At 67.9% G+C, this 57,479-nt stretch carries 50 protein-coding genes, 1 tRNA gene and 1 other RNA gene (1 of these 52 running past the window's edge); 10 read left to right on the top strand and 42 right to left on the bottom strand.

Translation table 11 applies throughout. The annotated features are described in order from the left end of the window. The 9 genes from CTB96_RS09210 to CTB96_RS09250 form a co-directional block, all read right to left on the bottom strand. A partial coding sequence (locus CTB96_RS09210; RefSeq protein WP_427846479.1) for a DNA polymerase III subunit gamma and tau occupies positions 1-1,245 on the bottom strand: 1,245 nt, incomplete at its 3' end. A gap of 250 nt (positions 1,246-1,495) precedes the next feature. Beyond that, positions 1,496-1,690 (bottom strand): helix-turn-helix transcriptional regulator, encoded by a 195-nt coding sequence (locus CTB96_RS09215; RefSeq protein WP_110126647.1) that lies wholly within the window; start codon positions 1,688-1,690, stop codon positions 1,496-1,498. After that, positions 1,687-2,115 (bottom strand): hypothetical protein, encoded by a 429-nt coding sequence (locus CTB96_RS09220; RefSeq protein WP_110126648.1) that lies wholly within the window; start codon positions 2,113-2,115, stop codon positions 1,687-1,689. Before CTB96_RS09220 ends, CTB96_RS09215 begins: the two co-directional genes overlap by 4 nt. 147 nt (positions 2,116-2,262) lie before the next feature. Beyond that, positions 2,263-4,071 carry a glycoside hydrolase family 35 protein gene (locus tag CTB96_RS09225; protein ID WP_110126649.1) on the bottom strand — a complete coding sequence of 603 codons (1,809 nt, stop codon included), beginning with the start codon at positions 4,069-4,071 and terminating at the stop codon, positions 2,263-2,265. 1 nt (position 4,072) lies between these two features. Continuing rightward, a complete protein-coding gene (locus tag CTB96_RS09230; RefSeq protein ID WP_110126650.1) occupies positions 4,073-6,208 on the bottom strand; it encodes a beta-galactosidase in 2,136 nt (711 codons plus the stop codon). After that, positions 6,205-7,743 carry an arabinosylfuranosidase ArfA gene (arfA, locus tag CTB96_RS09235; protein ID WP_219993241.1) on the bottom strand — a complete coding sequence of 513 codons (1,539 nt, stop codon included), beginning with the start codon at positions 7,741-7,743 and terminating at the stop codon, positions 6,205-6,207. Before arfA ends, CTB96_RS09230 begins: the two co-directional genes overlap by 4 nt. Before the next feature lie 95 nt (positions 7,744-7,838). After that, entirely contained in the window at positions 7,839-9,188 is a 1,350-nt protein-coding gene (locus tag CTB96_RS09240; RefSeq protein WP_110126651.1) for an ABC transporter substrate-binding protein, read from the bottom strand. 114 nt (positions 9,189-9,302) lie between these two features. Beyond that, positions 9,303-10,250, bottom strand: a complete 948-nt coding sequence (locus tag CTB96_RS09245) for a carbohydrate ABC transporter permease (protein ID WP_110126652.1) — start codon at positions 10,248-10,250, stop codon at positions 9,303-9,305. Position 10,251: 1 nt separating this feature from the next. Continuing rightward, positions 10,252-11,181 carry a carbohydrate ABC transporter permease gene (locus CTB96_RS09250; RefSeq protein ID WP_110126653.1) on the bottom strand — a complete coding sequence of 310 codons (930 nt, stop codon included), beginning with the start codon at positions 11,179-11,181 and terminating at the stop codon, positions 10,252-10,254. Positions 11,182-11,401: 220 nt separating this feature from the next. On the opposite strand from CTB96_RS09250, the gene CTB96_RS09255 reads away from it, so the two are divergent. Then, complete coding sequence (locus tag CTB96_RS09255) at positions 11,402-12,403, top strand: LacI family DNA-binding transcriptional regulator (RefSeq protein ID WP_110126654.1); 1,002 nt, start codon at positions 11,402-11,404, stop codon at positions 12,401-12,403. Between the two features lie 182 nt (positions 12,404-12,585). Here CTB96_RS09255 and CTB96_RS20495 read toward each other — a convergent pair whose 3' ends face one another. The 4 genes from CTB96_RS20495 to CTB96_RS09280 all read right to left on the bottom strand — a co-directional run bounded on the left by CTB96_RS20495 (position 12,586) and on the right by CTB96_RS09280 (position 15,217). After that, a complete protein-coding gene (locus CTB96_RS20495) occupies positions 12,586-13,305 on the bottom strand; it encodes a hypothetical protein (RefSeq protein WP_181397213.1) in 720 nt (239 codons plus the stop codon). 121 nt (positions 13,306-13,426) lie between these two features. Continuing rightward, the gene (locus CTB96_RS09270) at positions 13,427-13,981 is read right to left on the bottom strand and encodes a CinA family protein (RefSeq protein ID WP_219993242.1); all 555 of its coding nucleotides are present in this window, start codon (positions 13,979-13,981) and stop codon (positions 13,427-13,429) included. Between the two features lie 128 nt (positions 13,982-14,109). Next, the gene (locus CTB96_RS09275) at positions 14,110-14,517 is read right to left on the bottom strand and encodes a YccF domain-containing protein (RefSeq protein WP_110126658.1); all 408 of its coding nucleotides are present in this window, start codon (positions 14,515-14,517) and stop codon (positions 14,110-14,112) included. Positions 14,518-14,599: 82 nt separating this feature from the next. Then, positions 14,600-15,217, bottom strand: a complete 618-nt coding sequence (locus CTB96_RS09280; RefSeq protein ID WP_248283305.1) for a DMT family transporter — start codon at positions 15,215-15,217, stop codon at positions 14,600-14,602. Between CTB96_RS09280 and CTB96_RS20500 the strand changes: the two genes are divergently transcribed. Next, positions 15,186-15,383 carry a hypothetical protein gene (locus CTB96_RS20500; RefSeq protein ID WP_181397221.1) on the top strand — a complete coding sequence of 66 codons (198 nt, stop codon included), beginning with the start codon at positions 15,186-15,188 and terminating at the stop codon, positions 15,381-15,383. The genes CTB96_RS09280 and CTB96_RS20500 overlap by 32 nt on opposite strands. A gap of 160 nt (positions 15,384-15,543) precedes the next feature. Here the strand turns inward: CTB96_RS20500 and CTB96_RS09285 are convergent, their stop codons facing one another. The 4 genes from CTB96_RS09285 to ffs form a co-directional block, all read right to left on the bottom strand. Next, positions 15,544-16,737 (bottom strand): acetate/propionate family kinase, encoded by a 1,194-nt coding sequence (locus CTB96_RS09285; protein ID WP_110126660.1) that lies wholly within the window; start codon positions 16,735-16,737, stop codon positions 15,544-15,546. After that, positions 16,734-18,947, bottom strand: a complete 2,214-nt coding sequence (pta, locus tag CTB96_RS09290; RefSeq protein WP_110126661.1) for a phosphate acetyltransferase — start codon at positions 18,945-18,947, stop codon at positions 16,734-16,736. Before pta ends, CTB96_RS09285 begins: the two co-directional genes overlap by 4 nt. 2 nt (positions 18,948-18,949) lie before the next feature. Next, a complete protein-coding gene (locus CTB96_RS09295) occupies positions 18,950-21,421 on the bottom strand; it encodes a phosphoketolase family protein (RefSeq protein WP_110126662.1) in 2,472 nt (823 codons plus the stop codon). A gap of 242 nt (positions 21,422-21,663) precedes the next feature. Further along, an RNA gene (gene ffs, locus CTB96_RS09300) (signal recognition particle sRNA small type) lies at positions 21,664-21,760 on the bottom strand. Positions 21,761-21,880: 120 nt separating this feature from the next. On the opposite strand from ffs, the gene CTB96_RS09305 reads away from it, so the two are divergent. Next, positions 21,881-21,968: transfer RNA gene (locus CTB96_RS09305), tRNA-Ser, on the top strand. A gap of 60 nt (positions 21,969-22,028) precedes the next feature. Here CTB96_RS09305 and CTB96_RS09310 read toward each other — a convergent pair. Continuing rightward, positions 22,029-23,063 (bottom strand): hypothetical protein, encoded by a 1,035-nt coding sequence (locus CTB96_RS09310; protein WP_110126663.1) that lies wholly within the window; start codon positions 23,061-23,063, stop codon positions 22,029-22,031. Positions 23,064-23,200: 137 nt separating this feature from the next. Here CTB96_RS09310 and CTB96_RS09315 point away from each other — a divergent pair, with 137 nt between their 5' ends. The 3 genes from CTB96_RS09315 to CTB96_RS09325 all read left to right on the top strand — a co-directional run bounded on the left by CTB96_RS09315 (position 23,201) and on the right by CTB96_RS09325 (position 26,468). Continuing rightward, positions 23,201-24,628: an MFS transporter gene (locus tag CTB96_RS09315; RefSeq protein WP_248283306.1), complete on the top strand. Its 1,428-nt coding sequence runs from the start codon at positions 23,201-23,203 to the stop codon at positions 24,626-24,628. Positions 24,629-24,819: 191 nt separating this feature from the next. Next, positions 24,820-25,200, top strand: a complete 381-nt coding sequence (locus CTB96_RS09320; protein WP_110126664.1) for a YciI family protein — start codon at positions 24,820-24,822, stop codon at positions 25,198-25,200. Then, positions 25,179-26,468 carry an RNA polymerase sigma factor gene (locus CTB96_RS09325; protein WP_110126665.1) on the top strand — a complete coding sequence of 430 codons (1,290 nt, stop codon included), beginning with the start codon at positions 25,179-25,181 and terminating at the stop codon, positions 26,466-26,468. The genes CTB96_RS09320 and CTB96_RS09325 overlap by 22 nt, the downstream gene beginning before the upstream one ends. Before the next feature lie 17 nt (positions 26,469-26,485). On the opposite strand, the gene CTB96_RS09330 is transcribed toward CTB96_RS09325, so the two are convergent. After that, the gene (locus CTB96_RS09330; RefSeq protein WP_110126666.1) at positions 26,486-26,734 is read right to left on the bottom strand and encodes a putative acetyltransferase; all 249 of its coding nucleotides are present in this window, start codon (positions 26,732-26,734) and stop codon (positions 26,486-26,488) included. Between the two features lie 229 nt (positions 26,735-26,963). On the opposite strand from CTB96_RS09330, the gene CTB96_RS09335 reads away from it, so the two are divergent. After that, complete coding sequence (locus tag CTB96_RS09335) at positions 26,964-27,506, top strand: hypothetical protein (protein ID WP_110126667.1); 543 nt, start codon at positions 26,964-26,966, stop codon at positions 27,504-27,506. A gap of 26 nt (positions 27,507-27,532) precedes the next feature. Here CTB96_RS09335 and CTB96_RS09340 read toward each other — a convergent pair whose 3' ends face one another. From CTB96_RS09340 to CTB96_RS09380, 10 genes are all read right to left on the bottom strand, one after another. Beyond that, on the bottom strand, positions 27,533-28,906 hold the full coding sequence (locus tag CTB96_RS09340) for an NAD(P)/FAD-dependent oxidoreductase (protein ID WP_110126668.1): 1,374 nt from the start codon (positions 28,904-28,906) through the stop codon (positions 27,533-27,535). A 43-nt stretch (positions 28,907-28,949) separates the two neighbouring features. Continuing rightward, entirely contained in the window at positions 28,950-29,090 is a 141-nt protein-coding gene (locus CTB96_RS20505; RefSeq protein WP_181397214.1) for a hypothetical protein, read from the bottom strand. Positions 29,091-29,139: 49 nt separating this feature from the next. Then, positions 29,140-29,583 (bottom strand): DUF805 domain-containing protein, encoded by a 444-nt coding sequence (locus CTB96_RS09345; RefSeq protein WP_110126669.1) that lies wholly within the window; start codon positions 29,581-29,583, stop codon positions 29,140-29,142. 121 nt (positions 29,584-29,704) lie between these two features. Beyond that, on the bottom strand, positions 29,705-30,982 hold the full coding sequence (locus CTB96_RS09350) for a saccharopine dehydrogenase family protein (protein ID WP_110126670.1): 1,278 nt from the start codon (positions 30,980-30,982) through the stop codon (positions 29,705-29,707). 73 nt (positions 30,983-31,055) lie between these two features. Beyond that, on the bottom strand, positions 31,056-32,216 hold the full coding sequence (locus CTB96_RS09355; protein ID WP_110126671.1) for a hypothetical protein: 1,161 nt from the start codon (positions 32,214-32,216) through the stop codon (positions 31,056-31,058). Next, positions 32,213-32,962, bottom strand: a complete 750-nt coding sequence (locus CTB96_RS09360; protein ID WP_110126672.1) for a phosphatase PAP2 family protein — start codon at positions 32,960-32,962, stop codon at positions 32,213-32,215. Before CTB96_RS09360 ends, CTB96_RS09355 begins: the two co-directional genes overlap by 4 nt. Before the next feature lie 93 nt (positions 32,963-33,055). Next, positions 33,056-34,456, bottom strand: coding sequence for a sensor domain-containing protein (locus CTB96_RS09365; protein ID WP_110126673.1), 1,401 nt, complete (start codon positions 34,454-34,456; stop codon positions 33,056-33,058). After that, positions 34,453-35,292 carry an alpha/beta fold hydrolase gene (locus CTB96_RS09370; RefSeq protein ID WP_248283307.1) on the bottom strand — a complete coding sequence of 280 codons (840 nt, stop codon included), beginning with the start codon at positions 35,290-35,292 and terminating at the stop codon, positions 34,453-34,455. The genes CTB96_RS09365 and CTB96_RS09370 overlap by 4 nt, the downstream gene beginning before the upstream one ends. Before the next feature lie 74 nt (positions 35,293-35,366). Next, positions 35,367-36,644, bottom strand: coding sequence for a multidrug effflux MFS transporter (locus CTB96_RS09375; RefSeq protein WP_248283308.1), 1,278 nt, complete (start codon positions 36,642-36,644; stop codon positions 35,367-35,369). Between the two features lie 167 nt (positions 36,645-36,811). Next, positions 36,812-37,318: a GNAT family N-acetyltransferase gene (locus tag CTB96_RS09380; RefSeq protein ID WP_181397215.1), complete on the bottom strand. Its 507-nt coding sequence runs from the start codon at positions 37,316-37,318 to the stop codon at positions 36,812-36,814. 102 nt (positions 37,319-37,420) lie between these two features. On the opposite strand from CTB96_RS09380, the gene CTB96_RS09385 reads away from it, so the two are divergent. Beyond that, entirely contained in the window at positions 37,421-38,332 is a 912-nt protein-coding gene (locus tag CTB96_RS09385) for a LysR substrate-binding domain-containing protein (protein ID WP_110126674.1), read from the top strand. Positions 38,333-38,362: 30 nt separating this feature from the next. On the opposite strand, the gene CTB96_RS09390 is transcribed toward CTB96_RS09385, so the two are convergent. Beyond that, complete coding sequence (locus tag CTB96_RS09390) at positions 38,363-39,550, bottom strand: ROK family transcriptional regulator (protein ID WP_248283309.1); 1,188 nt, start codon at positions 39,548-39,550, stop codon at positions 38,363-38,365. A 192-nt stretch (positions 39,551-39,742) separates the two neighbouring features. On the opposite strand from CTB96_RS09390, the gene CTB96_RS09395 reads away from it, so the two are divergent. Next, the gene (locus CTB96_RS09395) at positions 39,743-40,588 is read left to right on the top strand and encodes an NAD-dependent epimerase/dehydratase family protein (protein ID WP_110126734.1); all 846 of its coding nucleotides are present in this window, start codon (positions 39,743-39,745) and stop codon (positions 40,586-40,588) included. 76 nt (positions 40,589-40,664) lie between these two features. On the opposite strand, the gene CTB96_RS09400 is transcribed toward CTB96_RS09395, so the two are convergent. From CTB96_RS09400 to chvE, 10 genes are all read right to left on the bottom strand, one after another. Beyond that, positions 40,665-42,116, bottom strand: a complete 1,452-nt coding sequence (locus CTB96_RS09400; protein ID WP_110126676.1) for a GH1 family beta-glucosidase — start codon at positions 42,114-42,116, stop codon at positions 40,665-40,667. After that, positions 42,113-44,461: an alpha-xylosidase gene (gene yicI, locus CTB96_RS09405; protein WP_110126677.1), complete on the bottom strand. Its 2,349-nt coding sequence runs from the start codon at positions 44,459-44,461 to the stop codon at positions 42,113-42,115. The genes CTB96_RS09400 and yicI overlap by 4 nt, the downstream gene beginning before the upstream one ends. Before the next feature lie 2 nt (positions 44,462-44,463). Then, positions 44,464-45,387, bottom strand: coding sequence for a carbohydrate ABC transporter permease (locus CTB96_RS09410; protein ID WP_219993243.1), 924 nt, complete (start codon positions 45,385-45,387; stop codon positions 44,464-44,466). Continuing rightward, complete coding sequence (locus tag CTB96_RS09415) at positions 45,387-46,364, bottom strand: carbohydrate ABC transporter permease (RefSeq protein ID WP_110126678.1); 978 nt, start codon at positions 46,362-46,364, stop codon at positions 45,387-45,389. The genes CTB96_RS09410 and CTB96_RS09415 overlap by 1 nt, the downstream gene beginning before the upstream one ends. A gap of 86 nt (positions 46,365-46,450) precedes the next feature. After that, entirely contained in the window at positions 46,451-47,749 is a 1,299-nt protein-coding gene (locus CTB96_RS09420) for an ABC transporter substrate-binding protein (protein WP_110126679.1), read from the bottom strand. Positions 47,750-47,877: 128 nt separating this feature from the next. Then, positions 47,878-48,894, bottom strand: a complete 1,017-nt coding sequence (locus CTB96_RS09425; RefSeq protein WP_110126680.1) for a LacI family DNA-binding transcriptional regulator — start codon at positions 48,892-48,894, stop codon at positions 47,878-47,880. Positions 48,895-49,232: 338 nt separating this feature from the next. Continuing rightward, entirely contained in the window at positions 49,233-50,450 is a 1,218-nt protein-coding gene (locus tag CTB96_RS09430; RefSeq protein ID WP_248283310.1) for an ROK family protein, read from the bottom strand. A 59-nt stretch (positions 50,451-50,509) separates the two neighbouring features. After that, positions 50,510-51,727 (bottom strand): multiple monosaccharide ABC transporter permease, encoded by a 1,218-nt coding sequence (gene mmsB, locus CTB96_RS09435; RefSeq protein ID WP_110126682.1) that lies wholly within the window; start codon positions 51,725-51,727, stop codon positions 50,510-50,512. Positions 51,728-51,732: 5 nt separating this feature from the next. Beyond that, on the bottom strand, positions 51,733-53,241 hold the full coding sequence (gene mmsA / locus CTB96_RS09440; protein WP_110126736.1) for a multiple monosaccharide ABC transporter ATP-binding protein: 1,509 nt from the start codon (positions 53,239-53,241) through the stop codon (positions 51,733-51,735). 124 nt (positions 53,242-53,365) lie between these two features. After that, positions 53,366-54,487 carry a multiple monosaccharide ABC transporter substrate-binding protein gene (gene chvE, locus CTB96_RS09445; RefSeq protein WP_110126683.1) on the bottom strand — a complete coding sequence of 374 codons (1,122 nt, stop codon included), beginning with the start codon at positions 54,485-54,487 and terminating at the stop codon, positions 53,366-53,368. A gap of 474 nt (positions 54,488-54,961) precedes the next feature. On the opposite strand from chvE, the gene xylA reads away from it, so the two are divergent. Further along, complete coding sequence (gene xylA / locus CTB96_RS09450) at positions 54,962-56,152, top strand: xylose isomerase (protein WP_110126737.1); 1,191 nt, start codon at positions 54,962-54,964, stop codon at positions 56,150-56,152. Between the two features lie 218 nt (positions 56,153-56,370). Here xylA and CTB96_RS09455 read toward each other — a convergent pair whose 3' ends face one another. Both CTB96_RS09455 and CTB96_RS09460 read right to left on the bottom strand, forming a co-directional pair. After that, positions 56,371-57,309: an aldo/keto reductase gene (locus CTB96_RS09455; RefSeq protein WP_110126684.1), complete on the bottom strand. Its 939-nt coding sequence runs from the start codon at positions 57,307-57,309 to the stop codon at positions 56,371-56,373. A gap of 112 nt (positions 57,310-57,421) precedes the next feature. Continuing rightward, on the bottom strand, positions 57,422-57,479 hold the final stretch of the coding sequence (locus CTB96_RS09460) for a MarR family winged helix-turn-helix transcriptional regulator (RefSeq protein WP_110126685.1). The gene runs 464 nt beyond the window's last position; only the last 58 of its 522 coding nucleotides appear in the window; the start codon falls outside the window, past its right edge; it ends in the stop codon at positions 57,422-57,424.

Here is a 57,479-nt window from a genome sequence, read left to right on the forward strand (position 1 = left end):
GGTCGCTGCCGGAACGCCGACCGTCGGCGCGGCCGCCGGAACCGCGGGCGCGGTCGGGGGCGCAACGGCCGGGCGGGCAGCCGGGACGGCCGGAGCAGCAGCGGCGGATGCATCCACCGGGCCGCCGTCGAGGCCGATGCGGCGTTCGAGGCGCTCCACCCGGGCAAGGGCGCCGCGGGTGCTGTCGTCGGCGGCCGGGATCAGCACGCGCGCGATCATGAGTTCGAGGTGCAGGCGCGGCGAGGTGGCGCCGGTCATCTCGGTGAGGGCGGCATTGAGGATGTCAGCGGTGCGGCTGAGTTCGGCCGGGCCGAACTTGGCGGCCTGCACACCCATGCGGTCGAGTTCGTCCTGCGGCACCCCGCGCAGCACCGCGGCGGCCCCGGCGGCGCTGGTGGCAGCCACGATGATGAGGTCGCGGGTGCGCTCGAGCAGGTCTTCGACGAAGCGGCGCGGGTCCTGGCCGGTCTGGATGACCCGGTCGACGGCGTCGAACGCCGAGGCGGAATCCCGGGCGGCGATGGCGTCGATGGCGTCGTCGAGCAGGGCCGCGTTGGTGTAACCGAGCAGGGCAACGGCCCGTTCGTACTCGATCGACTCGGTCTCGGAGCCGGCCATCAGCTGGTCGAGCAGCGAGAGGGTGTCGCGGGGTGAGCCGCCGCCGGCGCGCACCACGAGCGGCAGCACGCCCGGAGCCACCGTCATGTGTTCGCTGTCGCAGAGCTGCTGCACGTAATCGAGCATGGGCGCGGGCGGCACCAGCCGGAACGGGTAGTGGTGGGTGCGCGAACGGATGGTGCCGATGACCTTCTCGGGCTCGGTGGTCGCGAAGATGAACTTCACGTGTTCCGGCGGCTCTTCCACGATCTTCAGCAGCGCATTGAAGCCCTGCGGGGTGACCATGTGCGCCTCGTCGAGGATGAAGATCTTGTAGCGGTCGCGGGCCGGCGCGAAGATGGCGCGCTCGCGGATGTCGCGGGCGTCGTCGACACCGTTGTGGCTGGCGGCGTCGATCTCGACCACGTCGAGGGAGCCGCTGCCGTCGCGGGAGAGTTCGACACAGCTGGGGCAGACGCCGCAGGGAGTGTCGGTGGGGCCCTCGGCGCAGTTGAGGCAGCGGGCCAGGATTCGCGCTGATGTGGTCTTGCCACAGCCGCGCGGTCCGCTGAAGAGGTAGGCATGATTGACCCTGTTGGTGCGCAGGGCGGTCATGAGCGGATCGGTCACCTGGGACTGACCGATCATTTCGGCAAAAGTCTCTGGCCGGTAACGGCGATACAGGGCGGTAACCACGAGGTCAATCGTACTTGCTGCCACTGACACGCCGATCGGTTCCTCCCCAGGGGCGGACGCCCTCCCCTCGGTGCCAATCGGCCATCCGTGAGCGAGAGCGGTCAGATGGTTGCTTCAGTGAGCGCGAAGCAACCGCTTCCCCGCTTTCGCGGGGTGTGGGGTGCTTTACGTGAGGGTGGCGGTGGGCTCGTGGGCGCCGCCGTCAGTCTTCGTCGAAGAAGATCTCTTCCACGGGTTTTTCGAACAATCGGGCGAGCCGCAGCGCCAGGGGAAGGCTGGGATTGAACCGGCCCGCTTCGATGGCGTTCACGGTCTGTCTGGACACCCCCACCTCTGCTCCCAGAGCCTCCTGCGACCACTTGCGTTCGCGCCGCAGCGCCTCGACGTGGTTCCTCACTCGGCGGCCTTCGCGGCAGACGTCGTGATCACCGCATAGCGCACCCAGAAGTCCCCGACCAGCACCACGACCAGGCCGATCAGGACCCAGGCCGGATTCGTCTGGGTGGGGAACACCACGAACAGGCCTCCCGCGACGAGGGTGAGAATCAGCAGGTCGAGAAACGCTTTGGCCTGGGCCTGCGTGGCCGCCTGGCGCTCGAAACTGTCCGGGGCCGACGTCAGTTCGCGGCGCTCGGTACGCCGGCGAAGCACATTGATGCCGAGGCCGCCGCCGACGACCACGAGGAACTGCAACACCATGAGAGCGATGGGTACCCATGGCGCGACATCGGCATCTCGCGCCACGCCCGCGAACGCGCCCACCGTTCCGGCGATGACGACGAACACGGCGATGTAGGCGATGTAGCGAAACCGGACTTTCATGACGAACTCCTGACCTGACGACCAATGTGTAAAGGTCACTTTCCACCCTATTGGAAAGTGACCTTTACATGTCGCTGGAGGCACGGAGCAACTGTTGCCGCTCGGGTAACAGTTGGGCGGTACGGGCCATACGGAGGCGGGCGGTCCCTAGAAGTCGGTGTGGCCGAGGTCGGGGCGCGCCGTGAACGAGGCGAGCGTGCTCTCGGTGCCGTGCAGGCAGAGAATCACCAGCTCGTTCGACGCCCGCAGCACGGGACCAGGCACGTAGAGGGTGGTCTGCGGGCCGCGGTCCCAGAACCGGCCGAGGTTGAACCCGTTGATCCAGGCCTGGCCCTTGCCCCACCCGGCGGTGCTGAGGAACAGGTCCACCCCGGGCTCGGCGTCGAACCGGCCGCGCGCGAACGCGGGCCCGCTGAGCGAACTGCCCTCGGTGCCGACCGCTCCGCGGCGCAGCGGATGCGCGTCGAACAGCGCGCTGCCCGCGGCGACGAAGCCGTCCACATCCAACGGAAGCACCTGCCAGCCGGTGAGCGCGGCGCCGTCGAGCGTTGCCGGGCCGATCAGGCCCTTGTCCTCGCCGATGCGCGGGCCGTAGTTCACCCGGCCCTGGTCCTCCACCAGCAGGTCGAGGCATTCCCCCGCGGGCAGGCCGATGGTGCGATCGTGGTGGTCGCGCTGCAGCACGCCGACGGCAGCGCCGTCAACGAAGACCTGGGCCCGGTCGCGGACCTCGCCGAACGAGAGCACGCGCGAGTCCGGCGCCAGCCGGCTGCGGTACAGGGCGAACCCGGTGTACTGACCGAGGGCATCCATGCTGGGCAGCTCTGCGACCGGCACCTCCGACAGGTCGCCCAGTTCGGGCAGGGCGTCCCAGATCGACACCGATTCGTTCAGCGCTACCGTGAAGGTCGGCGCGGGCGCGGGCGGCGCGGGCAGCTCCCCGGTCACCGGCGCGTACTTGGCCAGCACGTCGCGGAAGGCAAGGTACTTCGCGGTCACCTCGCCGCTCTCCGAGAGGGGCGCGTCGTAATCGTAGGAGGTGACGGTGGGCTGGAAGACGCCCTTGTCGTTGGCGCCGTTTGTGAAGCCGAAGTTGGTGCCGCCGGTGAACATATAGAGGGAGACGCTGGCGCCGGTGGCGAGCAGGTCGTCGAGTTCGCGGGCGCTCTCTTCGGCGGAGGTGGTGTGGTGGTGCGCGCCCCAGTGGTCGAACCAGCCGTTCCAGAACTCGGCGCACATCAGCGGGCCGGTCGGTTGGTGCCGGCGCAGGGTGGCGAGCCGCTCGGTGGCGCGGGAACCGAAGGAGCCGGTCTTGTGCAGCTCGGGCAGGCTGCCGTCGGCGAGCATCTGGTCGGTGGGCTGGTCGATGGTGGTGAGCGGCACCGTAATGCCGCCGGCCCGGTTGAGTTCGACGAGCGCCTGCAGGTAGCTCTTGTCGTCGCCGTAGGCGCCGTATTCGTTCTCGATCTGCACCAGGATGACGGGGCCGCCCCGGTCGATCTGTCGCGACGCCACGATCGGCAGCAGCTGGTCGAAGTACTCGGCCACCGCCGCCATGTAGAGCGGTTCGTTGCGGCGCACGCCCACGGCGGGGTCGGTGAACAGCCAGCCGGGCAGTCCGCCGTTGTCCCACTCGGCGCAGATGAACGGGCCGGGCCGCACGATGGCGTACATGCCCTCGGCGGCGATGAGGTCGAGGAACCGGGCCAGATCGAGCTGGCCGGTGGTGTCGAAGCCGCCGCGGGTGGGCGAGTGCGCGTTCCAGGCGACGTAGGTCTCGATGGTGTTGAGCCCCATCAGGCGCGCCTTGTGGATGCGGTCGGCCCAGTGATCGGGGTGCACCCTGAAATAGTGGATGGCGCCGGCGAGCACCCGGAACGGCTCGCCGTTCAGCAGGAAATCAGTGTCGCCGATGGCGAAGTCGCCCGGGGTGGGCCCGGTGGACAGATCAGCCATGTCAGGCCTCCGTTCGGGCGCGGCGCAGTACGGCGACGCCGGTGGCCGGCAGGGTGAGTGCCTCGGCGGTGAGGGTGCTGCCGCCGAGGTCGACGGCGGTGAGGCTGCCGTCGGTCGCGGCCACCGGCACGGTCACCACCTGCGCGGTGTGGTTGATGTAGAAGAGGTACTCGGCGGTGCCGCTCTGCCGCACGGCGAGCTGCACGCTGCCGCGCACTCCGGCGGGCAGCGGTGAGCGGATGCCGGCATCCGCGGCGAACCGGCCGACCACGGCCACGAGGGCGACCTGGTCGAGCACGGTGGCGACGAAGCTGGCCCGGCCGGTGCCGACTGCCCGGCTGGTGATCGCGGGCACGCCGGCGAACGGGCCGTCGTCGAAGCGCGCGAGCACGTCGACATCGGTTTCGACCGAGACGTCGTGGGTGAGGAGCGAGCCGGTTCCGGGCAGGTCGCCGGAGAGACGCACGGTCTGCTCGGGCAGCAGGCCGCCGAACTCCTCGGCGCGCACACCGAGTAGCTCCCGGAACGCGCCCGGGTAGCCGCCGGGGTGGATGTGGTCGTCGGCGTCGGCGATGCCGGAGAACACGCCGACCACGAGGTGGCCGCCGGATCGGCTGTAGTCGGCCAGGGCATCCGCCAGCGGCTGCGGCACGATGTAGAGCATCGGCGCGATCACGAGGTCGTACCCGGCCAGGCCGTGCCCGTTCAGCACCGACCGGGCCGGCACGATGTCGGCCTGCAGGCCGTTCGCGAGCGCGGCGGTGTACCAGGCCATGGCCTCGGCCTTGTAGCGCAGCAGTTCGGTGGGGTGCGAGTCCAGTTCGGAGGCCCACCAGGAGTCCCAGTCGAAAAGGATGCCGATGCGGGCCTGCTTGGTGCGGCTGCCGGCTACCTCGGCCAGGGTGCCGAGTTCGCCGCCGAAGCGGGACACGCTGCGGAACACGGCGCTGTTCTCCCCCGCGTGCGGCAGCATCGCGGAGTGGAACTTCTCGGCGCCGGCCAGGGACTGTCGCCACTGGAAGAAGCAGATCGCGTCGGCACCGTGCGCCAGGTGGGTGAGGCTGTCGCGGCGGAGCTGACCGGGCGTCTTGGCCTGGTTCACCGGCTGCCAGTTGACGGCGCTGGTGGAGTGCTCCATCAGGAACCACGGCGCCCGGCCGGCGATCTGACCGGTGAGGTTGGCCGAGAACGAGAGCTCCTCGAACGCGGTCGGGTCGGCCACGAGCAGGTAGTGGTCGTTGGAGACCACGTCGACCTCGGCGGCCCAGTCGGCGTAGTCCATGCCGCGGGTCTCGCCCATCACCATGAAGTTCGTGGTGATCGGCACCTCGGGGGTCACCTGGCGCAGGATCTCGCGTTCGGCGACCAGGTACTGTTTGAGGGCGTCGCTGGAGAACCGGGCGAAGTCGAGCTGTTGGGTGGGGTTGGGATGCGTCGCGGCCAGGCGCGGCGGCAGGATCTGGTTCCAGGTGGAGTAGTTCTGCGACCAGAATGCGGTGCCCCAGGCCCGGTTGAGTTCGGCGAGCGAGCCGTAGCGGACCTCGAGCCAGTCACGGAAGGCGCTCGCGGCGTCATCCGAGTAGTCGTAGACGTTGTGGCAGCCGAGTTCGTTGCTGATGTGCCACATCGACAGGGCGGGGTGGTCGGCGTAACGCATGGCCATCTTCTCCACCAGCGCGAGCGCATAGCGGCGGAAGACGGGCGAGGTGGGGCGCCACTGCTGGCGGCCGCCAGGCCAGATGGTCTCCCCGACCCGGTTCACCGGCAGCACCTCGGGGTGCGCCTCGGTGAGCCACGGCGGCGGGCTGGCGGTGGCGGTGGCCAGGTCCACGGCGATGCCGTTGGCGTGCAGCAGGTCGATGGCGCGGTCGAGCCAACCGAAATCCCAGCTGTCGATCGTGGGCTGCAGCAGCGCCCAGGAGAAGATGCCGACGCTGACGATGTTCACGCCGGCCTCGCGCATCAGGCGCACGTCGTCGGCCCAGACCTCTTCGGGCCACTGCTCAGGGTTGTAGTCGGCGCCGTAGCCGATGCGGGCGGCGCCGGCGGGCAGGCTCTCGGTGCCGTCGGCGAGGGTGTGCGCCTCGGGCCAGCGCACCCAGCGGGGTGCTTCGCTGGTCGAGCTCAGGCCGCTCATGCTGCACTCCGGGCGGAGAGGCGAACGATCGACCAGGACAGGGCGGGCAGAACCACGGTCGCGGCGGTGCCGTCGTCGGCCAGCGTCACATCCGTCAATGCCACCGGATGCACCGTGTCTTGATGGTCCGCCGCGTTCGTGGCGAACCGATCGCCGCCCTCCGGTGCGTGCAGGCTCTGTGCCGAGAGCACCGAGACGACGGGGGCGCCGGCCAGGTCGACCTCGAGGGTGAGCGAATCGTCGCTGGAACGGTTGACGAGGAACAGGACGATCTCCTCGTCGGTGGCTGTGACGGCGGCGTCGACGAGGTCGACCGCGCCGTGCTCGATGGTGTCGTAGGTGTCGGAGTGGATGGTGACGCCGAGCACATCACCGCGGGCGGCGGCGGCGGTGAGGGCGAACGGAAAGAAGGTGGTCTGGCGCCAGGCCGGACCGGCGGGCTCGGAGCGGATGGGCGCGATCACGTTCACCAGCTGGGCGAGGTTGGCCATGGTGACCCGGTCGCTGTTGCGCAGCAGCGACATCAGGAGCGAACCCACGACCACGGCGTCGCTGACGTTGTACTCGTCTTCGATCAGGCGCGGCCGGGCGTTCCAGTCGCCGGTGAAGAGCGGTTCCTTGTCGACCTCGTTGAACCGGGTCTGGTACCAGACGTTCCACTCGTCGACACTGATGCCGATCTGCTTGTCGAGCCCCTGCTCCACGGTGACCTCGTCGATGATCTGCGCGACATCGCTGATGAACCGGTCCAGGCTCACGCCGGAGGCGAGGAAGCTGCCGAGGTCGCCGGGCTTCTCCTCGTAGTAGGCGTGCAGGGAGATGTGGTCGACGAGCTCAGCGGTGTGCTCGAGCACGGTGCGTTCCCAGCTGCCGAAGGTGGGCATCTCGGCGTTGGAGCTGCCGGCGACGACGAGTTCGATGGTGGGGTCGACCCACTTCATCACCCGGGCGGTCTCGGCGGCCAGCCGGCCGTACTCCTCGGCGGTCTTGTGGCCGATCTGCCACGGGCCGTCCATCTCGTTGCCCAGGCACCACACGCGGATGCCGAACGGTTCGGTGTTGCCGTTGGCCCGGCGCTGGTCGCTGAGGGCGGTGCCGCCCGGGTGGTTGGAGTATTCCAGCAGGGCCGCGGCATCCGCGATGCCCCGGGTGCCCAGGTTCACCGCCTGCATCACCTCGACGCCGGCGGCCTCGGCCCAGCCGGCGAATTCGTGCAGGCCGACCTCGTTGGTTTCCACGCTGTGCCAGGCCAGGTCGAGACGCACGGGGCGCTCGGCCACGGGGCCGACGCTGTCTTCCCAACGGAAGCCGGAGACGAAGTTGCCGCCGGGATAGCGGATCAGGCTGGGGGCGAGTTCCCGCACCAGGTCGAGCACGTCGTGGCGGAAGCCATCCGCGTCGGCGGTGGGGTGGCCGGGTTCGTAGATGCCGGTGTACACCGACCGGCCCATGTGCTCCACGAAGGAGCCGAAGAGTCGAGATGAGACGGGCGCAACGACGTCGTCACGGGTGATGCTGAGCCGGGCGTGAAACACGAAGGAGATCCTATTCAGGTCGGAGGTACAGCAGGAGGGTGAGTCTGGTCGGCCAGGCTCACCCTCCTGGGGTGGTGCGGTTGTTGAGCTGGTGTTTACTTCTCGGTGACGGTGAAGCCCTGCTCGTTGCCGTAGGAGGCGGTGGCCTTCTGCCACGCGGTCAGGCCCTCGTTGATGTCGCCCTTGTCGGCGTAGGACTGGCCGACGGTGTCGGAGAAGATGCTGTTCGAGTAGACCTGGAACGGCAGGTAGCTCCAACCGGGAACGACGTCCTCGGCCGACTGCACGAGCACCTCGTTGATCTTCTGGCCGCCGAAGTAGTCGCTCTCGTAGCCGAGGAATTCGTCGGAGTTCAGGTCAGCGACGGTCGACGGGAAGCCGCCGGCGTCGATCGAGATCTGGGTGCCTTCGCCCTCGTTCATGTACTGCAGGAAGGCGGCCGCGACGAGCTTGTTCTTGCTCTGCTTGAGGATGGCGTCGCCACCACCACCGTTCTCGGCGCTGGCGGTGTCGCCGGCCGTGTAGGTGGGCAGCGGGGCTACGCGCCAGTCACCGGCAGCTTCCGGCACGCCGGATTCCAGGTTGCCGGGCATCCAGGCGCCGATGTTGAGGGTGGCGATGGTGCCGTCGCCCAGGCCCTTGTACCACTCGTCGCTCCAGCTCGGCGTGGCCGCGAGGAGGTCGTTGTCGAGCAGCTGGTTCCAGGTGTCGGCGAACTTCTTCGACCCCTCGTCCTGCAGGTTGATGGTGACGTCGGTGGAGTCCTTGGTGGTGTACGGCTGGCCGCCGGCCTGCCAGATCATGCTGGTGGCGAAGCCCGCGTCACCGGTGTCGTTGGTGATGTAGGCATCCGGGTTGGCGGTGTGCAGCTTCTCGGCCGTGGCGATGTACTCGTCCCAGGTGGTGGGCACGGTGAGGCCGTACTGGTCGAAGACAGCCTTGTTGTAGAACATGGCCATGGGGCCGGAGTCCTGCGGGAGGGCGTAGATGCCGTCGCCGATGTTGACCGAGCCCCAGGTGCTGTCGGTGTACTCGGACGCGTACTCGTCGAAGCCGAAGTCGGTGAGGTCGGCGAGGGAGTCGGAGAGCGCGAACTGTGGCAGGGCGTAGTACTCGATCTGGGCCACGTCGGGGGCGCCGGAGCCGGCCTTGATCGCGTTCTGCAGCTTGATGTACTGGTCATTGCCGGTTCCGGCGTTGACGACCTTCACGGTCACGTTCGGGTTTTCCTTCTCGAACGCCGTGGCGATGTCCTCAACAGCCGGGGCCCAGGCCCAGACGGTGATGGTGGACTTCTCCTTGAGCGCTGCGGCGATGTCGTCGGCGTTGCCGGTCTCGGCCGAGCCGGCTCCGCCGCCGGAGCAGGCGGCGAGGGTCAGGCTGAGGGCCAGGCCGGTAGCCACGACGGCTGCTGTGCGGCGCAGGGTGCTGGGTGTTGCTTTCATGAGATGCCTTTCACTTCCTTGTAAACGGAGATGGTGCGTTACTGCGTGCGGGATGATGCGGTTGGTGCAGGGCAAGCCGGTGAAACGGGTAAGACGGTCGGGAAAGATTGGGGGCTACGCCTTGACGGAGCCGGCCGCGAGGCCGGACTGCCAGTAGCGCTGCAGGAAGAGGAACGCCACGACGATCGGCACGATCGTGAGCAGCGAGCCGGTGATGACGAGGTTGTAGATGACGTCGCCGCCCACCGTCTGCGCCTGCTGGTTCCACTGGTTCAGGCCAACGGTCAGCGGGTACCAGGTGGGTTCGCTGAGCATGATCAGGGGCAGGAAGTAGTTGTTCCAGGTGGCCACGAGCGTGAAGAGCAGCACCGTGACCAGCCCGGGCGCCAACAGCTTGAGCGAGATGGTGAAGAAGGTGCGGAACTCGCCAGAGCCATCCATCCGGGCGGCCTCGAGCACCTCAGTGGGCACGGCGTCGAGGGCGTAGGTCCAGATCAGGTACAAGCCGAACGGGCTGATCAGCGACGGCAGGATGACAGCCCACGGGGTGTTCGTGAGGCCCATCTGGCTGAACATGAGGAAGGTCGGCACCGCGAGGGCCGTACCCGGGATGGCGACGGCGCCGAGCACGACCGCGAACACGGCCTTCTTGCCGGGGAAGTTGAACTTGGCCAGGCCGTAGCCGCCGAGGGCTGCCAGGAAGGTGGCGCCGCCGGCGCCGACGACGACGTAGAGCAAGGTGTTGCCGAACCAACGTACGAAGACACCGTCGTTGTAGCTGAGGGTGGCCACGATGTTGTCCCAAAGCGCGTTCGGGCCGGAGAACCAGAGGCCGAACGAGTTGAGCAGCTCGGCCTGGGTCTTGGTGGAGTTCACGAAGAGCCAGAACAGGGGCAGCAGGCTGTAGATGAGCAGTGCGCCCATGATCACCGTGAGGATGATCGACTTCTTGGTGTGCAGGCCCTGGTTGGACTTGCCGGCCTTCTTCTCACTGGTGTAGCGCGACATCCGCGGGGCTTTCGCCTTTTCGGCGGGTGCGAGGGTCTGGTCAGTCGTCGACATGTCAGGCCTCCTTCCTGGAACCGGAGTTCTGCACGATGTAGGCGATGACGGCGGTGATGAGGCCGACGATGATCGCGATGGTGGCCGAGTAGTTGTACTGCTGACCGGAGAACGACAGGTTGTAGGCGTACATGTTCGGCGAGAAGTAGGTGGAGATGGTGTTGGGCGCCAGCGACTGCAGGATGCTCGGCTCGTTGAAGAGCTGGAAGCTGCCGATGACGCTGAAGATGCCGCCGATCACGATCGCGGGCCGCAGCGCGGGCATCTTGATGCTTCGGATGATGCGGAACGCGTTGGCGCCGTCGAGCGACGCGGCCTCGTAGAGGTCGGTGGGGATGACTCGGAGGGCGGCATAGAACAGGATCATGTTGTAGCCGATGAATTCCCAGGTGACGATGTTGCCGATCGACGCGAGCACCCAGCTGCTGGACAGCGGGTCGGGGATGGCGATGTTGAAGAAGTCGTTGAGGTTGCCGACCAGGCCGAACTTGGTGCCGTACATGAAGCCCCACATAAGCGTGGCGACCACGGCGGGAACCGCGTACGGCAGGAAGATCGCGATGCGGAAGAAGCTGGACAGGTGCAGGCGGGCACTGTCGATGGCGAGGGCGGCGAAGAGTGCGATGCCGAGCATGATCGGCACCTGCACGACGAAGAACAGGGTGACCCGGCCCATCGATTCCCAGAACTTCGGGTCGGTGAGCGCCTGGCCGTAGTTCTCGAAGCCGACGAAGGAGTTGCCTCCGACGAGCTGGTCCTTGAAGAAGCTCAGGTAGATCGAGTACAGCACCGGCGCGATGAGCACGAGCGCGAAGACGATCATGAACGGGCCGATGAACTTCCAGCCGGTCCAGTCGCGCTTCTGCACGTGCGGCTTACGGGGTTTCGAAAGTGTCTGGCCACTAGGGGGGAGTGTTGACAGCGTCGTCATGCCTGTTTCTCTGGCTCGGTAGTGTGATGCGATGGATGGTGGAACAACCCGCCATGTTTACGTAAACATGGCGTACCAGCACGCTAGCATGTTTACGTAAACATCTGGAAATTTATCTCGGACCCAGGAGGTCCACGTGGCAACGATCAGCCCAGGCGACAGTGCGGTCTCCGGCGTACCCGTCGCTCCCCCCACCCGTAGTGTGCAGCGCCTGCCTTCGATGGCGGATGTCGCGGCCCTGGCCGGCGTCTCCTCCCAAACCGTCTCGCGGGTGGTGAACGGCCGCAGCAACGTCGACGCCGATACCCGAGACCGGGTGCTCGCCGCGATGGACGAGATCGGCTACCGGCCCAACAGCGCCGCCCGGGCGCTCAAGTCTGGCAAGTTCAGCACCATCGGCGTGATCATGTTCACCCTGTCGAGCTTCGGCAACATGCGAACCCTTGACGCCGTGGCCATGGCCGCCGCCGAGGCCGGCTACTCGATCACGCTCATCCCGGTGGCGCTGCCCACCCAGGGCGCGGTCGCTGGGGCCGTGAACCGGCTCGCTGAGCAGGCCGTCGACGGCATCGTGATCATCATGGAAGCGCACATGCTCGACCGGATCGACGTGACCGTGCCCACCGGGCTGCCGGTCGTGATCGTCGACTCCGACGCCGGCGCCCGCTACACCGTGGTCGACACCGACCAGACCGAGGGCGCCCGGCTGGCCACCCAGCACCTGCTCGACCTCGGCCACAAGACGGTCTGGCACATCGCCGGCCCGGAATCCTCCTTCTCGGCCGGGCGCCGCACAGCGTCCTGGCGCAACACCCTCAAGGCGGCCGGCGCCCCGGTGCCACCGGTGCTCGAGGGCGACTGGAACGCGGCGAGCGGCTACGTGCACGGCGTAGCCCTGGCCGCGAACCCCGAGGTCACGGCGGTCTTCGCCTCCAACGACCAGATGGCGCTCGGTGTGATGCGCGCGCTGCACGAGGCCGGCCGGTCGGTGCCGGCCGAGGTGAGCGTGGTCGGCTTCGACGACATGCGCGAGGCGGATGCCTTCTGGCCGCCGCTGACCACCGTGCACCAGGACTTCGGCCAGGTGGGGCGGCTGTGCATCGAGAAGCTGCTGCGCCAGATCGACTCGCCCAGCGCATCCGTGCCCGGCACCACCATCGTGCCCACCCACCTCGTGCTGCGCGCCAGTACCGCTCCCCCGCCTCCGCCCGGGCTCGCCTAGACCGTCACTGTTCCCCAGACGGACAATTGCACCCCCGGCACACCGGGACCTTTTGTCCGCATGGGACACAGTCGCCCACACACAGTCGGGCGACCCGGCGGGCGTCGGGCGCGGGCGGCTCGGCGCTCAGCAGTAGACCGTGGGAGCTTCGGTCGGCGGGAAGATGCGGGGCTGGCCCCGACCTACTGGCCGAGTCCGACCTTGTCCACGCGGCGGTGGAAGCGCATCCCGGCGAGACCGCCGAGAACGGCGCCGCCGAGGCTGACAGCGGCGATCACCACGGCGGTGATGATGCTGCCCAGAGCGAGGTCGCCTTCGTTGATCGGGATGCGAGGGAAGCTGTTCAGGTCGGCGAGAACAGTGGACTGGCTGCCGGCGATTGCGCCGACGATGGCCAGGATCACAGCCACGATCAACGCCCAAAGCCAGACCGCGACGCCCTGCTTGGCACCGCTGAACCGTGCCATCCGACCGGCAACGTAGCCGCCGGCGAAGTAGGAGACGAAGACGACAACGCCCAGGGCAATGGCTCCAACCAGGCCCACCGTCGCGGCGTTCTCGGCCGCGGCGGCGTTCGCCCTGGCCGGGTCGCCCTGCGAGCCCAGGCCGACGGCAGCGCCCGCACCGGCGACCAGCGCCGTGAGGAGCACCGCGGCACCGGTGGCGGTGAGCCAGCCGAAGAAGGCGGTGCCGAACTTCATGCCGCCGAACTCGTCCTTCTCCCGCGCGTGCACGTCCTGGGCGACGACATTTTCACGTCCCGTGCGGTGTGCGGTGGTGTCGGCGGGGCGCGCCAGCGGCGCAGGGGCGGTGCCGGCGGGCGTCGTCGCCGGGCCGGCCGGCGACGTGCCTTCTGGCACGGGCTGGCGCGTCGGCTGGGCTGAGTCGTCGTGGGTCGTCATGAGATGCTCCTCTGTGAGTAATGCCGGGTGTAACGGACGCGTCGTGGGCGGTCAGCGCCGAAGTTGCCCCTCGTGTCGGGCCAGACTGTGACGAATAATCGCTGTTTCGTGCCTCGCCGGGCTAGTCCAGGAGCACCTCTCTGAGGTGCCTCAGCGCAGTGATGGTGGTGAGGGCGACCACGGCCTCCGGTGAACCCTCGAACCGGTGGGGAAAGGTCCGCACCGCGGACCGAGTGCTGACACTGATGAACACGGTCCCGGCCGGTTGCCCCTCCTCTGGTCCCGGACCGGCGACCCCGGTCACCGCCACGCTGACATCCGCGCCGACGTTCTCCATCACGGCTCTGGCCGTCTGTTCCGCACACTGCGCGGAGACCACCGGTCCGGGCTGGACGCCCAGAAGCCGGTGCAGGGTCACATCCTGGTAGGCGATCACGCCTCCACCGAACCACTCCGCTGAGGCCGGTACTGCGCCGAGCGCCTGCGAAATCCGACCGGCGGTCAGCGATTCCGCCACCACGACCGTCAATCTGTCCGCCGCGGCAAGCAGCCCGATCCGTCCGGCCAGCGCTGAAATCTGCGCCCGTTGCTCCTCGGCGCTCTTCGGCTCGACGACGGCAGCCCACGGCATCGCGTGATGCCGGCTGGACGTGCTTCGAACAGATTCGATAGACATGCTTCTCCGCACTAAGTAATCATTGGCGACCACCAGCAAGCGCGGGTGGCTCCATATACTTCAGACGGGTCGGCAGAGTGAAACGTCACACCCACACCGGTTTTCGGTGTTGACGCGTGGTGACGCGGCTACGCCTGTCGGGCGCGGGCGCGGTCGAACTCGCCCGCGGTGGGCACGATCTCCTTGCCGAGCGGGGCGAGCGAGATCGGCACCATCTTGAAGTCGGCGATGCCGAGCGGGATGCCGATGATGGTGATGCAGAGCGCGATACCGGAGACGATGTGGGCGAGGGCGAGCCACCAACCGGCCAGGACCACCCAGATCACGTTGCCGAGGAAGGAGAAGGCGCCGCTGGTGGGCTTGGCCACGACGGTGCGGCCGAACGGCCAGAGCGCGTAGACGCCGATGCGGAGCGACGCGATGCCCCACGGGATCGTGATGATGAGGATGCAGAGCACGATGCCGGCGGCCGCGTAGCCCAGGAAGAGCCAGAAGCCGGAGAGCACGAGCCAGATCAGGTTGAGAAGTGTGCGCACGCCGGAACCCTACCAAAAACACCAGGATGCCGGTCGGACGTGCACCTCGTTCCAAGGAAAGAGTCTGGTGAGGAGGAGCGTCCTAACGCTCGCCGCTCCGTGCCGGCATAAGGCTGCTTCGCCGCAGGGCCTGGCGCAGTCGGTCGCCCTGGGAGATCACGACGACACCAGCGATCACGATGACACCGCCGAGCAACTCGGCCGCGATGGGCAGCTCGCCCAGCCACACCCAGGCGATGAACACCGCCACCGGCGGCACGAAGTAGAGCAGCGACGTCGGCGTGGCGACGGGCAACCGGGCGACCGCGTAGCCCCAGAGCACGAAGCCCAGCGCCGAGGGCAGCAGGCCGAGATACACCCCGGCCAGCCAGGCGGATGCCGGCGCATCCAGCATCCGGTCCCAGCCGAACGGTACCGCCGGTAGCGTCATCACGGTGCCGAAGACCATGCCGTAGGTGGCGACCTCGAGCCCGCTGTACCGCCGCAGAAGGGGCCGGGTGAGCGGGTGGTAGATGCCCTGAACGACCATGGCGGCCACCACGATCCACACCGACGACGACAGGCTGAGCCCCGCCCGGGCCAGGCAGACCAGGGCCAGTCCGGCGATCGCGACCGCGCTGCCGACCATCGCCAGCACAGACAAGCGTTCGCCGAAGGCGACCACGGCGATGCGCACCGAGACCAGCGGCGCGGCCGCCACGATGATGCTCGCGGTGCCGGCCGGAGTCACGCTGTTGGAACTGGCGGAGCCGGTGTATCGCTACGACGTGGCAGTGACTCGCGCCTCGTCGGCTCCGGATGTCGGGCTGCAGCGTCTGCGCGGCCTGCTCGCGACCGCGGCGGCGGGCCATCCGGCGCTGCGGTAGCCGATACGCGGGCACGTCGCGGGGTCTCGACAGGCTCGACCAGCGGACGGGGTTCGACCAGCGGACGGGGCCCGACCAGCGTGCGGGGTGAAATGCGGACATCCCGCCCTCGTTCCGGGAACGAAGGCGGGATGTCCGTGACTCGATGCTGCGCGGGGAGTTAGATCACCGCGCGGGATTCGCGGGCGATCTCGAGCTCCTCGTTGGTGGGGATGACGAGCACGGTGACGCGCGACGCATCCGTCGACACCACGCGGGCGACACGGGAGAACGGGTCGTTGCGAGCCGGGTCGATCTCGATGCCGAGGCCTTCGAGGCCGGCCAGGGCGCCGGCACGGATGATGCCGGAGTTCTCGCCGACACCGGCGGTGAAGACGATCACGTCGAGGCCGCCGAGCTGGGCGATGTAGTTGCCCACATAGCCGCGGATGCGGTGGTAGTAGACGTCGAGCGCGGCCTGCGCCACGGCGTCTCCGGCCACGGCGGCGTCTTCGACGTCGCGCATGTCACCGTTGCCGGTGAGGCCGAGCATGCCGCTCTTCTTGTTCAGCAGGGTGTCGAGCTCTTCGATCGACAGGCCGGCCTTGCGGTGCAGGTGGAACAGCACGGCGGGGTCGATGTCGCCGGAGCGGGTGCCCATGACGAGACCCTGCAGCGGGGTGAGGCCCATCGAGGTGTCGATCGACTTGCCACCGTCGACGGCCGTGGCCGACGCACCGTTGCCGAGGTGCAGCACGATGGTCTTGAGCTCGGCCAGCGGGCGGCCGAGGAACTCGGCAGCGGCCTCTGACACGAACTTGTGCGAGGTGCCGTGGAAACCGTACCGGCGGATGCTGTGCTCGGCGGCCAGCGCGGTGTCGATCGCGTAGGTGTATGCCGCCGGCGGCATCGTGAGGTGGAACGAGGTGTCGAACACGGCGACGTGGGGCACGTCGGGGAAGTTCGCGCGCGCGGCGACGATGGCCTGCACGTGGGCCGGGTTGTGCAGCGGCGCCAGGTCGGCGAGATCGGTGATCTGCTGCTGCACGGCGTCGTCGATCACGGTCGGGCCGGTGAAGATGCTGCCACCCTGCACGACGCGGTGACCCACGGCGACGAGGTTGGCCTCGCTGAGCTGCGGACCGTGCTCGGCGAAGGCCGCGATCATGACCTCGAAGCCCGCGGTGTGGTCGGGAATCGGCAGGTTGGCTTCCTGGCGGCCGGCGTCGGAGGCGGTGTTGGTGTGGCGGGCGTGCCCGGTGGCTTCACCGATGCGCTCGACGAGGCCGCCGGCCAGTTCGGTCTCGGTGTCGATGTCGATCAGCTGGTACTTGAACGAGGAGGAACCGCTGTTGATGACGAGGATGGCGGTCATACTGCTGCCACCACCGATGCGAGCGATGCAGCCTGGATGGCGGTGATCGCCACGGTGTTCACGATGTCCTGCACGAGTGCTCCTCTGGAAAGGTCGTTGATGGGTTTGCGCAGGCCCTGCAGGACGGGGCCGATCGCCACGGCGCCAGCACTACGCTGCACCGCCTTGTAGGTGTTGTTACCCGTGTTGAGGTCGGGGAAGATGAAGACGTTCGCCTTGCCGGCGACGGCAGACTCGGGCATCTTCGCGGCGGCCACGGCGGCATCCGCTGCGGCGTCGTACTGGATCGGGCCTTCGACGGCCAGGTCGGGGCGGCGTTCGCGAACGATCGCGGTGGCCTCCCGCACCTTTTCGACATCCGCGCCGTTGCCGGAGACGCCGGTGGAGTACGACAGCATCGCGATGCGCGGCTCGATGCCGAACTCGATGGCCGTCTCCGACGCCGAGATGGCGATGTCGGCGAGCTGGGCGGCAGTGGGGTCGGGGTTGACCGCGCAGTCGCCGTAGACGAGCACCCGGTCGGCCAGGGCCATCAGGAACACGCTGGAGACGACGGACACGCCGGGACGGGTCTTGATGATCTCGAAGCTCGGGCGGATGGTGTGCGCCGTGGTGTGCGAGGCGCCGGAGACCATGCCGTCGGCCAGTCCCAGCTGCACCATCATCGTGCCGAAGTACGAGACGTCGGTGACGACGTCGCGGGCCTGGTCGATGGTGACGCCCTTGTGGGCGCGGAGGCGGGCGTATTCCTCGGCGAAGCGCATGCGCAGCACGTCGTCGAACGGGCTGACGACGGTGGCCTTCGCCAAGTCGAGGCCGAGGCCGATGGCACGCGAACGCACCTCGAAGTCCTCGCCCAGGATGATGATGTCGGCCACATCGCGCGCCAGCAGGGTGGCGGCGGCGCGGAGGACCCGGTCGTCGTCGCCCTCGGGCAGCACGATGCGCATCCGGTTCTGGCGGGCGCGTTCGATCAGGGTGTACTCGAACATCAGCGGGGTGATCACGTCGGCGCGGCTCACCTTGAGCCGGTCGAGCAGGGCCGCACCGTCGACGTGCTGTTCGAACAGGGCCAGCGCGGTGTCGTGCTTGCGCTGGGAGTCGGCGGCCAGGCGGCCACGGGTGTGCGTGATGCGCAGGGCAGCTTCGTAGGAGGCGAGGTCGGTGCGGATGATCGGCACCGACGGAGCGAGGCCCTTCATCAGCTGGGCGATCGACTCGGGCAGGTCGAAGCCGCCCACCAGCACCACGCCGGCAAGCGACGGGAAGGTGGCAGAGGAGTTGGCCATCAGGGCGGCGAGCAGCACTTCGGGGCGGTCGCTGGGGATGACGACGACGGCGCCTTCGGTGAGGTGCGGCAGCACGTTGACCATCGACATCGCGGCGACGACCACGCTGAGCGCTTCGCGGGAGAGCAGCTCGGGGTCGCCCTGCACCAGGGTGCCGTGTGTGGCCTCGAGGATGGTCTTCATGCTCGGGGCAACGAGGAACGCGTCTTCGGGGATGGCCCAGACGGGGACGACGGCCGCGTGGGCGGCATCCGTCTCGACGGGCATGTTGTCGACGCCCTCACGTACAGCGGCGATGAGGCCGTTGAGGTTCTCGGGTTCGGCCCGGTTGACCACGACGCCGAGCAGCGAGACGTGCTCGGACTGCAGTTCGGCCAGCGCCACGTCGGTGAGCTGACGGATGTCCTCGCTCGAGCGCGGGTCGCTCTGGCCGAGCTGATCGCTCTGGCCCAGGCCCTCGCCCTGGCCGTAGGCGACCCGGCCGGCCAGCACCAGGAGCACCGGAACGCCGAGGTTCGCGGCGATTCGGGCGTTGTAGGCCAGCTCGGTGGGGCTGCCCACGTCGGTGAAGTCACTGCCGATGACCACAACGGCGTCACACTTCGCTTCGACGGCCTTGTAACGGGCGACGATGCGCGAGAGCGCGGCATCCGGGTCGGTGTGCACGTCGTCGTAGGTGACCCCGACGCACTCGTCGTAGGTCAGCGCCGGCTGCACGGCCGGCGCACCGGTCGGCGTGCCGTTCTGGAGGTGATTGAGAAGCAGTTCCAGCACGTAATCAGGCTTGTGCTTCGACCGTGCGATGGGGCGGAAAACGCCCACCCGCTCGACCGAGTGCAGCAGGGTGTCAAGCACACCCAGAGCGATTGTTGATTTGCCGGTATTTCCCTCGGCGGAGGTGATGTAAATGCTTCGAGCCACGGTTATACGTTATCCCCGCCAGTGCTATCCAGTGTGCGCACGGCGGCTGCCGCGGCATCGTTCCCAGCCCATACCCAGTCAGTGACCTCGGGGATGTCTTCCCCGTGGTCGCGGGTGTATTGCCGGGCACGCAGGCGGGCATCCTGCATCTGCTGGCGTAGCAGTCCGGCACGGGCTCCGAGTCCGGGTACCCGGTCGATGACATCCATCACCAGGTGGTACCGGTCGAGGTCGTTGAGCATGACCATATCGAACGGCGTCGTCGTCGTTCCGTTCTCCTTATACCCGCGGGCGTGCAGGTTGCCATGGCCATGGCGCTTGTAGGTGAGACGGTGAATGAGCCACGGGTACCCATGGTAGGCGAAAACGATGGGCTTGTCGGCGGTGAAGTAGGCGTCGAACTCGCGGTCGCCGAGTCCGTGCGGGTGGTCGTCCTCGGACTGCAGGCGCATCAGGTCGACCACGTTGACCACGCGCACCTTCAGGTCGGGCAGGTTCTCGCGCAGGATCGCGGCGGCGGCGAGCACCTCGAGGGTGGGCACCTCACCGGCGGCGGCGAGCACCACATCGGGTTCGGTGCCGGGCAGTTCGGTGCCTGCCCACTCGAAGATGCCCAGGCCCCGCTCGCAGTGAGCGACGGCCTGGTCCATGGTGAGCCAGTTCGGCGCGGGCTGCTTGCCGGCCACGACCACGTTGACGTAGTCGACGCTGCGCAGGCAGTGGTCGTAGATCGACAGCAGGGTGTTCGCGTCGAATGGCAGGTACACCCGCACGACGTCGGCGCTCTTGTTCACGACGTGGTCGATGAAGCCCGGGTCCTGGTGGGAGAAGCCGTTGTGGTCCTGGCGCCAGACGTGCGAGGACAGCAGGTAGTTCAGGCTCGCGATCGAGCGGCGCCACGGGATCTCCCGGGTGACCTTGAGCCACTTGGCGTGCTGGTTGAACATCGAGTCGATGATGTGGATGAAGGCTTCGTAGCAGTTGAACAGGCCGTGCCGGCCGGTGAGCAGGTAACCCTCGAGCCAACCCTGGCACTGGTGCTCGCTGAGCATCTCCATCACCCGGCCGGCGCGAGCCAGGTTGGTGTCGGCCGGGATGAACTCGGCGTTCCACTGCTTGTCGGTGGCGGCGTACACGGCCGGCGCGAGCCGGTTGGATGCGGTCTCGTCGGGTCCGAAGATGCGGAAGTTGTCGGGGTTGTCGCGGATCACGTCGGCCAGCCAGGTTCCGAGCACCTTGGTGGCCTCGTCGACGGTGGCTCCGGGGCTCGGCACGTCCACCGCGTACTCCCGGAAGTTGGGCAGGCGCAGGTCGCGGCGCAGCAGCCCGCCGTTGGCCACCGGGTTGGCGCTCATGCGCAGGTCGCCGTGCGGGGCGAGGGCGGAGATGGTTGCGGCGGGGGCGCCGGACTCGTCGAAGAGTTCTTCCGGCCGGTAGGACTTGAGCCAGGACTCGAGCACGTCGGTGTGCGACTGGGTGTCGCGAGCGTTCACGAGCGGCACCTGGTGCGAGCGCCAGGAGTCTTCCACCTGCACACCGTCGATGACGGGCGGGCAGGTCCAGCCCTTGGGGGTCTTCAGGATGATCATCGGCCAGCGCGGCCGGTTGGTGTCGCCGGCGAGCGCCGCACGCTTGATCGCGGCGATCTCGTTGAGCACCTCGTCGAGGGTCTGAGCCATCCGCTGGTGCACGGCGAGGGGGTCCTCGCCGTCGAAGCCGCCGGTGACGATGTGCGGGTTGTGGCCGTAACCACGCATGAGGTCGATCAGTTCGCTCTCGGGGATGCGCGCGAGGATCGTGGGGTTGGCGATCTTGTACCCGTTGAGGTGCAGGATCGGCAGGACCACGCCGTCGTTGATCGGGTCGACGAACTTGTTGGAGTGCCAGCTGGTGGCCAATGGGCCGGTCTCAGCTTCACCGTCACCGATGACGGCGGCCACGAGCAGGTCGGGGTTGTCGAACGCGGCGCCATAAGCGTGGCTCAGCGCGTAGCCGAGCTCACCGCCCTCGTGGATGGAACCGGGGGTCTCGGGTGAGGCGTGGCTGGGAATGCCGCCCGGGAAGGAGAACTGGCGGAACAGGTCCTTGATGCCCTCGGTGGACTGGTCGATGCCGGAGTAGATCTCGGAGTACGTGCCGTCCAGATAGGCGTTGGCGACCATGCCGGGCCCGCCGTGACCTGGGCCGGTGATGTAGAGGGTGCTGATCTCGCGTTCACGGATGACCCGGTTCAGGTGCGCGTAGAGGAAGTTGAGTCCCGGCGTCGTGCCCCAGTGGCCGAGCAGGCGCGGCTTGATGTGGTCGCGGGTGAGGGGTTCGCGCAGCAGGGGGTTGTCCAGCAGGTAGATCTGGCCGACGGAGAGGTAGTTGGATGCGCGCCACCAAGCGTCGACACTGGCCAGAGCTTCGGCGCTCAGGGTATGCGGAAGGCGGCTAGGCCAGGTGAATGCGGTGTTTGCGGACGAGTCGACCATGACTAACTCCAGGGGTTTTGTGGGCGCGGCAGTTGCGCCGTTCAAGTCTAGGAGCGCCGTTTCGCGAACACCGGGGGACGTTGGTCCCGTTCACGTGCTGTACAGGGGGCTAGGCTTTCCCGTTCACGGTTCTGCGATGACCGACCCGACACGCCGGCAGCACTCCCACGACAGCGTGGAGTCGAACGGCGCGGTGTGGAAGCCGCCCGTGACCAGCACAACAGCTGAATGTGTTTCGGGCAAAGTAAAACTCCTCGCGCACCCACCAGAGCCCAGTTACCCTTGCTACGTTTCCGTCCTGGGGGAGTTGGCTGAGATAGCGCCACGCGAGGAGCCACCCTCAGTTTAGGGCGTCTTCGCCCGCCGCCCAAACCCATCCCCCGAGCACGTGTCACGCAATCGTCTCAGAAGCAGGTAAGATTTTCCCTGGTCGTTGTCTTTGTCGAAACGATCGGTTCAGGAGAATTCGCCTAGTGGCCTATGGCGCACGCTTGGAAAGCGTGTTGGGTGAAAGCCCTCGGGGGTTCGAATCCCCCATTCTCCGCCAATGCAGCATCGAACGGCCCGCGGCAGTGTCGCGGGCCGTTTCGTGTGAAAGCTCCTGGCCCTATCGCAGGTCGAAGCGCACGACGCCGGCGGGGGCGACGCGGCCGAGCATCTCGACGAATTCGGCGTAATCCTCGAACACTGGCACGCCCACCGCGCTGGCACCAGGGCCGAGCAGGTACGAGGTGCGCGTGCCGCTTTTCTCCACGACCGTGAGCCGGCGAGCCCGGCCGCTGTAGCTCGGCGGGGTGAGTTCGATGCTCGCGAGTTGCGTGTAATACAGAACCTGATCGCCGACCTGCAGAGTCGACGTGGTGACGGAGATCGATCGAGGAATGCGAGCCGTGCGCCGGCGACTCGCGGCGACAACGATGAGCACTACCAGGGCGACGAGAATGCCGACCGCCGCCACGAAAACCAACGCCACCGGGTCAGCGAACGGGTCGGTGACGAGAAAGAATGCCACGACGCCGAGAGAGATGAGAAAACCGGCGAGCACCACGATCACGATCGACCGGCGGGTTCCCTGCAGCCTCGACGCGCTCGGATCGAGCTCGAATGTGTGTGACCGTTCACCGAGGGTCATGCTCGGCGCCTCGGCAGCGAGCGGGGCAAGATCGGCCATCAGGTCGTTGAACCGCGCCGTGCCGAACCAGCGAGCCGGTACCGCGACCCGCTCGTGCGCGGTCGTCGCATAGATTGTGCGCACCGAGCCGCTCGGGATGCCATTTGTGCTCTGGCGGGTCACGAGTGACCCGAAATCGGTGCTCGCCCGCTGCCATTCATTGGTGATCCGTAAGCCACGCCGCAAACGCACGCTCTGAGCGTCGGTCTCGAACCGAATCGGTCCGGTCACAAAGACATGCACGAGCACCCACAGTCCGCCGATCACGAGGATGCCCACGCAGACGGCAATCAGGACTTGTGAGTTTCGGATGTTGAACATTTCCCGCAACCCGATGAGGGGAATCGCGACCGCGGCGAGGGGAACAGCAATCACGCCACCGATGAGGGCGGCAAGGCGACCGGCGATGCCGCTCGAGTACACCGTGGCCGCGTTTGCGGCCACACGGGAGGAACTGTGCATGCGGGTCACGGATCTTTCTCGTCTGCGTCACTCGCCCCTCGACCGGGGGTGGCAATCCGCATTCTAGCGATTCGTCAGATCAAGCCTGATCGGGAGATTGTGATCACCTTGACCTCAAGTGCCGTTGAGGTCGTACGATCGCTGTCGTGCCTTCTCCGATACCGCCAGCCTCGGCAGCGACGCGCCCGCCGTCAATCTTCGGCCGAGAGTTCATCTGGGTCACCGTCGGAATCCTCGCCCTGATCTTCCTCGCGGCCTTCGAGGCTCTCGCGGTGACCACCGTGATGCCCACGATCAGCGCCGCGCTCGATGGCGAATCGCTCTACGCCGTGGCCTTTTCCGGCCCGCTCGCGGTGGGGGTGGTGGGCATGGTCGCAGCCGGCAACTGGTCCGACCGGTCCGGCCCGGTGCCCGTGGTGCTCACCGCTGTGGTGCTCTTCATCGTGGGCCTTCTGATCGCCGGCACCGCCGCCACCATGCCCGCCCTCATCGTGGGCCGACTGGTGCACGGCCTCGGCGGGGGCGCCCTGAGCGTGTCGCTGTACGTGGTGGTCGCACGGGTCTACCCGCAACGGATGCATCCGGCTATCTTCGGCGCATTCGCCGGGGCGTGGGTGGTGCCGTCGCTGATCGGGCCGTTCATCGCCGGCCTCGTGGCCGAGTTCGCCAGTTGGCGCTGGGTGTTCCTGGGCGTGGTGGTTCTGGTGCTCGCCGCCGTCGCCATGCTCAGGCCCGGGCTCGCCAGGATCGCGGCGGCCGAGCGGGAGCGCCCCGTCACCGCCCGCGAGCCGTGGCGCATCTCCCGCACCGTGTGGTCCCTCGGCGCCGCCGCCGCGGTGCTCTGCGCCTCCGTCGCCCCGCAACTGCCCGGTGTTCTGCTCTGGCTCGGCACCGGCACCGCGTTCGTGCTGGCCGGGGTGGCGCTGCGCCCGCTGCTTCCCGCCGGCACCCTCAGCGGACGCCGCGGACTGCCCGTCGTGATGACGATCCGCGGCCTGGTCTCCGGCGCGTTCCTCTCCACCGAGGTGTACCTGCCCGCGCTGCTCACGGGCGAGTACTCCCTCTCCCCCGCCCTGGCCGGGCTGGCACTCACGTGCGCCGGCATCACCTGGGCGCTGGCCTCCTGGCTGCAGGGCCGTTACGCCACGGCGCTGAGCGACCGCAGCAGCATGTGGCTCGGCAGTGCGCTGCTGCTCGTCGCCATCGCGGCCTCGGCCGCGACCAGCGCCCTCACGCTCTCACCGCTGGTGGCGATCGTGGGCTGGGCCGTCGCGGGCGCCGGCATGGGCACCCTCGTGCCTCGGCAGAGCGGGCGCGTGTTGCGGCTCTCACCGCCGGCGCAGCAGGGCTTCAACTCCTCGGCCCTGCTGATCGCCGACTCGATCGGCGCCGCCCTGGCCCTGGCCGCGACCGCGGTGGTGTTCGTCGCCGTGGCCCCGCTGGGCAACAGCGCCACCTACACGGCGTCGTTCACCTTCTCGGCGCTGCTCGCGGTCGGCGGTCTGCTGCTGGCGCGCCGGGTCGGCGCCGACACCCCGGCCGAGGATCCCGCGAACACCCCACCTTCGGCCTGACCGCACCGCACATCCGCATCCGCATCCGTATCCGCACCCGCCCGCAACCGTTGCCCCCGCGGACAAGTGGTGCCGGTGCGCCGGGCGCAATCGTCCGAACGGGCAACAGATGTGGCGCCAGGTGTCGATTGGGGGGTGGCCCAGTCGTCATAGGGGTGTCACTATCGATCACGCTTGAAAGGGGACAGCTCATGCAGTATTCACTTCTCGTCATCAGCCAGGAATCCGGCGACGCCGGCATCACCGAGGAAGACATGGAATGGGGCCGGGCGGCGTTCGACGCCTACGGCAAGGCCCTCGACGCCGCCGGTGTACTCATCTCGGCCGACATCCTGCAGCCCGTGTCGGCGTCGACGACGGTGTCGATGAAAGACGGCGCGTTGCAGATTCAGGACGGCCCGTTCGCCGACACCAAGGAACGCCTGAACGGCACCTTCGTGATCGAGGTACCCAACCTCGATGTGGCGCTGGACTGGGCCGGCAAGTGCCCGGCCGCGCAGTACGGCGCCATCGAGGTGCGCCCCTCCGCGATCATCTTCACCGACGGGGCATGGCGCGAACCGGCCGCGTGACCGCCCAGGCGCGGGCGGAACAGACCGCCCGCGCCTCCTACGGGCGCCTGCTCGCGGTGTTGGCCGCGCCCACCGGTGACATCGCCTCCGCCGAGGATGCGCTCTCCGACGCTTTCGAACGCGCCCTGACCCGCTGGCCGGAGGACGGCGTTCCGAACAATCCAGAAGGGTGGCTGCTCACCGTGGCCCGGAACCGGCTGAGGGATCTGTGGAAGTCAGGGGCGGTGCGCTCCACCGTTCCGCTCGAGTCCGACGACCTCCGAACGGTTCCTGCCGGGCCGCGGTCGGCGGCGGCGGACGTGCTCGACGCCCTGGACGAGAATGCCATCCCGGAGAAGCGGATCGAACTGCTCTGCGTCTGCGCGCATCCGGCCATCGACCCGGGAATCCGCACCCCGTTGATGCTGCAGACCGTGCTCGGCCTCACCGCGGCCGAGATCGCGGCCGCCTACGCGGTGCCGGCCGAGGTGATGGCGCAGCGGCTGGTGCGGGCCAAACGGCGCATCCGCACCACCCGGATCCCGTTCGTGCTGCCCTCCCTCGCCGACCTTCCGGCTCGGTTGCCGGCAGTGCTGGAGGCGGTGTACGGCGCCTACGCGATCGACTGGTCGGCCGGGCAGACACCGCCCGCGCTGGCCAGCCCGGAGTCGCTCGCCGGGGAGGCGCTCTACCTCGCCGAGACTCTCGCGGCGCTGCTGCCCGACCAGCCGGAGGTACTCGGCCTGGCCGCCTTGCTGGCGTTGTCGATGTCACGCACGCCGGCGCGTACCTCCGCCACCGGCGATCTTGTGCCCCTCGACGAGCAGGATGCGTCCCGCTGGGATACCGCGCTGATCGAGCGCGGCGAGCTCTACCTGCGGCGCGCCCGACCGTTGGGCCGGCCCGGCCGGTTCCAGCTCGAAGCGGCCATCCAGTCGGTGCACTGCGATCGGGCGCGCACCGGGGTCACCGACTGGGCGGCCCTGAAGCGGCTGCACACCGCGCTGCTGCCGCTCTCGCCGACTCTGGGGGCCCGGGTTGCGCACGCTGCCGTGCTCGGCGAAGTGGACGGGCCCGCGACGGGCCTGGCGACCCTCGACGCCCTGGCGAGCGACCACCCGCCGGTCACCGGGTTCCAGCCGTACTGGGCCACCCGGGCACACCTGTTGGCGCTCGCCGGGGCGCGGGAATCTGCCCGGACCGCCTACCAGCGGGCCGCGGAGCTGGCTCCAGACGAGCGGATGCGCGCGGCGCTGCACCGCAGCAGCGAGAACCTTCGGCCGGACTGAGCCGGCCTGAGCAGGGCTCAGCCGAGCGGGTCGCCCACGTGCCGACGCGGCCTCGGCGGGGGTGGCGGCGGCACTTCCTTGGCCGCGACGACCTCGGCTAGGGCGAGGTCCACCAGGCCCCGTTTGGTCTCCACCGTGCAGGTCGTGGCGTCGATGGAGCGCAGATAGCCGAGGGCATCCGTGTAGCCGCCGTCGATGCGGGTGCGCACCACGACCCGGGTGCCCAACGCGGCGCCGATCAGGAATTCCACCGCCGGATGCGTCATCTAAGACGGCCCTGCCGGTCGATCCATCGCGTGTGCACTCTGTCACTCTACGACCTGACCTCGGTGCGGCCACCGGCCGCCGGGCGCGGGCCTTTGTCCCCTAAAGGGTGTCTGTTGACTCACAGAGGCATGGGGCATACTCGAAAGACACCGGTAGGGGGATACGAGGGTGGGGAAAAAAACGGCTATGCCGCTGCGTGCACAAGGGCTTCGCCCGCACGGGCACATCTTGCGCCAGACGACTCTGTCGATCGTCGCCTTCTTCGCGCCCGTTTTCGCCGTTCTCTACTGGCTCACCATTCCGCGTGGGGAGTGGATCGCCGTGGCTGTCGCCCAGCTGGTGGTCATGCTCCTGGCCGGGATCGGCCTAGTAGGTTTTCTGCGCACGTGCATCTGGGTCGACGACACCGGCATCTCCGAACGCGGCTTCTTCGGCCAGTACTCCAGCTTCCCGATCCGGCAGATCGCCAGTGTGGTGGTGCTCGACCTCTACCAGAGCGGCGCCACCGACACCCACCCGCAACTCTTCGTCACCGGCGCCGACGGTCAACTGCTGGTGCGGATGCGCGGACAGTTCTATTCGCGCGGCGCTATGGACATCGTCGCCGACGAACTCGGCGCCCCGGTCGTGCGAGTGCCGGAACCGATGACGCTCGCCGAGCTCAACCGGCTGCGGCCGGAGCTGCTGTTCTGGTTCGAACGCCGCGTCACCGGCCGAACGCCGCATTCGGCCGAACCCGGCCTCGACCTGGACGTCGACCTCGGTCCGTAACCGTCAGCAGCCGGCAGCAGCCGCCATCAGTGGCCGCGCCCCGACACCCGGTCGGCCAGCGTCGCCAACGGCGACGTGGTGCTCCGCCGGGTGAGTTCGGCGCGATCGGCTCGGGTGTACGCCTCGTACAGGGCGGACACGGCGAGCCAACGCAGCGGTTCGGGTTCCCAGTTGCGCACCCGGTGATTGACCCACGGCAGCGTGGTCAGCGCCGTTTCCCGGCCGAGGATGAGGTCGGTGAGCGTGCGCCCGGCCAGGTTGGTCGTGGCCACCCCGGTGCCCACGTAGCCGCCAGCCCAGGCCAGGCCGGTGCGCGGGTCGAGCCCCACGGTGGCGGCCCAGTCCCGCGGCACTCCCAGCACGCCGCTCCAGGCGTGGTCGATCGCCGCATCCGCGGTGCCGGGGAAGAACCTGTGCAGGATGCCGCGCAACGCCTCGACGGTGCTCGCCGGGGTGTGGCCGTCTGAATCCGTTTTCGACCCGAACCGGTATGGCACACCGCGGCCGCCGATGGCGATGCGGTCGTCGGCCGTGCGCTGCGCATACATATACGCGTGCGCCATGTCGCCGAGAGTGGCGCGGCCCTGCCAACCGATGTCCGCCCAGACCGCGGCGTCCAGCGGCTCGGTCACGATCAACGACGAGTTCATCGGCAGCCAGGCGCGGTGCAACCCGGCCAGGCCCGCGGTGAAACCCTCGGTCGCGCGCACCACGAAGGCGGCTTCAACGGTGCCCCGCTCCGTCACGGCCGCATGCGGGGTGATCTCCTGCACCCGAGTGTCCTCGTAGATCTCCACACCGAGCGCCTCGACCGCCCGGGCGAGCCCCGCGACAAGCTTGGCGGGGTGGATGCGGGCGCAGTGCGGATGCCACATCGCCCCGGTGGTGCCGGCGACGTTGATCCGGGTGCTGGCGTCTGCAGCGGTGAGCAGCTCGACATCCGTGTGCGCCCAGGTCTGCTCGGCGCGCACGGCGGCCTCGAGCCGGTGTTGCTGTGGCCGGTCGTAGGCCACGGTGAACTCCCCGCCCTTGACGATGTCGGCGTCGATGCCCTCGACGGCGGCGACGCGGATGACCTCGTCGACGGTGTCGTTCATCGCGGCCTGGAAGTCGGTGGCGGCCAGTCGGCCGTGGCTCCGCAGGTACTGCTCGCGGCCGCCGGTGACCGAGTTGGTGAGCCAGCCGCCGTTGCGTCCGGAGGCGCCGTAGCCGGCGAAGCGTTGCTCCACGATGACGATGCGCAGCTCCGGCGCGGCCTTCTTCAGGTAGTAGGCGGCCCAGAGACCGGTGTAGCCGGCACCGACGATGCAGACATCGGCGCGGGTGGTGCCCGGCAGGGGCGGCCTGGGTGCCGGGCGGCCGAGCTGGTGCCACCAGAACGACACGTCGCCGTTGATCATTCGTCGCCGTTGATCATGGAGTGCGCTCGCCGCTACCGGCGCGTCACTGGAAGAGGAACAAGAGCGAGGTGGCGCCAACGGTGATGGCCAGCAGCCCCACGATCAGCACCCAGGTGAGCACCTTCATGCCCCGCAGCTTGCCGAAGAAACCCACTGGATGGCGGTCGTAGTCGTCGTCACTCATGCAAAGGACTCTAGTGCCGGTGGGCGGATGCGCCCAGTGCGGTATCGCTCTAGGACCGGTATTTCGAGGGGTCCCAGGTGGGGGTGGCGTTGCCGGTGTAAGGCGCGGCATCGAAGCGGGCACCGGCCGGGTTGCTCGGCAGCAGGGCGAAAATGAGGCCGAGAATGGCGCCGAAGCCGGGGATGACGGTGAGGAAGTAGAACCAGCCGGAGAAATCGATGTCGTGCAGCCGGCGAACGAACACGGCCAGGTTCGGGAGGAACAGTCCCAGACCGAGCACGAACAGGGCGACCCCCGCGGCGCCGATTGACGGCGGGGTCTCCCCGGCGGCCACGTTCGAGGCCGCGGCGGGCAGCACGCCTAGCAGAACCACAAGGATGAGCAGCACGATCTGGAACAGCTGGAACCACCAGTACTCGCTGCGCGTGGCCCTCCCGGAGAACGTGGCGTAGTTGCGAAAGACCGATGTGATGGCCGCTGTCGGACTGAGCATGGTGGTGGTCCCCCCCGGTGGTGCGCCACCCCTGAACGGGGCGACGGCAGTGGCTCACCCTAGCAGCGCCCCACCGCTGGTCGAGCCTGTCGAGACCCCGTGAGACGGCTTCTGGAGAGGGTCAAGCGGCAGGCGTGCGCTCCTCCAGGCCCCAGGCCTGGCCGTATCCGGCCGGTTCAGGGGCGCTCATCAGGTCGAGGTACGGCTGAGCGTCGAAGGCCTCTGGACCGAGTACCCCACTGCCGGCCCACACACCGGTGGCCAGCAGCTCCAGGGCGATCGCCGGGTTCAGCGCGGTCTGCCAGACCACGCACTGGGCGTCGTACTCCGCCATCGTCCACTCGTTGTCGCTGACGTGATAGAGGTAGACCTCCCGCGGCGCACCATCCGTGCCGGTGCCGGTCACCCACACACCGGCGCAGGTCTTGCCGGTCATGCGCGGACCGATCGTGGCCGGATCGGGCAGGCTCGCCGCCACCACATCGCGGGGAGCCACCATGGCCGGGCCGTTCTCGGTGCGCACCCGTACCGGTGAGACATTGTCGAGGCCGAGCAGGTGCAGGGTGCGCAGTACTCCGATGAATTCCTCGCCGAGGCCGTACTTGAAGGTCACGCGCTTGGCATCGAGCCAGCGCGGCATTAGCAGTACCTCTTCGTGCTCCACGTTGACGCATTCCACTGGGCCGATGCCCTCGGGGAAGTCGAAGACCTCCGGCTCGCTGAACGGCGCGGTGGTGAACCAGCCGCGGTCCTTCTCGAAGATCACCGGCGGGTTGAGGCACTCCTCGATCGTGGTCCAGATGCTGAACGACGGCGCGAAGATCTCGGTGCCCTCTTCGTCGCGCACCACGAGATTGGCGCCGTCCCTGGTGCCCAGCTCGTCGATCTCGCTGAACAGGTGGTCGGAGGCATAGCGGGCGAACACGTCGGAGAGCCCGGGCTCCACGCCCATGCCCACCAGGGCGAGCCGGCCGCTGGTCTCCCAGTCGCTGGCCTGGTCGAACTGGTCGTCGCCGAGCTTGATGCCGGTCTGCGCGTGCGGGTCGGTGGGATGCGGCTCCGACAGGCTCATCGCCATGTCGAGGTAGTCGGCCCCGGCGGCCAGCGCCCCGGCGAAGATGCTCTGCACGAACTTCGGCTCGACGGCGTTCATCACGTGCGTCGCGCCGTGTTCCCGAGCCACCCGCGCCACCACATCGGGGTCGGAGGCGTCGATCTGCGCGGCGGTGAACCGGCCGGCGACCTCCTCGCCGTGCCGGGCCGCGATTGCGGCGATGGTGCGCTCCGCCCGGCCCAGGTCGTAGTCGCTCACCACCACCTGGTCGTAGAACGAGCGCCGGGCAACGATCTTCGCGAAGGCGTCTCCGACGCCGCCAGCACCTACGAGGAGAATTCTCATGCCCTGACGCTAGCGCGCAGGCAGCGCGATTGTCAGCCCCGCAGCCGAGATCCGTGCCCGCTCAGCCCGACGATCACCAGTGAATGCTGTCCACGGGCAGCGCGTGCCGCTCGACCGGCCGCACCGAGTAGACGAACGGGGTGGTCTCGGTCACGTCCACGGCGCTGCGATTGAGGTACACCTGCGCCGTCTCGTCGTTTGTACCCTCCACGGCGTAGGTCTCCCCGCACCAGGTGGTGGTCGCGGTGATCTGCCTGAGGTCGGTCACCTCGCTCTCGTCCACCGTTGCGCGCCAATCCCAGTAGTACTGGCTCCTCGCGACGAGAACGTACTCGTCGGTCACGGTGTCGCCCCGGGCCTTCTTGGCCATGATCGCGCTGCCGGGTGCCGGAGCCGGCTCCTCGCCCGCCACGTGAGGACCAGCCACTCGCCCCATCAGCGCGGTGCGACCTCTCAGCATGCCCACACTGCTGGCGACGACGCCGACGCCCAACGGGCTCTCGATGAGAGTCCAGCCGCGCAAGCTCAGCTGTGCCACCGGCACCACGGCAGACCAGCCGATGGTGCGTCGGTCACCCCCGAGAACGACCTCGGGTGCGTCAAACGGCGGCGGCTCCCCGATCTTTCCGGCGAAGATGATCGCCTTCCCCTCACTGATCGCGGCGATCTGCACGGTGAAATCCCGCCAGATGGCTGTCCACTCCACCTGCCGCACCACGGTGACCAAGCGGCGCTCCACCAGTTTCGTATACGACCCGTAGCCATCCAGTGACCAGCCGTCGCCGGCCGGATCGCCCGTACCGAGCCAGATGACCTGAAGCTGGGGCACCCCGGCCAGGCTGACGGTGCCACAGCTGTCCACCACCCCGACATCGAGCCCGTCGACCGCCGCCAGCAAGCCGGGCTGCGGGGTGGCCTTGTCGATCACGTCGAAGGTCGACGTTCGGGTCAACCAGAACCGACTCAACCAGCCGAAGTCCACCCGACCGAACACCCCGTTCACTTGCGGGTCGTCCTCCCGCCCGTAGACGCCATGCGGCGGGAGATCGCCGAAGACCGACACCTGGCCTTGCGGGCTGGCACCGCGCACGCGCACGCGCACGGTCTGAAAATCCGCGAAGCCCGTGACCTCGACCCGGCCGCCCGGGATCGCCCTGGCCCGCAACTCGTACAGGCCGGCGGGGTTGGTGAGCGAGTCGTCGTCCGCCGTGGAGTACGGGTCGGCGCCGGTCACCGGTCAGATGCCCCGGCGCGCGCGGCGCGCGACGCGGCCCGGCGCCTGGCCAGGGTGTTCTCACCGTCGAGCTTGGCCGCGAACGGCGCCCACAGCACCACGGCCACCCCGGCGCCGAGCAACAGCCCGCCGATGGTGTCGGTGAGCCAGTGCGCCCCGAGGTAGGTGCGGCTGAGCATCATGGCCACCGTATAGACCGCGCCTGCGATCCACACCCACACCCAGGGGAAGATGATGCCCAGCGCCACCGCCATGGTGGCCGCGTTGGCGACATGCCCCGAGGGGAATGAACCGAAGTCGGAGGTGATGATCATGTCCTCCGGCCGGGCTCGGCCGAACAGGGTCTTCAGCACCTGCACCAGGCCGGAACTGATCACGGTGGCGAGCAGGTAGAACAGTGCCGCCCACGGCCGGCGCAGCACGAGCAGAGTCACCAGAATCACGATCGGGATCACGAACACCCCGACGATGCCGGCGCCGAGGAAGTTCATCACCAGCGCCGGGACCTCCCAGAACGGCGAGCGGTGCTCGAGGATCTCTTCCATCCACTCCGCATCCGCTTCGATCGGCGCGCCGTTGCCGCGCGTGAGGATCAGCGCACCGAGCAGGAAGGCGAGCACCACGGCGATGCCTCCGCTGATGAGCGGCCAGCGGCGCGCGATGCGCCGGGATGCCGGGTCGGCCGCGGCGTCTGCCGGCGTCGGCTGCGGGGCGGAATCGGGCTGTGGGCTCTGCGACGGGTCCATCAGACCATGCTAGGTGGCCGCACCCGGGAGTTCCCCGGTGACTGGCCCATTTCCGTCAGTTCGAGGGTGGGCCAGTCGTGGGGCGGCGAGGTGTCAGGCGGTGCGGAGGGTGTCGCGGCCCTTGCCGGCGCGTTTGGAGGCGAGCATGGCTTCGTCGGCGAGTGCCACGAGCTCATCCGGGGTGGTACGGGTGGCGCCGCCGGGCGTGAAGACGCTGATGCCTATACTCGCCGACACCATGGAGCCCTCGGCGAGTCCGGCGAGTGGTTCCTTCACGGCCTCACGGATGCGCCGGGCCACCTCGAGCGCGGAGTCCTCATCGACACCGTCGCAGGCGATCACGAACTCGTCGCCGCCGAACCGGCTCGGGGTGTCCCCCACCCGCAGGGTGCGCAGCAGCCGCTCCCCGACCTGCTGCAGCACCTGGTCGCCGGCCTCATGGCCGAAGGTGTCGTTGATGGCCTTGAAGCCGTCGAGGTCGAGGAACAGCACCGCCACCGTGCGGTTGTGCCGGTCGGCGTCTGCCAGCAGCTGGCGCAGCCGGTGCTGCATCGACAACCGGTTGGGCAGCCCGGTGAGGGAGTCGTGCAGCGACTGGTGTTCGATCTGGCGCTGCAGGTGGATGCGTTCGAGCACCGGCGCCGCCTGGGTGGCCAGGGCCGCGAGCAGGTCGAGCAGGGTGTTGTCGAGTTCCCGCTCACGCTGGAACCAGCAGGCGATGGCTCCGGAGACGGTGCCGTCCTCGATCACCGGGATGATGCACAGCGCCTCGACCCCCTCCAGGTCGAGCCCTGCCGCGAGGGTGGGAAACTTCAGCGCGATGTCGGCGCGGGTGCGGCAGAGCACGGGCACTCCGTCGCGCAGGCACTCCTGCAGCGGCTGCAGCTCGGTCAACGCAACGCTGGTTGCCAACGGCCTCGTGCCGGAGACCAGGTCCAGCGTGCCGTCGGGCCCGGCCACAACGATCGACACCGAGGATGCATCTGTGGCGGTCAGTGCTGAGACCCGCAGCGCCGAACCGAACGCGTCGAGGGTGGTGGCCGGTGCGAGCCCGGCTGCGGCCGCTTGCAGGATGCGCACCCGCGAGACGGCGGTCTCGGCGGTGCGCCGTGCGTCGAGCAGGTCCCGCTCGTACCGGAGCCGGATCCCGGCGTCGAAGATGGCGGCGTAGATCAGGGGTTCAGGGCCGGAGTCGTCCAGGACCGAGCTGACCAGCACATCCCGGGTTCCGGCGTCACTGGTGGACAGGGTGAGCATCATTTCGTTGAGGGTGCGTTGGGTCTGCAGCAGCGGCATGAACCGGGTAGAGAAGATCAGTTTGCTGGCACGGGAGAGCAGGGACGGAAAGTATGCGCCGACGACCTCGTCGTGTGGCTGGCCCGTCCAGGCGCAAAACGTGTCGTTCACGGAGCGGATGACGCCGTCGGTGGACATCGCCAACAACCCGGCCGGCGAGTGGTGGAACAGTGCCCGGGAGACCTCGTCCGGCGTCACAGCCAGCGCCGGATCTGGCGCTCGACTTCGGCCGGGTCCGACAGGTGGGCGTAGTGCCCCGCCGCGGCGAGCACGACGAGTTCGCTGCCCTCGATGTGCTCGTGCAGGTACTCGCCGACCTCGAGCGGAGCGATGAGATCGTCTGAGGATTGCAGGATCAGGGTGGGTGTGGTGATGTTTCCCAGGTAGCGGCGCATATCGGAGAGAAAGGTGACCCGGGCGAAGTGCTGCGCGACCTGGGTGTTCGTGCGTGCCATGCTCTCGGCCAGTTCGGCGGCCAACTCGGGGCGCTCCGGGTTTTTCATCAGCGCCGGGGCCATCTGGCTGGCCCAGGTGACGTGGTTGACCTCGAGGGCATCCAGGAGCGCATCCACGTCGGCCCGTTCGAAGCCACCCACGTAGCCCTCGTCATTCAGGTACCGCGGCGACGGGCCGAGCATGATCAACCGGGAGAACCGGGATGGCTCCTCGATTGCGGCCAGGGCCCCGATCATGGCGCTCACCGAATGGCCGACGAAGACCACGTCGTGCAGGTCGAGAGATCGCAGGATCTCGAGCAGGTCGGCTGCATAGCCGCGCAGCGAGTCGTACTTTCCGCGGTCGTACGCCGACACATCCGATTCGCCGGACCCGACGTGGTCGAAACGCACCACGCGACGTTCGTCGGCGAACTGCGGCGCAACGAGGCGCCACATGGTCTGGCTGGTGCCGTAGCCGGCACCGAACACGATCGGCGCCGCAGACGCATCGCCGGAGACACTGACGCCATTGCGAGTGAGCACATCCACCGCCACACCGGTGGGAGCGTCTGGGCCGGTCGACATGGTGTGGTTCATCTTCGTGATTCTTCCATATCCACCCAAAGTGGGGGTTACGAACGTGCGACAGTTCTCAGCCGAGGAGCGGCCGGCTAGTGGGAGAGCGCTGCGACCGTGCGTGGGCGCACGATGACCCAGAGGCTGAGGAGCGAGATGATCGCGGCGACACCCATCACTGATGCCATCGGTACCGCGGTGCCCACGCCGAGCAGGCCGACGACCGGGGAGATGAGTCCGGCGATGCCGAAGTTGGCCGCACCGAGGAGAGAGGCGGCGGTGCCGGCCTCACTGCCGTGCGCGTTGAGCGCGATGACCTGCACGGTGGGGAAGGTGAACCCGCAGGCGGCGATGAAGAACCAGAGCGGGATGAGGGTGCCCCAGAGGCCGGCGCCGAGCAGGTCGAGGGTGAAGATCGACGCCGACATCACCACGAGCACGGCGGTGGCGACGATCAGGATGTTCTGCGGCCCCACGTTGTAGCGGTGCATAAGGCGGGAGCTGGCCTGGACACCCACGACGATGCCGAGGGAGTTGACGGCGAACAGCACGCCGTACTGCTGGGCGCTGAACTCGTAGACCTGCTGGAACAGGAACGGCGACGAGGAGAGGTAGGAGAACAGGCCGGTGAAGGTCATCGCCCCGATGACGAGAACTCCGACGAAGGTGCGGTCGCTGAGCACCGCGCGGTAACGCTGGCCGAGGCTGGAGTGGCCGGGCACGGTGCGGCGTTCCTTGGGCAGGGTCTCGACGATCCAGATGGCCACGGCCACCATCACGACGATGCCGTAACCGGCGAGCACCCAGAAGATGCCACGCCACGGCATCACCAGCAGCAGCTGCGAGCCGATGACCGGGGCCAGTACGGGCGCCAGGCCGCTGACCAGGGCCAGCCTGGACAGCATCTTCACCAGCGGCTTGCCGCCGAAGAGGTCGCGCACCATGGCCATCGCCACGACGGCGCCGGCTGCGGCGCCGAAGCCCTGCAGAACCCGGAAGATACCCAGCGACACAATGTCGCTGGAGAGTGCAGCGCCCACGCAGGCCAGCACGTGGAAGCCGGTGGCGAGCAGCAGGGGCAGTCTGCGGCCCACCTTGTCGCTCCACGGGCCCACGATGAGCTGGCCGAAGCCGAACCCGATCATGGTGCCGGTCAGGGTGAGCTGGATAGCCGCAGCCGAGACGCCGAGTTCGCTCTCGAGCGTGGGGAAGGCCGGCAGGTACAGGTCGATGGTGAACGGCCCGAGGGCGGTCAACGCCCCGAGAATGATGATGTAGACAACACGCTGGCCCGTGGAGAGGGCGTCCCCGGGGTGCCGGGCGGTGGAGTGGAGTTGTGCCTCGGAAATCACGGGGATTACGGCGGTAGTCACGAAAAGAGTCCTCGGTCAGGTCGAACGGTGTGGAGGGTGGGCGAGTGCCTGAATGAAAAAAGCGTGCAGCGTTCGGTTCTATTCCACATTCATCCGGTCTGGCCAAAGATTGCGCGGATCCCCGGCATCCTGCAAACTCTGCCCCCGCGAGCGCCCATTCCGGCCGGTCAGCGGATGGGCAACTCCAGTTCCATGAACACGTTCGCGCGGGCGTACGGCATCGGGCCGATCCGCTCGGCCGGCACGTGGGTGAATCCCACCGACTCGTAGAGGTGCACGGCGCTGGGCAGTTTGGTGCTGCTGCCGAGGAACAATGAGGTGGCGCCGAGCTCCGCGGCCTTCTCGATCGCGGCCAGGATCAGCCGGCGGCCCGCGCCGCGATTGCGGAGGGCGGGGCTCACCGACATCTTCGACAGCTCGAACACGCCGTCGCCGGTGGGCACCAGGGCTACACAACCCACAGCGTCGACGCCGAGCCGGGCGATCAGCACAGCACCACCGGTGCCGAGGATGCGGCCGACCGGGTCGTTCAGGAGCGCCCGGTCGGCGTCTTCGAGGGTGAACAGGCTGGTGATCCACTCCTCGTTGAGTTCCCGGAAGGCACGGGCGTCGGCGTCGGAGCTCATCGGCTCGATCACGAGCGGGGTGAGGTCGGTTCCCGGGTTGGTCTGCATGGTCTGCTCCTTGTTCTCCTCCAGTCTGCAAGCCGAGGATCCAGACGTCCAATATCCTTTCGGGCTGAATCAAGACGTTCTTCGTCTTGATATCCTGGGCGAGTGACCGCTCAACTGGAACTCCGCCACCTGCGCTACTTCGTGGTGGTGGCAGAGGAATTGCACTTCGGCCGTGCGGCCGCGCGCCTGCACATGGCCCAGCCGCCTCTCTCCCAGCAGATCCGCCGGTTGGAGGAGCTCATCGGCACCGCCCTGTTCGACCGCACGTCCCGCCGGGTCGCGCTCACGGCGGCCGGCTCCGCTTTTCTCGACCGCAGCCGGCGACTGCTCGACCAGGCCGCAAGCGACATCGACGAGGCCGGCCGGATCGGCCGCGGCGAACAGGGCCGACTCGACATCGGGTTCATCAGCTCGGCGATTCCGCTGGGCATCACCGACCGCATCCACGCCTTCCGCTCCCACTACCCGGCCGTGCACGTGCAACTGCACGAGGGCTTCACCGCACTGATCCTGGGCCGGCTGCTCGCCGGCGAGATCGACATGGGAGTGGTGCGGGACTCCGAGCCGCATCCCGCCCTCAGCACGTCGTTGCTCGCCACAGAACCGTTCGTCGCCGTGGTGCCGGCGGACCATCCGGCCGCGTCTCAGGGCACTCTCGATGCCGCCGTGCTGCGCGACGACCCGTTCGTGTTCTATCCCCGCGCCGCCGGCGAGCGCGCCTACCTGCTTAATCTCGAACCCTGCCGGGATGCAGGCTACGAACCCCGGGTGGTGCAGGAGGCATCGTCCTGGGTGACGATCCTGCACCTGGTGGGCGCCGGACTCGGAGTGAGCATCGCCCCGGCGAGCGCCACCCTCAACGCGCCCGCCAGTGTGCGCAGCATCCCGCTGGCCGGAGTGCACGCCGAGAGCGAGGTGCAGCTGGTGCAGCGCGCCGCCGACACCCGGGCGATCCTCACCAACTTCCTGCAGGTGCCGGTGGCCACCGACGCCATACCCGGCCCGTTCGCCTGACCCGACCAGCGGTGTCAACGACGCTCGCGGTCAGTCCGCTGAGCCGGCGTTCTCGGCGGTCAGCCCGGCCGGGTCGTCGAGCAAGCCCTCGAAGGCCAGTTCGGCAGCGCCGATCATCAACAGGTTGCTGCCGAGTTCCGCGGCACTGAGCCGCACGCTGCCGAACGCCGAGCCGAGCGAGAGCGCCGCGACCGCGCTCCGCAACCGGTCGGGGTCCACCGCCAGCAGGGCGGCGAGAAACCCACCGAGCACCACCAACTGCGGGTTGAGGATGTTGATCGCGCCCGCCAACGCCACCGCCAGGTGGTCGATCTGCCGGTCGACCTCGGCCCGCACCAGTGGGTCGGTGGAGGCGAGCAGCGCCTGTTCCAGCTCGTCAGCATCCGCCCCGGCCAGGCCGAGCACCTCGAGCAGTTCCCGGCGGGTGACCTCGGCCTCCAGGGTGCCGCGGATACCCGCGGAATCGACGCGGTCGCTGTCGCTCACCCGGGTGTGCCCGAACTCACCGGCGTAGCCGGCGACCCCGCCGGCCGGAACCCCGCCCACGATCATGCCGCCGCCGATGCCGCTGGCACCGCCGTTGAGGTAGATCAGGTCAGTGATGCCCTTGCCCGCGCCGAAGAACCGTTCGGCCATCGCGCCCAGGCTGGCGTCGTTGGCGGCGAGAACGGGGTATCCGGTCGCGGCCTCGAGCATCTCGGCGAGAGGTTCGTCCACCCAGCCCAGGTGCGGGGCGTGCCGCACCAGGCCGTCATGGGCACGCACCAGGCCGGGCACGGCGACGCCGATGCCCACCACCTTGAACGTCGTTTCCAGCTCGCCGCGCATACCGTCGATCACTGCGGCGGCGATGTTCACGGCTTCGACCACGCTCGGCGACCGGTCGGTGGGGTACCGCACCCGACGGTGCACCTGGCCGTCCAGGCCCACGATGCCGATGGTCACGGCGTCGATCTCGGGGTTCACGGCCAGGGCCACGACCTGCTCGCTCACGCTCACGATCGGGCTGGGCCGGCCCACCTGGTTGGTGGCGTTCGGTTCGCGCTCCATGACCAGGCCGAGTTCCACCAGCTCGGCCACGAGGGCGGCGATGGTGGAGCGGTTGAGCCCGGTGACCTTGGTGAGTTGCGAGCGTGAGGCGGCTCCGCTGCGGTGCACGAGCCGCAATACCACCGACAGATTGTGTCGGCGCACGTCGTCATGGCTGCTGCCCTGCACGGTTCCTCCGTTTGGCTGATGCCGCTCACTCATACCGTCGGGCACTCACCCACTGGCCCAGGGCGATCCCTGCTGACCCCAGAGTACCCGGCAGCGCTCCCGGGTGGCCGTGATACGTTGCACAACGCCACAAAACCGCACTCGCCCTCTGCCGGCGACGACCAGACAAGGATGTCCATGGAATTCCCCAGCATGAGAATCGCCCTCACCGGCGGCAGCGGCAAGCTCGGCAGGACCGTATTGGCCCGGCTCCGCGCCGAGGGCCATCAGGTGATCAACTTCGACCAGGCCGGCACCCGCGGTGCGGGCTTCGTGCGCATCGACCTCACCGACTACGGCCAGGTGATCGACGCGTTCTCCGGCGTGAACGACCAGGCCGACGGCTTCGACGCCGTGGTGCACCTGGGCGCGATCCCGGCCCCGGGACTCGTGCCCGACGTGGCCACGTTCCACAACAACATGCTCTCCAGCTACAACGTGTTCCAGGCCGCCCGCCGCACCGGCATCAAGCGCATCGTCTACGCATCCAGCGAGACCGTGCTCGGCCTGCCGTTCGACACCGACCCGCCCTACATCCCGGTCGACGAGGAGTACCCGGCCCGGCCGGAGAGCACGTACTCGCTGGTCAAGCACCTCGAGGAACAGATGGCGATCGAACTGGTGCGCTGGGATCCCACCCTCTCGATCACGGCACTGCGGTTCTCCAATGTGATGGATCCGCAGGACTACGACGCGTTCGAGGGCTTCCAGGCGGATGCGACGCTGCGCAAGTGGAACCTCTGGGGCTACATCGACGGCCGCGACGGCGCCCAGGCTGTGCTCAAGGCGCTGCAGAGCGCCCCGCCCGGCTTCGAGCGGTTCATCATCGCCGCCGCCGACACCGTGATGCGCCGGCCAAGCGCCGAGCTCGCCGCCGAGGTCTTCCCCGGCGTGAACGTGAGCCCGGATGTTGCCGGTCGCACCACGCTGCTCGGCATCGACAAGGCCCGCCGTCTCCTGGGCTACTCCCCCGAGCATTCCTGGCAAGACCCCCGCTAATCCCCTCGCGAGCTGTGACCTAAGCACCCAAAACTCGAGGATTCTGGTGCTTAAGTCACAGCTCGCGGGAGAGTGGTTAGGGGAGGGTGCGGGTGGAGACCAGCTGCTTGTACCAGCGAGCGCTGTCTTTGGGGGTACGCACCAGGGTGTCGTAGTCCACGTGCACGATGCCGAACCGCTTGGAGTAGCCGTAACCCCACTCGAAGTTGTCCATCAGCGACCAGACCTGGTAACCGCGGAGGTCCACGCCTCTGGCCATGGCCCGGTGGGCGGCGGTGAAGTGGCGGCGCAGGTAGTCGGTGCGGGCCTCATCGTGCACCCGGGGGCCGTCGTCGGTCTGCACGACCTCGTCGGCGAACGCGGCGCCGTTCTCGGTCACCATCAGCGGCTGGTTCGGGAACTCCTCATGCAGGGCGACGAGCAGGTCCTCGAGGCCCGCGGGTTCGATGTTCCAACCCATCTCGGTGTACGGGCCGGGCTGGGCGAGGAACTCGACCCGGTCGGCGCCGGGCCAAGGTGAAGCCCCGACGTCCTTGTGGCCGTCGGCGTTCTGCCGGTCCGACTCGCCGTCCCACAGCCGCACCAGGGTGGTGGAGTAGTAGTTCACGCCGAGCACGTCCAGCGGCTGCTGGATGATCTCGGTGTCGCCCGGCAGCACGAACGCCCAGTCGGTGATCGCCTTGGTGTCTTCCAGCACATCCGCCGGATATTCACCCTTCAGCAAGGGCCCCAGGAACACCCGGTTGGCCAGCGCGTCGATCTGGCGCACGGCCTCTGGGCCGGTCTCACCCTCGCCGCGCAGCACGTGCAGGTTGAGCGTGATGGAGAAGTTCGGGTTGTTGGTCACCAGGGGCTTGAGCGCCAGGATCGCCAGGCCGTGGGCCAGGTTGAGGTGGTGCACCGCGGTGAGCGCCTCGGCGCCGTCGGTGCGGCCGGGCGCGTGCGCACCGGAGCCGTAGCCCAGGTACGCCGAGCACCACGGTTCGTTCAGCGTGGTCCAGGTGTCCACCCGGTCGCCGAACGCCTCGCCCAGAATTGTCGCGTAGTCGGCGAAGGCGTAGGCGGTGTCCCGGTTGGTCCAGCCGCCCTCGTCTTCCAGGGCCTGCGGCAGGTCCCAGTGGTACATCGTGACGATCGGGCGGATGTCCCGCTCGAGCAGGCCGTCGATCAGGCGCCGGTAGAAGTCCAGCCCCGCCTCGTTGGCCGGTCCGCGACCGGTGGGCTGGATGCGCGACCAGGAGATGGAGAACCGGTAGGCGTGCAGGCCCAGCGACACCATCAGGTCGAGGTCTTCCTCGAGCCGGTGGTAGTGGTCGGCGGCGACGTCGCCGGTGTCACCGTTCCAGACCAGGCCGGGGGTGTGGCTGAAGGTGTCCCAAATGGACGGTCCCCGGCCGTCTTCGTCGACCGCGCCCTCGATCTGGTAGCTGGCCGTGGCGGAGCCGAAAATGAACGACTCGGGAAAGACGAGGCCGGAGTCGCGGTAGTCGGGCGAGCCCTGGCTGACGGGAGGGTCGGTAAGGGTCATCGGAGGGTGGCCTTTCGGTCGGTCGACGCGACCGGGGCGCCACCGGCGAGCCGGGCCCGGAACGGAGCGGCCGAATCGCTGGTCACGACGGTGTCGTCGTCGGAGATCGTGATGGTGAAGGTGGTGGTCGTGCCGTCAAGCGGGTTGGCAACGTCAACGGTGCGGGACTCCCCCACCCCGTCGGCCCTGCCGGGGTACACGGTGACGAGGGCGTCATCCGTGTAGTCATAGTCTGGCCTGTCCGCGCGCGATCCGGTAACAATCAAGGCTCCCCCGCGCACCCACAGCGGGATGCTGTCGAAGGCGTGGGTCTCGCGGCGCCAGATCGGGCCCTCGACGACCTCGTCGGTCAGGTAGTTGGTCCAGGTGCCGGCGGGCAGGTAATACTGCACGTCGCCGGACTCGCTGAACACCGGAGCCACGAGCAGGTCGCTGCCCAGCAGGTACTGCCGGTCGAGGTAGTCCACCGCCGGGTCGCCCGGGAACTCGAGCTGCATCGGCCGCATGAACGGGGCGCCGGTCTCGTGCGCGGTGAGTCCCACCTGGTAGAGGTAGGGCATCAGCTCGAGCTTGAGCGTGGTGAACCGGCGGGTCACGTCGACCGCGCTCTGGCCCGGCTCCTCCCGGCCGTCGTCGAACAGCCACGGCACCCGGTAACTGGTGGAACCGTGCAGCCGGGAGTGGCTGGAGAGCAGGCCGAATGCCAGCCAGCGCTTGAACACGGCCGGGTCGGGCATGCCCTCAAAGCCGCCGATGTCGTGGCTCCAGAAACCGAAGCCGCTGAACGCGAGCGACAGCCCTCCGCGCAGGGTCTCGGCCATCGACTCGTAGCTGGAGGAGTTGTCTCCGCCCCAGTGCACCGGCTGCATCTGGCCACCGACGGTGGCCGAGCGGGCGAACAACACCGCGTCGCCCTCACCTCGGTGCTCCTGCAGCACCTCGAACACGGCCTTGTTGTAGAGCTGGCTGTACCAGTTGTGCATCACGTCGGGCGAGGAGCCGTCGTGCCAGACCACATCCGTGGGGATGCGTTCGCCGAAGTCGGTCTTGATCGCGTCGACGCCCTGGGCGAAGAGGCCGCGCAGCTTGTCCTGGAACCACCGGGTCGCGGCGGGGTTGGTGAAGTCGACCAGGCCCATACCGGCCTGCCACATGTCCCATTGCCAGACGTCGCCGTTGGCCTTCTTCACCAGGTAGCCGGCCGCGGCGGCTTCGGCGAAGATGCCGGCGCGCTGGGCGATGTACGGGTTGATCCAGGCGCTCACGTGCAGGTTCTTCTCGTGCAACCGGGCGAGCATGCCCTCCGGGTCGGGGAAAACCTTGGGGTCCCACTCGAAATCGGTCCAGTTGAATTCGCGCATCCAGAAGCAGTCGAAGTGGAACACGCTCAGCGGCAGGTCGCGCTCGGCCATGCCGTCGATGAAGCTGTTCACCGTGGCCTCGTCGTACTGGGTGGTGAACGAGGTCGACAACCACAGGCCGTACGACCAGGCCGGAACCTTCGCCGGCCGGCCGGTGAGCCGGGTGTAGCGCTCGAGCACATCCTTCGGGGTCGGGCCGTGGATCACCAGGTACTCCAGCGCCGGGCCGGCCACCGAGAACTGCACCCGCTCGACGGCCTCGGTGCCCACCTCGAAGGAGACGTGCTCCGGGTGGTTCACCAGCACGCCGTAACCCCGGTTGGTGAGGTAGAACGGCACGTTCTTATAGGACTGCTCACTGGAGGTGCCGCCGTCGGCGTTCCAGATGTCGATGGTCTGGCCGTTCTTGATCAGCGGGCCGAACCGCTCGCCGAGGCCGTAAACCAGTTCGCCCACCCCGAGGGAGAGCTGCGCGTGCGTGTACGCCGGCGCCGGGGCCAGGCCCGTGGCGGTGACACCGGCCACCCCGGCCGGTTCGGCGGAGATGGGCGCGCCGGGGGCCAGGCTCATGTGCCCGATCGACTTGTGGCCGCTCTCGGTGAGGGTCTTGCCGTCGGCCTCGAAGCTGAGGTTCCAGGGGCTGCCCTGTTCGATCCGGGCGGTGAGCGGCCCGGCGGTGAGCGTGCCGCCGGCGGCGTCGATGTCGATGATGCCGCCATCCGGTTCTGCGCCGACGAGTTCGAAACCGGGGCCGGTGGCGGCGCCGGTGTGCTGCTCGACCCGCACCTTGATGATGCCGTCCAGCGGCGAGGAGAGGGTCACGGTGAGCAGGGCGCGGTTGAGCACGTCGCCGCGGCGTTCGATCACCTTGGTGGGGGCGGTGATGCGGATGCTGCCGCCGGTCGGTTCGATGTCGTACGCTTCCTGCGCGTAGAGCGCGGTGACGCCGGGGCGGGTGTGCCAGAAACCATCGGTGAATTTCATAACTACTTGACTGCTCCTGCGGTGATGCCCCGGGTGAGGGTGCGTTGGAAGATGAGGAAGAAGATCAGGGTGGGCAGCAGGCCCAGCAGCGCCGAGGCGCTGGTGGTGGTGACGTCCATCAGCCGGTCGCCCTGCAGCACGGCGATGGAGACCGGAACGGTCTGGCTCGCGTTGCTGACCAGGAAGGTGAGTGGAATGAGGAACTCGTTCCAGGTCCAGATGAAGAAGAAGATGATCAGCACGCTCAGGGTGGGCTTGGTGATGGGGTAAACCACCCGGTAGAGGATCGTCCAGCGGCTGGCGCCATCCAGCGACGCCGCTTCAAGGATCTCCTTGGGGAATGTACCGAGCACACTGGCCAGCAGGTAGGTGCCGAAGGCGCTCTGGATGACCACGAAGATGATGATCACGGCCCACTGGTTGTCGTACAGGCCCACGGTCTTGAACATGAAGTAGAGCGGGTAGAGCAGCACTTCCTGCGGCAGCATGTTGGCCAAGAGGATCAGCAGCACGATCCAGGTGCGTCCGCGCACCCGGCCGATGCCGAGGGCGAACGCATTCAGCAGGGAGATGGCCACGGCCAGGATCGCCACGACGCTGGAGATGAAGAAGCTGTTCCAGAGCTTCTCCGGGAAGTTCACGCGCTCCCAGAAGTTGACCATGCCGTCGAAGTACAGGTCGGTGGGCAGGGTGAGCGGGCCGGCGGCGTTGTAGTCGGCCGGGGACTTGAACGAGTTGATCAGGATGAGGAAGAACGGCACCGCGATCAGGAGGCCGATCAGGATGGCGACGAGAAGGATCATCCAGTCGCCGAAGGTCTTGCGGGTGGTGCTGCTGCGGTTCTTCTTCTTCCGGGCCGGGGCAGCGGGGCCGCCGGTCGGAGTCGCGGGGCCAGCCGGCTCCCGGACGGTGATCGTTGTCGACATTAGCGTTCCTCTTCTTTGCGCTCGAGTCGGGTCTGGGCGAGGAGGAAGACGACCGAGACGGCGGCGATGACGATGGTGAGCGCGGTGGCGATGGTGGCGCCGTAGCCCACCTGCTGGGACTGGAAGAACTCGCTGTACGCGTAGTAGGCAGGCACGATGGTGGAGGTGCCGGGGCCGCCGCCGGTCAGGGTGTAGATGGGCCCGAAGACCTTGAGGGCGGCAATGGTGCAGGTGAGGGTGACCACGAAGATCTCGGGGCGGATGATGCTCACCGTGATGGCCATGAACCGCTGGATCCAGTTGGCGCCGTCGAGTTCGGCGGCCTCGTAGAGTTCGGGGTCGACCCGCTGCAGGGCGGCCATGAAGATCACGATCGGGTAGCCGAGCTGCACCCAGATCATGATCACCATGATGCTGGGCAGGGCGGTGTCGGGGCTGCCGAGCCAGTTGTGGGCGAGGTTGCCCAGGCCGATGTTCTCCAGCACCTGGTTGAGCGCGCCGTTCTGCGGGCGCAGGATCCATCCGATCACGATCGCGGCCACGACGCCGGGGAGGATCTGCGGCAGGTAGTAGGTGGCGCGCAGGAAGCTGGCGATCTTGCCGCCGAACTTCTTACCGATCAGGTCGAACAGCATGGCGGCCAGCACCAGGCCGAGCAGGGTGGGTACGACCACCATGGCCACGATCATGGCGATGGAGTTGCCGAACGAGGTCCAGAAGGTGGTGTCGCCGGCGAGCTTGACCCAGTTCTCCAGGCCGACCCATTCCGGGGGCTTGATGCCGCGGTAGTCGGTGAAGGTGAGGTAGATGTTCCAGACCAGGGGCACCACGATGATGAGCGTGAGGAGCGCCAGGCCCGGGATCAGGTAGATCCAGAATGTCTTGGGATTGCTTCCCGGAATGAGGCTCTGCCGCACAGGCTTGTTGCCTGTCTTCAGAGCATCACCGGGCGCATCGGCTACGGATGCTGTCGTCATGCGATGTCCTTCTGGTGAGGCCAGGGGCCGGTGAGGGCCCCTGGCCGTCGAGCAGGGTGGCACCCGGAGCGGATGCCGGGAGGGAGTTAGCCGACGATGTCGTCGACGCCGGACTGGTACTGGCCGCCGAGTTGTTCGTTGACCTCAGCGGGCGACTTGGTGTCGTTGATGAGCTCCTGCAGGCCGGCGTTCAGTTCGTCGTAGAACGTCGCGGTGGGCCAGTCCGGGTAGAACGCGATGCCGTCGCGCTCGGTCAGGGTGTTGAAGTTGCCGATCAGTTCCTGGCTCTTCGGGTCGGTGATGTCTTCCGTGTTCGCAGCGACGGGGATGCCACCGTTGTTGCCGATCAGAGCCTGGATCTCCGGGCGCATCGTGATATCGATGAACTGGGCGGCGAGGTCCTTGTTCTTGGCCTTCTCCGGGATGACCCACATGTTGCCGGCGGAGCCGGGCGACATCTCGGCCTCGGGGAAGAGGAAGGTGCCCCAGTCGAAGCCGGTGGCCTCGGTGGTGAAGCGGTTGTGCCACCAGGAACCCGAGAAGAAGATCGGGTAGGTGCCGTTGATGAACGCGGTGCCGGCATCCTCTGCCTTGAAGCCGCTGGCGTCGGTGGAGATGTAGCCGGCGTCGGTCCAGTCCTTGATGGTCTCGGTCGCGTAGGTCAGCTCGGGGCCAGACCAGTCGACGTCGCCGGAGTAGAGCTGGTAGTCGTCGACGAAGCTGCGGTCGGCCTTCGAGAGTGCGAGCTGGTACCAGAGCTGGCCGAGCGGGTATTCGGCGGCCGATTCGGCCAGAGGGGTGATGCCCTGGTCGGTGAACGCCTTCATCACGGTCTCGAGTTCGGCGACCGTGGTGGGCACCTCGAGGCCGGCAGCCGCGAACATGTCCTTGTTGTAGTACATCTCCACGAACTCGCCGTAGTTGGGAACACCGTAGAACGCGCCGGAGCCCATGATGCCGTCTTCGTCGTAGCGCGCCGTGGTCTGCAGCGACGGTGCGAGGGCGTCATCCCAGCCGTACTCGGCGTAGTCGTCGTCGAGGTCGCTGAGCAGGCCTTGACTGGCGAGCAGGCCGGCGGTGGCGTTGCCCTTGTTGTATTCGAGGATGTCGGGGGCCTCGTTGGAATTGAGCACCTGGCTGGCGGTGGAGCGGATCTGCTCGAAGCTCTTCTCTTCGAATTCGACCGTGGCGCCGGTTTCCTCTTCGAAGACCTTGATGGCTTCGTCCCAGGCGATTCCCATCGCGCTGGTTTCGCTCTCGAAGTGCCAGAGCTTGAGGGTGTTGTCGTCGCCGCCGCCGGAGCCGCCGGCCGAGCAGCCGGAGAGGAGGAGGGCGCTGACGCCCAGCACGGCAATGCCGGCGAGGCTTCTCTTGGTTTTCTTCACGGTTCTACTTCCTTGTAGGGGTGCGCCGGTGGGGCGCAAGGTGATGATCAGGAGCTGTGGTGCGGTGGTGCAGGATGCTGTCGAAACGTTTCGATAGTGCCGACGGCGAAAGGGATCCTTTCCGGGGGCTAGGGACGGGAGGTGAGGGGGGCTGTCGAGCCGAGCTCGACGTACGTCGGGTCGATGTACTCGACGTGTGGCTCGACGTCGCCGGCAAACTGCGCCATCGTGAGCTCGATTGCGCGAGTGCAGGACAGGTCAGCGGGCAGGGGGATCACGTCGAGCGGCGGGTTGAGATGGTCGGTGGAGAAGCTGGAGCAGGCCGAGATGACCGAGAGGTCGTTCGGCACGCTGACGCCGCGCTGGCTGAGCAGGTCGAGCACCATGGATTGCACCGGTTCGTTGCAGTGCAGCACCAGCCCGGTCATGCCGGGCAGGGTGGCGCTGAGCCCGTCGAGCGCGGCGCGCACGCCGGCCGATTCCTCGGGCGCGGGGGTGAAGCCCACGGTGGCACCGAGGCGGGTGGCCTCGGCCAGGAAGGCGTCCCGGAATCGGGGCGGGAAGTTCGAGCCGCGTTCGTAGACCAGGGGTGCCTGGCCGATCAGGCCGATCTCGCGGTGACCGAGGTCGACCAACCGGCGCACGGCCAGCTCGGCGGCACGCTCGAAGTCGAGGTCGACGCAGGTGAGGCCGTCGGTGTCGTCCGGGATGCCGATCACGGTGGCGGGCAGTCCGAGTTCGCGCACCAGGTCGGTGCGGGGATCCGACGTCGACACGTCGAGCAGCACGATGCCGTCGACGAGCGAACTGCGCACCACCCGGCGAAGACCGCTGGTGGCCTCGTCCTGGGTGAGCAGGAGCACGTCGTAGTCGTACTTGCGGGCGGCCGTGACCACCGAGAGCACGAAGGTCATGTGCGCCGGAGCGTGGGTGCCGGCGTGCAACGGAGCGCTGAGCGCGAGGATCTGGGTGCGCGCGCCCTTGAGCATCCTGGCCCCGGCGTTGGCCCGGTAGTCGAGCTCGAGAACCGCGTCGTCGATGCGCTGCTTGGTGGAGGCGGCGATGGACCGCTTGCCGCTCAGGGCGTAGGACACCGTGCTGATGGACACCCCGGCGACGCGTGCCACGTCGTGAATGTTGGCCATCAGGACTCCGTCGTCAATAGGGTGTGTCGGTCTGGTGCGGGTGCGGCCTGAACGAAGCTAAACGTTTCGACTGGCTCGCTAGGGAGCCTAAGTCACCCCACCCCGGTTGCGCAAGCCATTTGTGGTGATTGCCGACAAATACCTGATGGGCGGGGCCCGCGCACTCTCCCCACCCGCTGGTCGAGCCTGTCGAGACCGCGCACGCGTCGACATTCGCGGGCCACGACACAGGCACGTCACCAGGTCTCGACAAGCTCGACCAACGAGGACGGCGCGTCTCGCGGGCACGTCACCGGGGCTCGACACGCTCGACCGGCACGGAGGGCCCGGCTCCGGGTCTAGCGGTGGGCGCGGCGGCCGCGCACGAAGCCGGCCGGGTCGTCGAGCAGGCCGGCGAAGGCCAATTCGGCCGCCCCCACCATCATCAGGTGCGAGCCCAGACTGGCCCGTTCGATCGCGACGGTATGGCCGATACTGCTCATCGAACGCACGATCATCGCCGCGGTCAGCTGTTCCCTGCCGACAGACAAGAGCGAGCCGAGGAAGCCGCCGAGCACCACGATTTCGGGATCGAACATGTTCACGAAGTTGGAGATGGCCTCGGAGAGAAGCTCGATCTGTCGGCGCACCTCGGCCAGCACGGCCGGGTCGCGGGACACACCGAGAGCGATGTCGAGGTCGTCCTGGTCGGCGCGGGGCAGCTTCAGCACAGCGAGGAGCCGGGCCATGCTCACCTCGGTCTCGAGGCAGCCGACCCGGCCGCAGTGGCACCGCACCCCCGCGCTATTGACCAGGGTGTGGCCGAGCTCGCCGGCGTAGCCGCTCGTGCCCCGCAGTGGGCTGCCGTTGATGATCAGGCCGCCGCCGATGCCGCTGGCGCTGCCGTTGAGGTAGACAAGGTCGTTGATTCCCCTGGCCACCCCGAACATGCTCTCGGCGATGGCGCCCAGGCTGGCGTCGTTGCCGGCGAACACCGGGTAGTCGAGCGCCCGGGCCAGATCGCGGGCCAGGTTGGCATCCCGCCAGCCCAGGTGCGGCGCGATCAGCACCCGGCCGTCGGCCGAGTTCACCAGGGCCGGCACGGCGACCCCCACTCCGGCAATGCTGTAGCTCTGGTCGATCTCGCCGCGCATGCCGTCGACGATGGCCTTCACGGCGTTGACCGTCTCCGGCACGGTCGGCACCCGGGTGGTGTCGAACCGGATGCGCCGGATCACCTCGCCGCCCAACCCCACCAGCCCCACCGTGATGGCGTCAACGTCGGGGTAGACCGCGATCGCGGCCAGTCCCGGGTTAGGCACCACCTGGGGACTGGGCCGGCCCACCCGGCCGACCACGCTCTCCGGCTCCACCTCGAAAGCCATGCCCAGGTCGACGAGCTCGGCCACCAGGGCCGCGATCGTCGACCGGTTGAGCCCGGTGCGCTTGGTGAGCTCGGCCCGGGAGCAGCCGCCGGCGTGGTGCAGCATCGTCATGACCATCGACAGGTTGTACCGCCGAAGCTGGTCATTGCTGGTTCCGCCCCGAACACCCAGGGTGGGTGGCGCTTGGCTCACGGGTGGGTCACGGTCCTCTCGGGTGCGGTGCCCGACAGGAACGTCGGGTGGCGTCAGTACTATCGTCCCCCAGCGCGCCGCTTGTTGAAGATATCAAACGCCACGGCCAGCAACAGCACCAGCCCCTTGATCGTCATCTGCCAGGCGGCATCCACCGAAAGGATCGACAGGCCCATGTTGAGCACGCCCATCACCAGGCCACCGACCACGGCGCCCACGACGGTGCCGACACCACCCTGCACCGCGGCGCCACCGATGAAGACCGCGGCGATGGCGTCGAGTTCGTAGTTCTGCCCGGCCGAGGCGACCGCGCCGCCGGCACGGGCGGTCGAGACCACGCCGGCCAGACCCGCGAGCACGCCCATGTTGACGAAGATGTAGAAGTTGACCCACTTGGTCTTGACTCCGCTCATCACGGCAGCGAAGAGGTTGCCGCCCATCGCGTAGACGTGACGGCCGAACACCGTGCGATTGAGCACGAAGTTGTAGATCAGGATGAGCGCGGCGAGCACGATCAGGATGATCGGGGTGCCGCTGTAGTCGCTGAGCAGCCAAGCGAACCAGACGATGGCGATGGCGGCGATGCCGTTCTTGGTCCACATCGATGCCGCCGGTTCCCGCGGCAGGTCGAGCCGGCTCAGGGTGGCGCGGGTGCGCAGCTGGAACACGATCAGGGCCACAGCGGTGAGGATACCCAGCGCCAGGGTGAGCACGTCGCGCCCGCCCAGTTCGCCCAGGTACGACGGCAGCCAGCCGGCGCCGATCGCGGTGAACTCCGCCGGCAGGCCGCTGATGGTGCCGCCGGTGAGCAGCACCAGGGTCAGGCCGCGGAAGATGAGCATGCCGGCCAGGGTGACGATGAACGCCGGGATGCCGACGAACGCCACCCAGTATCCCTGCCAGGCGCCGACGACGGCGCCGACCAGGAGCGACACGATGACCGCGCCCCACCAGGGCAGGCCCCAGTTGTTCATGCTGATCGCGGCGACCGCGCCCACCATGGCGACGACCGAGCCGACCGAGAGGTCGATGTGACCCGCGATGATCACGATCACCATGCCGATCGCGAGGATCAGCACGTACGCGTTCTGTTGGATGAGGTTGTTCACGTTGCCGGGCAGCAGCAGACGGCCGTCGGTGAGGATCTGGAACAGGATGACGATCACGGCCAGGGCGGCGACGATGCCGTACTGGCGGAGGTTGATCGAGAGCTTGGGGATGCGGCGCCTCACGGGGGGTTCGGTGGGCGCCTTGCTCGCTGGCGTGGTGGTGGTCATCGCGCTCAGTCCTTTCCTGCGGTCATGTAGTGCATGAGGGTTTCCTGGGAGGCGTCGGCCTTGGCGACCTCACCGGTGAGTTTTCCTTCCGAGATCGCGTAGATGCGATCGCAGATGCCGATCAGTTCGGGCAGCTCGGAGGAGATCACGATGACCGCCTTGCCCTGGGCTGCGAGTTCGTTGATGATGCCGTAGATCTCGTACTTGGCACCCACGTCGATGCCGCGGGTGGGCTCATCCAGAATCAGCACGTCGGGGCCGGAGAAGATCCACTTGGACAGCACCACCTTCTGCTGGTTGCCGCCGGAGAGCTTGCCGGTGATCGAGCCGACCGACGGCGCCTTGATGTTCATCTTCTGCCGGTACGAGTCAGCCACCTTGTATTCCCGGTGCCGATCGATGACGCCGTACTTGGCGAGCTTGGCCAGCGCAGCTGCCGACACATTCACGGTGATGTCGCCGATCAGATTGAGGCCGTAGCGCTTGCGGTCTTCGGTGGCGTAGGCGAAGCCGTGCTCGATCGCCTCCCCCACCGTGCGCATCTGGATTTCCGTGCCGTCCTTGAAGACGGTTCCGGAGATGTTGGTGCCGTAGGAGTGGCCGAACAGGCTCATCGCCAGTTCGGTGCGGCCGGCGCCCATCAGGCCGGCGAAACCGACGATCTCGCCGGCGTTGACGGTGAAGGATGCGCCGTCGACGACCTTGCGGGCCACGTCGACGGGGTGGTGCACCGTCCAGTTCTCCACCCGCAGCACCTCGGCGCCGATGGCCGGGTCGCGCGGCGGAAAGAGGTTGTTCAGGTCCCGGCCGACCATGGCGCGGATGATGTGAGCCTCCGTCGCATCCGGACCATTCATGTCGATGGTCTCGATGGTCCTGCCGTCGCGGATCACCGTGACGGTGTCGGCGATGCGTTTGATCTCCTTGAGCTTGTGGGAAATGATGATGCAGGTGATGCCCTGCGTGCGCAGGTGGTCGATCAGGCCCAGCAGGTGAGTGGAGTCTTCGTCGTTGAGCGCCGCGGTGGGCTCGTCGAGGATGAGCAGCTTGACCCGCTTGGAGAGCGCCTTGGCGATCTCCACGAGCTGCTGTTTACCCACGCCGAGCTCGAGGATCTTGGTGGCCGGGTTCTCGTCCAGGCCCACCCGGGCCAGCAGGAGGGCGGCCTCGCGGTTGGTCTTGTTCCAGTCGATCACGCCGCGGGTGGCGTTCTCGTTGCCGAGGAAGATGTTCTCGGCGATCGACAGGTACGGGCTCAACGCCAGTTCCTGGTGGATGATGACGATGCCGTCGTGCTCGCTGTCGTTGATGGTCTTGTAGGCCACCTCGTGGTCCTCGAACTCGATGCTGCCGTCGAAGCTGCCGACCGGGTACACCCCGCTGAGCACCTTCATCAGCGTGGATTTACCGGCGCCGTTCTCCCCGCAGATGCCGTGCACCTGCCCCCTCGTGACCTCGAGGGATACACCGTCGAGGGCCTTCACCCCGTTGAAGTCCTTCACGATGTTGTTCATCCTGAGGATGATCGAATGCTCCACTGCGCTCTCCTGTTTGCTGATGGGCCGGGCACCCGGTTGCCCGGGTGCCCGTCGAGGAGGCCGGCCCGCTCACCAGAGCAGGCCGGCCAGGGTCGGCTGGTTAGAGGCCGACATCCGATGCCTTGATGAAGCCGGAGTCGATGAGCTTGGACTGCACATCGTCCTTGACAACGACCTCGGGATCGAGCAGGAACGACGGCACGACCTTCTCGCCGTTGTCGTAGGTCTCGGTGTCGTTGACGGTGACGTCGTCGCCGGCCTGGATCTCCTGGATCATGGTGAAGACCTGCTCGCCGAGCGTGCGGGTGTCCTTCCAGACCGTCATGGACTGCTCACCGTCGAGGATCGCCTTGACGTTGGCCTTGTCGGCGTCCTGTCCGGTGATGATCGGGTAGTCGGCACCCGGTGCGTAGCCGGCGGACTTCAGCGAGGCCTCGATGCCGATGGCCAGGCTGTCGTTCGGGGAGAGCACCACGTCGACCTTGTCGCCGCCGGTGTAGAACGACGACAGGCGGTTGTCCATTTCGGACTGCGCCTTGTCGCTGGCCCAGCCCTGGATGCCGATCGAGGCCCAGTCGTCGTTGGAGGCGGGCGACTGGCCGCTCGGAACGACGAGGACGCCGCTCTCGACGTAGGGCAGCAGCACGTCCCAGGCGCCGGAGAAGAAGAACTTGGCGTTGTTGTCGTCGGGGCTGCCGGCGAACGGTTCGATCGAGATCGGCCCGGTGGCGTTGGCCAGGTCGAGCTCGGACTCGATGAATTGGCCCTGCAGCTGGCCCACCTTGTAGTTGTCGAAGGTCGCGTAGTAGTCGACATCCGGGGTGCCGTTGATCAGGCGGTCATACGCGATGATCGTGGCGTCCTGCTTCTTGGCCTCGGCGAGCACCGGGGCGAGCACCTGACCGTCGACGGCGGCCACGACGAGGATCTTGGATCCGCCGGCGACCTGGTTCTGGATCTGGCTGATCTGCTGGTCGGTCTTGTTGTCGGCGTACTGCAGGTCGACGGTGCAGTCGGCGTCTTCGAGCAGCGCCTTGAGCTGCTCACCGTCGTTGATCCAGCGTTCAAGCGAACGGGTCGGCATCGAGATGCCGACGTTGCAGTCGCCGCCGGCGGCTGCCTCGCCGCCTCCGGTCGATCCGCTGTCGCTGGCACAGGACGCGAGCGACAGGGCGAAGATGCCTGTGGCCGCGAGGGCGAGAATTTTCTTGGTCTTGGACATTGTTGGAGCTTTCCTCTCTGAGAGCTGCCAGTCACCACAGCCACCGGTGGACCGGTGGCTGCCAGAGGAGGAAATCGTGTCGCCCGCTCCCCCCACATTGGGTGAGCGAGTGTCAGGGTTACCTCCTTGTAACGGGACATCGCTGTGATTGACCCACCGCCAAAAGCGGCCTTTGTTGACGGACAGAACTTATCCCAGCATCTCGGCGTTTGACAAGGGGCAAATCTGAAATTCCCACCAAACGGGGGTTGCCCCGACTGGATTCGTGCCCGTGAGGCCAATTTGTGGGAGAAATCGTCGAAAGCATTCGACGAGTAGCACCGGCCCCCAAGCGGCACCGGACCGGGCAGGTGAATTTGTTGTGGCCGGGGTATTTCCAACGATGCATTTTTCGAACTGTACGAACCCGTCGCAGGTGTGTAATATGTTGGTAATTCCAACAAATCGCCAATGAAGCTGAATCGGAGCACCGTCATGTCCCTCACCCCCACCCCCGCCGACAAGTTCTCGTTCGGCCTGTGGACAATCGGCTATAACGGGGCTGACCCCTTCGGCGGGCCGACCCGCCCGCACCTGGACACCGTCGAGGCCGTCACCCGCCTCGCCGAACTCGGCGCATACGGCCTGACCTTCCACGACGACGACCTCTTCGCCTTCGGTTCCACGGATGCTGCCCGCCAGAAGGAGATCGACCGCCTCAAGCAGGTGCTCGCCGACACCGGCGTGATCGTGCCGATGGTCACCACCAACCTGTTCAGCGCCCCGGTCTTCAAAGACGGCGGCTTCACCTCCAACGACCGCGCCGTGCGCCGGTTCGCCCTGCGCAAGGTGCTGCGCAACCTCGACCTCGCCGCCGAGCTCGGCGCCAAGACGTTTGTGATGTGGGGTGGCCGCGAGGGCGCGGAATACGACGCCGCCAAGGACATCCGTTCGGCACTCGACCGCTACCGCGAGGCTGTCAACCTGCTCGGCGACTACGTCACCGACAAGGGCTACGACATCCGCTTCGCCATCGAGCCCAAGCCCAACGAACCCCGCGGCGACATCCTGCTGCCCACCGTCGGCCACGCCATGGCATTCATCACCACCCTCGAGCGCCCCGAACTGGTGGGCGTCAACCCCGAGGTCGGCCACGAGCAGATGGCCGGGCTGAACTTCACGGCCGGCATCGCCCAGGCGCTCTACCAGGGCAAGCTCTTCCACATCGACCTCAACGGCCAGCGCGGCATCAAGTACGACCAGGACCTGGTCTTCGGCCACGGCGACCTGCAGAACGCGTTCTCGCTCGTCGACCTGCTCGAAAACGGCGGACCGAACGGCGGCCCCTCCTACGACGGCCCGCGTCACTTCGACTACAAGCCGAGCCGCACCGAGGACATCACCGGCGTCTGGGAGTCCGCCGCGGCGAACATGCGCACCTACCTGCTGCTCAAGGAGCGCGCCGCGGCCTTCCGTGCCGACCCCGAGGTGCAGGAGCAGCTCGCGGCCAGCCGCGTGCCCGAACTGAGCGTGCCGACCCTGGCCGAGGGTGAGAGCTACGACGACTTCCTGGCCGACACGAGCGCGTACGAGGACTTCGCCCCGGAGGAGTACTTCGGCGGCAAGGGCTTCGGCTTCGTGAAGCTGCAGCAGCTGGCCCTCGAGCACCTGCTCGGCGCCCGCTAGCCCCTTCGCTTCACCCGCACCGTCTGCGGCGCACGACCAGCCCCGGCCAGGTCCTTCTGGCCGGGGTTTTGCGTGCTCGCGCCCGTGCCGCCGCGATTCGCGGGCAGCGCGCCGTTTCGCGCGTGGCGCGCCGGTTCGCGCGTGGCGCGCCACGGGCGCAGCGGCGCGTGACCCGCGCTTCTGCTGCGCCGCCGGATTGAGCGCGAGTTCAGCCCGGGTCAGGGGGTGTCGACGCCGATCTCGGGCGACGGTGCGATCCGGTCGAGTGCGGTCCAAACCTCGTCGGGGACATCGATCGTGGCGTGGGCGACGGCCTCGTCGAAGCGCGCGCGGGTGCGCACCCCCACGACTGTCGTGTCGACGAGCGGATGCCGCAGGCTGAATTGCAGGGCGAGGGCGGCGAGCGGGATCCCCGCTTCACCCGCGATGCGGGCGGCGGCGTCGACCGCGACCTGGGTCTCCGGTCGGATCGGGCCGTAGGCGTAGGTGCCGGCGAACCGGGGGTCGCCGGTGAGGATGCCCGCCCCGAACGGTGCGGCGTTCTCGATGATCATGGAGCGGTCGCGGGCAGCCTGGAACAGCCCGGTGGCCGATCGGTCCACCAGGGTGAACCGGTTGTGGTTGATAACGGCGTCGAAGATGTCGGTCTCGACGAATCGTTGCAGCATGGACACGGGTCCCCCGGAGATACCGATATACCGGGCCACGCCGCGATCGCGCATGGCCACCAGGGCGTCGACGGCGCCGCCTTTCTGCATCACGGCGTCGAAACCGACGTTTTCCGGGTCGTGCAGGAAGAGCACATCGATGGAGTCCAGGCCGAGTCGGTCGAGTGACTGACGCAGGGAAAGTTCCATCTGGGCGGCGGAGAAGTCGTTGCGCTCGACGTTCCGGTCGAGTTTGGTCTGTACGAGCAGACCGGTTCGCACCGTACCGGCCAGCGCGCGACCGATGACCTCCTCCGAATGCGAGTCACCGTAGATATTCGAGGTGTCGATGACGTTGGTGCCGAGCCGGCCGGCCGCGAAATCCGCGGCCAGGGTGTCGGTGGCGGCGTTCTCCGCCGCGGTCCTCGGTGACCAGCCGGAGGTGCCGAGCGTGAGTGGTGACATCGGGAGTGCCGGCGCGCCTGCGGGCCGGGGTTCGAGGGAGACCATGGTGTGAGGTTATTACGTCCTGCCCGGGTACGGCCAGCATCGGCTGCCACGGCGGCCCGGGTTAGTGCGGCCGACGGCGCCCGTATCCGCGCACTCGGCGCGCGCGGCGACGTCAGATGGCGGTGAGCCCGGGGTGGACGACGCGGTTGGGTTGCAGTTCGCTCTGGTCG

It is taken from the genome of Cryobacterium arcticum, assembly GCF_003185895.1.
Taxonomy (GTDB): domain Bacteria; phylum Actinomycetota; class Actinomycetes; order Actinomycetales; family Microbacteriaceae; genus Cryobacterium; species Cryobacterium arcticum.

Excerpts from the sequence above, each read along its gene's own strand:
- CTB96_RS09350 (WP_110126670.1), bottom strand. The coding sequence starts at position 30,982 with ATGAGAATTCTCCTCGTAGGTGCTGGCGGCGTCGGAGACGCCTTCGCG.
- CTB96_RS09270 (WP_219993242.1), bottom strand. The coding sequence starts at position 13,981 with ATGTCTATCGAATCTGTTCGAAGCACGTCCAGCCGGCATCACGCGATG.
- CTB96_RS09320 (WP_110126664.1), top strand. The coding sequence starts at position 24,820 with ATGCAGTATTCACTTCTCGTCATCAGCCAGGAATCCGGCGACGCCGGC.
- CTB96_RS09345 (WP_110126669.1), bottom strand. The coding sequence starts at position 29,583 with ATGCTCAGTCCGACAGCGGCCATCACATCGGTCTTTCGCAACTACGCC.
- CTB96_RS20505 (WP_181397214.1), bottom strand. The coding sequence starts at position 29,090 with ATGAGTGACGACGACTACGACCGCCATCCAGTGGGTTTCTTCGGCAAG.
- xylA (WP_110126737.1), top strand. The coding sequence starts at position 54,962 with ATGTCCCTCACCCCCACCCCCGCCGACAAGTTCTCGTTCGGCCTGTGG.
- CTB96_RS09415 (WP_110126678.1), bottom strand. The coding sequence starts at position 46,364 with ATGACGACAGCATCCGTAGCCGATGCGCCCGGTGATGCTCTGAAGACA.
- CTB96_RS09395 (WP_110126734.1), top strand. The coding sequence starts at position 39,743 with ATGAGAATCGCCCTCACCGGCGGCAGCGGCAAGCTCGGCAGGACCGTA.
- yicI (WP_110126677.1), bottom strand. The coding sequence starts at position 44,461 with ATGAAATTCACCGATGGTTTCTGGCACACCCGCCCCGGCGTCACCGCG.
- CTB96_RS09250 (WP_110126653.1), bottom strand. The coding sequence starts at position 11,181 with ATGACGACGCTGTCAACACTCCCCCCTAGTGGCCAGACACTTTCGAAA.
- CTB96_RS09370 (WP_248283307.1), bottom strand. The coding sequence starts at position 35,292 with ATGAACCACACCATGTCGACCGGCCCAGACGCTCCCACCGGTGTGGCG.
- chvE (WP_110126683.1), bottom strand. The coding sequence starts at position 54,487 with ATGTCCAAGACCAAGAAAATTCTCGCCCTCGCGGCCACAGGCATCTTC.
- CTB96_RS09230 (WP_110126650.1), bottom strand. The coding sequence starts at position 6,208 with ATGAGCGGCCTGAGCTCGACCAGCGAAGCACCCCGCTGGGTGCGCTGG.
- CTB96_RS09425 (WP_110126680.1), bottom strand. The coding sequence starts at position 48,894 with ATGGCCAACATTCACGACGTGGCACGCGTCGCCGGGGTGTCCATCAGC.
- CTB96_RS09295 (WP_110126662.1), bottom strand. The coding sequence starts at position 21,421 with ATGGTCGACTCGTCCGCAAACACCGCATTCACCTGGCCTAGCCGCCTT.
- CTB96_RS09245 (WP_110126652.1), bottom strand. The coding sequence starts at position 10,250 with ATGTCGACGACTGACCAGACCCTCGCACCCGCCGAAAAGGCGAAAGCC.
- CTB96_RS09330 (WP_110126666.1), bottom strand. The coding sequence starts at position 26,734 with ATGACGCATCCGGCGGTGGAATTCCTGATCGGCGCCGCGTTGGGCACC.
- CTB96_RS09455 (WP_110126684.1), bottom strand. The coding sequence starts at position 57,309 with ATGGTCTCCCTCGAACCCCGGCCCGCAGGCGCGCCGGCACTCCCGATG.
- CTB96_RS20495 (WP_181397213.1), bottom strand. The coding sequence starts at position 13,305 with ATGACGACCCACGACGACTCAGCCCAGCCGACGCGCCAGCCCGTGCCA.
- CTB96_RS09380 (WP_181397215.1), bottom strand. The coding sequence starts at position 37,318 with ATGCAGACCAACCCGGGAACCGACCTCACCCCGCTCGTGATCGAGCCG.
- mmsB (WP_110126682.1), bottom strand. The coding sequence starts at position 51,727 with ATGACCACCACCACGCCAGCGAGCAAGGCGCCCACCGAACCCCCCGTG.
- CTB96_RS09340 (WP_110126668.1), bottom strand. The coding sequence starts at position 28,906 with ATGATCAACGGCGACGTGTCGTTCTGGTGGCACCAGCTCGGCCGCCCG.
- CTB96_RS09360 (WP_110126672.1), bottom strand. The coding sequence starts at position 32,962 with ATGGACCCGTCGCAGAGCCCACAGCCCGATTCCGCCCCGCAGCCGACG.
- mmsA (WP_110126736.1), bottom strand. The coding sequence starts at position 53,241 with ATGAACAACATCGTGAAGGACTTCAACGGGGTGAAGGCCCTCGACGGT.
- CTB96_RS09410 (WP_219993243.1), bottom strand. The coding sequence starts at position 45,387 with ATGTCGACAACGATCACCGTCCGGGAGCCGGCTGGCCCCGCGACTCCG.
- CTB96_RS20500 (WP_181397221.1), top strand. The coding sequence starts at position 15,186 with ATGCGCACCGAGACCAGCGGCGCGGCCGCCACGATGATGCTCGCGGTG.
- CTB96_RS09225 (WP_110126649.1), bottom strand. The coding sequence starts at position 4,071 with ATGGCTGATCTGTCCACCGGGCCCACCCCGGGCGACTTCGCCATCGGC.
- CTB96_RS09400 (WP_110126676.1), bottom strand. The coding sequence starts at position 42,116 with ATGACCCTTACCGACCCTCCCGTCAGCCAGGGCTCGCCCGACTACCGC.
- CTB96_RS09220 (WP_110126648.1), bottom strand. The coding sequence starts at position 2,115 with ATGAAAGTCCGGTTTCGCTACATCGCCTACATCGCCGTGTTCGTCGTC.
- CTB96_RS09240 (WP_110126651.1), bottom strand. The coding sequence starts at position 9,188 with ATGAAAGCAACACCCAGCACCCTGCGCCGCACAGCAGCCGTCGTGGCT.
- CTB96_RS09285 (WP_110126660.1), bottom strand. The coding sequence starts at position 16,737 with ATGACCGCCATCCTCGTCATCAACAGCGGTTCCTCCTCGTTCAAGTAC.
- CTB96_RS09325 (WP_110126665.1), top strand. The coding sequence starts at position 25,179 with ATGGCGCGAACCGGCCGCGTGACCGCCCAGGCGCGGGCGGAACAGACC.
- CTB96_RS09255 (WP_110126654.1), top strand. The coding sequence starts at position 11,402 with ATGGCGGATGTCGCGGCCCTGGCCGGCGTCTCCTCCCAAACCGTCTCG.